The sequence below is a fragment of the Clostridium sp. CTA-6 genome (assembly GCF_054768115.1).
The window spans coordinates 115,344-173,014 of the sequence record NZ_BAAAAU010000001.1 but is presented as its reverse complement, the minus strand read 5'-3'; the positions used below and the strand labels follow the sequence as shown (position 1 = coordinate 173,014).

Here is a 57,671-nt window from a genome sequence, read left to right as displayed (position 1 = left end):
TTTCAGCCATGGTTACAGTAACATCCTTTACTTTTTCCAACGCCCTTTTGGTGTAATATGTGAAACTTGATTTCTTAATATAATCATCTACTGAAAGAGGTGAAAAAAATCTTGCACTTCCGCTAGTAGGCAATACATGATTTGGTCCTGCCATATAATCCCCTAATGGTTCTGGAGCATATTTACCTAAGAATACAGAACCTGCATTTTTAATTTGTCCTAAAATAGTGAAGGGGTCTTCTGTCATAACCTCTAAATGTTCTGGGGATATATCATTAGCAAGTTCTATAGCTTCTTCTAAATTATCTACTACAAAAATAGCACCAAAATCTTTAATAGATGTCCGTATTATTTCTTTCCTTGAAAGATTTTTTATCTGTATATTTAATTGGTCTTTTACCTTTTCAGCTAATCTCTCAGAGGTAGTAACTAACATTGAGGATGCCAATACATCATGCTCAGCTTGAGACATAAAATCTGCTGCTATAAATTTAGGATCAGAACTTTCATCTGCTATAATCAAGATTTCACTAGGTCCTGCTATCATATCTATATCCACAAAGCCATAAACACTTCTTTTTGCCATAGCCACATATATATTACCTGGACCTACTATTTTATCGACCTTTGGTATGATTTTTGTTCCATAAGCTAAAGCTCCTATTCCTTGTGCTCCTCCTGCTTTATATATTTCATCAACTCCAGCAATATTAGCAGCTACTAAAATATTAGGATTTACACTCCCATCCTTAGATGGAGGAGTTATCATAACTATTTTTTCTACTCCTGCTACTTTAGCTGGAAGGGTGTTCATTAATACTGAAGAAGGATAAGCTGCTGTTCCTCCTGGAACGTATATGCCTATAGTCTCTAAAGCTCTAATTTGCTGACCTAAAATTATTCCATCTTCCTTTGTTACCATCCATGATCTTTGTCTTTGCTTCTCATGATAAAACAATATATTTTCTTTAGCAATTTTTATAGCCTCTATAAATTTTTCATCAACTAATTCATAAGCCTTTTTTATTTCTCTTGGAGTAACCCTAATATTTTCTAAATTTATTTTTTTACTATCAAACTTATTAGTATATTCTATTAATGCTTTATCCCCATTTTCATTTATGTCCTCTAGTATTTTTTTTACAGAAATAATTACATCCTTTTGGACTTCCTTTGACCTACTTTTCAAAGTATTCATACACTGTTTTTTATTGTCTTCACTTATTTTAACTATATCTATCATTTTTTATCTTTAGTGAGAGTATATAACGATTACACCCTCCACTAATACCTCCCTTTCTTTTTTGTCCTTTCCTATTGTTTTATTACTTCACTTACATTTTCAATTATTTTTATAATTTCATCTTTTTTTGTTTTCATACTAGCTTTATTTACTATCATTCTTGCACTTATTTCACATATATCTTCCACAACTACTAAGCCGTTTTCTCTTAAAGTGTTTCCTGTTTCTACAATATCTACTATGGCATCTGCAAGTCCTACAATAGGTCCCAATTCTACGGAGCCTTCTATTTTAATTAATTCTACATCCATGCCCTTTTTTCTAAAATATTCCCTTGCTATGTTCGGATATTTAGTAGCTATTTTTTTCCTATTGTATCCTTCATCTAATTTAAAACTAGGCAATGCAGCTAAAGCAAATTTACACTTTCCTACATTCAAATCTAAAACTTCATAAAACTCCTTATTTGCTTCCATTAAAGTATCCTTTCCCACAATCCCCATATCCGCAGCACCATATTCTACATAGGTTTCTACATCTTTAGCTTTAACTAAAAAAAAATCTATATTATATTCTTCATTTTCACAATTTAAAATAAGTTTTCTTCCTTTATCCTCTAATTCTCTAGTATTAATATTAATAGTTTTAAATATTTCAATAGCTTCCTTTTCAAGTCTGCCTTTGGTTAATGCTATTTTTACCTTTTTCAATGTAATCACCTATCCCCTCACTAATTACAACATTAATAAATCTTCAATTTCATCTTTTTCTAAAAAAGCTATTTTATCTGATTTTAAATCCTTAACAAATAGTTTTTCTTCTCCTGTAAATCCTATAATAAAATCTATACCTTTCTTCTTTGAGTATATTAAAATTTCTTTATCATCATCTAAAGGACTTAATTCACATATAATTTTTTTCGTCTTTAGCTCTTCCATAAAATCATATGCTTTTCTTAAAAACTCATCTTTGTAAGATATTAAAACTTTCTTATCTTTATCTATAGATATTGTATTTTGTTTCTTTAAAGCAATCATTACATCATCTACATTAATGGCGAATCCTATAGCGGGGAGTTTCGCTCCAAAATGTTGAATTAAATTATCATATCTTCCTCCACTCAATATAGAGCCTCCTACTTCTTCTACATAACCTTTAAATATAACTCCTGTATAATAATCTATGTTTTGAACCATTCCAAGATCAATGGATATATATGATCCAAGTCCTATATATTCTATGGATTTATATATGTTATATATATCATTTAAAGATTTTAAAGCCTTTTCATTTTTAGTTAAACTCTTAGCCTTTTCTATAATTTCAATACCTCCAAATAATTTAGGCAAGTTCTCTATAATTTCAAAATCATTCTTTGAATACTTTGAAATTATTTCATCTAAAAATTTTTTAAGAGCTACATAATTTTTGTTTCTTATTATTTCTTTTAATTTTTTTAAATTTTCTTCCTTTATTCTCATATTCTCTGTTAGAGCTTCAAATAATCCAGCTTCTCCTAGTTCTATTTTGAAATTTCTAAGCCCCAAGCTTAAAAGAGCATGTATAGCTGTAACTATACTATCTACATCAGATTTTATTCCCTTAGTTCCAATTATTTCAATTCCTGATTGAGTTATTTCTCCTAGCTTCCCATTTAATTTTTCATTAACCCTAAATATATTTCCTGTATAGCAAAGTTTAAGCGGATATGTACAATCCTTCATTTTAGTACCTGTAATTCTCCCTATCGGAGTAGTCATATCTGGTCTTAAAACAAGAATTCTACCTAAATCATCAAAAAGTTTATACATTTTTTCTTGAGGTATAGCTTGAATATTAGAATTAAATACATCATAAAATTCTAATGTAGGAGATATTATTTCAGAGAATCCACTATATTTATAAATTTTTCTTAATTGATCCTCTATATTTAATTTTATATTGCTCTCTTCAAATAAAATATCTTTCATACCTTCCGGTATATACTTATTCCAATTTTCCATTCTATCCCCTCACTTTATTAGTTTATTAGTTTATCTGAGTAAAGTGATAAATTAAAAATATATTATCATTTCTTTTTACTACTGTCAATACAATTTTTTGCTTTTTCAAAGCCAACTGCTTTGAGAATCATAGATTCATATACAGAATCTTATACCCACAGTTTAATAAACTACAAATTCATCTCCTAGTCTTATAACTATAGAAACCATTCTTTTCTTTATTTATAAAAAAACTGGCTAACATTAAAATAGCTATCAATCAAACTATTTATACATTATTTTTTATAGATAAAACATTGTATTTTCACCAATTTTATTTTTTACAAATAAAAACGAAATTTCAATAAATATTTACTCTTATTTTCCACAAAATAGAAAACTCCTACACTAATGTATAGGAGTCTTTGTTTTTAAAAATATATTTTTCTACAGTAAAATTTCTCAAACCTAAAACTTACTTTAAAAATTCTTCAAACTCTTCTTTTGTAGGATAAGAAGTTTGAGTGCCATATCTTGTAACACTAAGGGCTGAATAAGCTGTTGCTTTTTCAAGAGCTAATAATATGTTTTCTGTAGCTACATAATAATGTGCAAAACATCCAATAAATCCATCACCAGCACCGGTGGTGTCTACAGCATCAACTTTACGTGCTTTTATAAAATGCTCTTCATCTTTATTAATCCATAGTAAACCTTTGCTACCCATTGTAACAATTACATTTTTAACCCCTTTATCCCCAATGAAATGAGCAGCTTCTTTTATATCTTCTATTGTGTCTACAGGTTTATTTGTTAAAATCTCTAATTCTGTTTCATTTGGCACAAAGAAATCGCATTTATAAACATAATCGAAATCAATTTCTTTTGTAGCAGGAGCAGGATTTAACAATACAGGAATATTATTTTTATTAGCAAAATCTATAGCATAATAAACAGTTTCTAATTCAATTTCCAATTGTAAAATAATTAAAGAACACTTTTTCAATTCTTCACTTGCATCATCTATATCTGTAGGAGATAAATTTTTATTGGCACCTTTAATAATTAAAATACTATTTTTAGATTCTCTATCAACAAAAATAGGTGCAACTCCACTAGCTTGATTTTTTTGAACAGTTACAAAATCTGTATTTACACCATTGCTTTTAAAATTTTTAATAGTGTTTTGTCCAAATAAATCATCTCCAACTTTACTTACCATCATAACATCTGATTTTAATCTTGCAGCTGTAACGGCCTGGTTTGCTCCCTTACCCCCACATCCCATTTTAAAATCTGGTGCTTCTAAAGTTTCACCTTCTTTAGGCATTCTATCAATATAACTTATTAAATCTACCATATTTGAACCAATAACTGCAATATCCATTTTTAAGCACTTCCTTTCAATATTTAATGCAGTACATCCTACATCTACTTATTTTAGTATTTACTTACTTTATATTGAAAGCTTGGAGTTCTATTTAAATAATCAGCTAGGCATCTCTTAATATCGTTCATACTCATTTAAATCTCCTCATTTATACGTTGCATTAAGCTATGTTTAGCTTTACGAAATACATAATAATAACTTACTTCTATAAAATATGAACTTAATAATTGTTTTTTAATATAAACTGATATGTAATTATATAAAATATAACTTTAGTTTTTTATCCTATAGATTGCTAATCTGTTATAAAAAACAAATTAACAATCTATAATATTATGTTTATTTTACAAGTTCTACTCCACAACTTGCACCGATTCTTGTGGCACCATTTTCAATCATGGCTTCCATTTCTTCTTTAGTATGGATTCCTCCAGAAGCTTTAACACCCATATCTTTACCAATTGTTTCTCTCATTAATTTAATATCTTCTGGTTTTGCTCCACCAGTTGAAAATCCAGTTGAAGTTTTTACATAATCTGCGCCTGCTTCTTTAGCTAAAGTACATGCTTTTACTTTTTCTTCTTCTGTTAATAAACATGTTTCTATAATTACTTTAACTAATTTATCCTTTGATGCTTCTACAATTTTTTTGATTTCTTCTTTTACATATTCATCATTTCTTGACTTAAGTTGTCCAACAGAAATAACCATATCTATTTCATCTGCACCATCTTCAATAGCAACTTTTGTTTCATACACTTTAGAAGCGGTGGAAGTTGCTCCAAGTGGAAATCCTACAACAGTACAAACCTTAACATCTGTATCTTTCAAATTTTTATGCGCAAGCTTAACCCAGCTAGGATTTACACAAACTGATGCAAAATCATAAGTTTTAGCTTCTTCAATAAGTTTTAAAATATCTTTTTCTGTTGCTTGCGGTTTTAATAGTGTGTGATCAATATACTTAGATAATTTCATAATTTATAGCCCCTCTCACTTTTTTTATTATTAAACATTAATTATCTTTTACTTTTGTTTCAAAATTATTTTGTGCTTCTTTGTATCCTCATAATAGCACTCATTAGAACAAAAGTAAATATTAGTTTTTTCTTTTGTTCTAATATTGTTTTAAAGTAAAAAAGCCCCCATAAATAATTACATGAGAGTTTTTTCATTTATAAAATTGCATTTTTAAGTTTGTTATTATTTTTGTTTTTGTAATGCCACTTTCAATCCTAAAAGAATAAATATAATGACTGTTATTCTTTGTTATATACTTATCTTCCAAGTAATAGTTTAGCGGTAAATTGATCTGTTACTAGTGTATTAGCTATTTTCGAACTTAATGCTACATGTAATGAATTAAGTTTTCTTTCTCCACCAGCAACTAAAATACTTCTTTCTTTTTTCTTTAATTCTTCTAAATTTATTCCTACTGTTCTACTATTTATTTTTTCATCACATATGTTACCATTCTTATCAATAAATCGTGAACATACATCTCCAACTGCATACTTCTGAATACGCTTTTTTTCTTCTTCATTAAAATAGCCTAATCTAAATAATAGAGCATCATCTTCAACTGCACCTGTAGAAAAAATAGCAATATTAGCTTGCTTCCCCATTTTCATTACTTCATTTATATGGCTGTCTTTTTCTATAATTTCTTTTAGTTCTGGTGTGTCAAATATAACAGGCAATGGCAACGCTCTTCCCTCAGCATAAAATGCCTTTGCAAATAATTCATTTATCTCTGAATCATATGTATTGCTACGAGTATGGCTTAGTCCACCTTTAAGTTGTACAATTTGAACATCTTTTAATTCTTTTTCCACTAACTGTGTGGCTACAGCATACATGGTTGTTCCCCAGCTTACTCCAATAATATCTCCATCTTTAACAATATCATGTAAATACTGCGCTGCCACGCGACCTATTTGATTTTTTATCTCATCCTCGTTATTTAATGGAGAATAAGCAATAGCGACTTCCTCTAAATCATACTTATTTTTTAAAGTTAAGGCTAAATCATCAGATATATCCATTGGATCATTAATTTTAATAGTAACGTAACCATTTTCCTTAGCATATTTTAAAAGTTTTGATACTGTAGGCCTAGAAATATTAAGTAAATTCGCAATTTCATGTTGACTATATTCGGATTGATAATATAATCTTGCAACATCTATACTTTGTCTGTCTTTATCTTTTAACATTGTTTAAATCTCCTCTTGTCATCACTGTTCCCCTAACTTCTTTTTTAAATCTAATATATATGTATTTTGCATTTTCTTTAAATCCATAAAAAAATAAGATAAAATCTTAATGATTGGATTTTTTATAAATATGTTTTCTACGAAAACTATCTTTGTTCCACCATTTTCTGTTTCTGAAAAATGTCCAGTCCAAAAACCAGTAAACATTTTATTTCCCATACTAAATTCATATTGGCTATACTCTTCCTTTTTAGTAATAAAAAATTTTGTGGCAATTCCATTAGGAGTATACTCAATAAATTCTTTTCCATCATTAATAATTTCAATTTTTTCAATATCGCTACGCCACTTATAGTCGTTATTATTAGTAACCACATTCCAAACAAATTTTATATCAGACTGAAGATGTGCTGTTACTTCTGCCGTTCTTGGTTTTCTCAAAATATTCAACTCCTAAATTTCAAATTTAGTCACATTAAAAAATAACAAAATAATATTTTTTCCTAAACTTTCCTAAACTTTCCTGAATTTTAATATTATTATATCATATTATTTTAAAATTAATCCTGATTTCTTACTACTTTGCTATCGATTTGACATGTTGTTACTGATTAAAAAAATTTATTTTTGCAATTCTAGATATATTAAGTACATTACTCTATATAAAAAAGACTAAGCCTATGCTGACTTAGTCCTATAAATTCTTTTTTTACTTATTATATACTTTAGACTTTCAATAGATTCTTAAGACTTTAATCCATCTTTAAATATTGTTGCCACAACTTACAATATTTAATTCTTTATAGGATGTTGATCCATTTTCTATTGCTTTTTTTCTAAGATCCAAATACAATTCAGCCTTTGTAGCATCAACATATGGATTCACAAATAATACACCTATTCCTAAAGCTAATGCGCCCACAATATACCAACCTATAAATGATAAATCAAGCACAAACATATCCCATTTCTCTCCATCTGTCATTTTATTACTTAACTGTATGGCTCTTTCAGCACCTATAGAAGGATTATCTGCCAATATATATGGTACCATGCTATATGCATAGGTCTTAACTATCCCTGGTATTACTAATAATAAAGTCCATAAAAATGTATAAATACTCCTTAATAACATTGTTACAAGCACTCCAAAATAGCTTCCTTCTTTAAAGCAATATCCAAGGTATCCCATATTAGTTTCCCCTTCTGCTGCTTTAATAAAGAATTTCCTTCCACCTACTTCAAGCATATATCCTACTACAACCCTTAAAATCAGCAAAATTATTGCTATAGATGCTAAAAACACTAACAGCTTTCCTGTCCAATTTACTAATCCTTCAAAGATTGTATTATCAAAGATAGCGTAGTCATCAGTAAATTTGTTAACATTTTTTTCTGCCTTTCCATAACTGTCTCCAGTTACAACACTTATAACTAAACTTACTAGAAAGGCTTTCCAGTAATTAAGCTTTAATATTCTTTTAGCTCTTTCTTTGATCTGCTCTCGTGTCCACATTTTATTGTTCTCCCTTATAAGTATTTATAATAAATTCCCAATATAATATTTATTCTATTTATAATATTTTAATTACCATATCCTTAATTCTCATATTACTTTTATAACCTTAAGTTATTATATATATTATTAAACTAATTCTAACTTGTGAAATGCATTTTCTTAATTTTATTTTACATATTGAGCTATATGATATACACTTTCCTCTAATTTCTTATCTACTTTATGAGCCTCATCTATATGATTTATAATTTGATCATTTGTTTCAGTAAGAATGTTGTCTACCTCATTTATTCCACTAAAAATTTTGGTTATATCTTCCTTCTGAGTATTAATTGTTTTAATTAGACTATCAGTGTCATCTTCAACCCTGTTAAATGAATCTAAAACTTCCTCTATTTTTTCAAGGGCTCCTTTAGAAGATTCTACACCTTCTGTAACTACTAATGTACTTTTTTCCACACTACTTAAAACATTTTTAGTCTGAGAATCTATGCCACTAATTAAATTAGTTATATTACTACTACTCTCTCCTGTCATTTCTGCTAATTTTCTAACTTCATCAGCAACTACCGCAAATCCTTTACCCTGTTCTCCTGCACGAGCTGCTTCTATAGCGGCATTAAGAGCAAGAAGATTTGTTTTTGAAGCTATTCCACTTATTAATTGAGCTATTTCTCCAATTTCTTTTAGTTTTTCACCCAAAGCATTAATATTTTCATATGTATCCTTTGTTTCTATATCAAGATTCTCAATTACTTTAACCATGCCCTCAATTGATTTTTTACCTTCTAAGGATTTGCTTACAGTATCTTTTGTAATCTCCAACAAGCTTTCTCCTTGACTAAAAAGCTTATCTGTTGATTCATTAGTCCTCTCGGTTAAATTTGATACTGTTGCCATATGGTTTTCAATCTGCTTTGCTAATTTTTCAAGTACCTCATGTTCACCATTAACTTTATTATGCTGCTGTATTATTCCCTCTATTTGTACAGTCATTTCCTTTAGAAATTCCATAGTATCTGTGGTTTCAACTTCATGTTTTTCTTCAATAATAACTTCCTGGTCAATGGTATCATTTTTACTATTTTTTTTACCAAAAATATTTATCATAATATATTCCTCCTAGTATTCCATACTTTCAATAATAAATTATCGAAAAAATTTATAAAAACTAAACATAAAATATAAAAGGAGGTATTCGACAAACAATACATATAAAATTATTATTTTAAATACTCCTTTTCAAATTCTAAATATCCCTTTTTTCTCAATTTACAAGCTGGACATTCTCCACATCCATCTGCTTTTATTCCATTGTAGCATGTTAAGGTTTCTTCTTTAACTATATCAAGAACTCCTAAATCATAGGCCATTTTCCAAGTTTCCGCTTTATTAATCCACATTAGTGGTGTAAGTATTTCAAATTCATAATCCATAGCTAAGTTTAATGTAACATTTAAGGATTTTACGAACACATCTCTACAATCTGGATATCCGCTAAAATCACTTTGTGATACACCAGTTATGATAGCATTTATTCCTCTTTGTTTTGCAAATACTGCAACAAAACTCAAAAATAATAAATTTCTTCCATCTACAAAGGAATTAGGTACTCCTTCTTTTGGTGCACTTTTATCAACAGTTATATCCTGCCTTGTTAGTGAATTTGGTGCTAATTGATTTAGTAAGTTCAAGTCTAAGATTTTATGTTCAATATTATGTTTTTTACATATATCCTTTGCAAATTCTAACTCTAACTTATGCTTTTGATTATAATCAAAGGATACTGCTATAACTTCTTTATACTTTTTCTTTGCCCAAAACAAACAGGTTGTACTATCTTGTCCACCACTAAATACTACTATTGCTTTTTCCTTATTCATTTACTACACATCCCTCTATTATTTTATTATCATCTTAAAATCCACAAAAATCTTTGTTATAGTTATGCCTTTTAATACACTTCCTTTATATAAAATATTCCACCCTATGCAAGGTTTTTCAGCCTTGTACGAATCTAATATATTTATATTAATAAAACTCTATCCAAAACTAAAAACCTCTTTATTTTGTATAAAGCATCATTAATTTATTGCTTACAATTGTATCAGTATTAAATTTTCCTCTTAATGTAGTTGTTATAGTTTTAGTATTTGTCTTTTTTATTCCTCTAGTAGTCATACAGCCATGTTCACCTTCTATAATAACAGCTACATCCTCTGAATCAGTTACCATCTTTAGAATTTCTGCTATATCACTCCCAATTCTCTCTTGAAGCTGTAGTCTACGTCCTACCATATCTGCTATTCTTGCTATTTTACTTAATCCAATAATTTTTCCCTTAGGTATATATGCTATAGCTACTTTCATATTGTACATAAGTGCTAAGTGATGTTCACAATGACTAAATATCTCTATATCCTTCATAAAAACCATATCGCCTACATTATCGCTTACACATAAATCATCTTCAAAAGTTACATTAAACATTTCTGCGATTTCATCATTGGTATAGCACATACCCTTAAATACTTCTTCATACATTTTAGCTACACGTTTTGGTGTATCCTTTAACCCTTCTCTTTCTGGATTATCTCCTAATGCTATCAAAATTCCTTTTATGTGCTCTTCAATGGCCTTAACATCAATTGCCATATTACTACACCCCTTTCTTATTAGGATCCCATATAATCTTGTGAAGCTGCAGTTGTAAATTAACTCCATTCATTTTATTATTTTTCATAAATTCTACAATAGTATCTAAATTAATTTTTCCAAAAACAGGACTTATATATATATTAGTTGTATTCACTAAATTATATTTTTTTATTATTTCTTTAGCTTTTTCTAAGTCCTCTATACTACCAGATACAAATTTTACCGTGTCCTTATTAGTTAAATATCTAAAGTTATCTAATGCCATTTTATTTTCCATATTACTTGAAGGAAGCTTATAATCCATAGTGAAACTTGGTGAATTTTCTATATCTAAAAATTCGTCTAATAATACACTACCATTAGTTTCAATTTCCACATAAAGTTCTTTGTCCTTAGAAAGAACTTTTAGTAACTCTACTATTCCCTTTTGCATAAGAGGTTCTCCACCTGTTAGGGTTACATTTTTAATTTTTTGTGACTTAATATAGTCATATATATCTTTTGAACTAATTAATTCATAAGATACATCCTTTTCATTTGCCCAAAGTGTATCACAATAACTACAATTTAAATTACAACCTGCAAATCTTATAAATATAGCTAATTGTCCTGAGCGTCTTCCCTCCCCATTTATACTTACAAATCTTTCAACTACTTTAAAATCCATCTTAATTAACCCCACTTTCTTCGTAGGTAGCACTATTATTAGGAGTTTCATAAACTGTAGAACTTTTTACATTATATCCTTTATCTTTCATGGTTTTATAGAAAAATAATGCAAAATTTTCTGCTGTTGGTCTAAAATTAACTTCTATTATACGAAAACCATCTTCTCTTAATGAGTTTAGTGATTGTTCCCTCATAGTTCCCTTTTCTATTATCAATGCATGATCATAATAATCTACTATAGATTTAACATCTTTTTTCAAATCCCCAAAGTCTATTACCATTCCATCAAGCTGACCGCCTTGTACTAATGATTTTGACTGAACCTGAATTTCAACCTTCCATCTATGTCCATGAATATTTCCACATTTACCTTCATAACCTGCAAGAAAATGAGCACTATCAAAACTATGTTCCGCCTTTAAAATATACATGTTTTTCCTCCTAAATTTATTTTAAAAATTCCAATCCAAAGTAACAACATCCAATGGCTCCATTAAACTGAGGATCTTCTACTGGGACTATTTCTTCATAATCATTATTTAAATATTTTTTTATTGAATTATTTCTAGCGACACCACCAGTTAGAACTAATTTCTTATCTCTAAATTTACTTAAAAGAGGCTGTAACCTTTTATACAAAGAGTAGTTAACTCCAGCACATAATCTTTCTATTTGTACCCCTTCAGCTATTTTTCCAATTAATTCTGACTCTGAGAATACTGCACAGGTAGAATTTAAATCCACAGGATTTTCCGAGTACCTGCTCATTTCATCTAAAGATATTTCAAGGACATTTGCCATATTCTCTAAATATCTTCCACAGGAAGCAGCACATTTTTCATTAAGCTCCAAATCAGTAGCAATTCCTTTTTCTACCTTTACCACTTTAACATCTTGCCCACCTACATCTAAAAGTATAAAATTCTTTAGTTTACTTTGATAAATTGCTCCATAAACGTGAGCCTTTATCTCATTTATTGGTGTAAAAAGCTTTAAATCCGTATTATTTTTCCCATAACCCGTTGATATTGCTTTATCAATTCCTTCTATATTTAGTTTTTCTAAATCTACTATAACCTTGCCATTAAAGCTACAGTAATCTCTGTAAAATTTCATGGTACTTACTTTTTTCTTTTGAACTATAATACTGTTTTCCATTAAAACAATCTTAACTTCTCTACTTCCAAGATCTATTCCCAATAACCTCATTGATTCCGCTCCTTTAAATCTAATAACATATCAAGAAAAGCTTCCAATCTAAGCTTGGTTCTTGCATCTAATGTATTTAACTTGTCCCCTTCAATATTTAACATAGGAATATCTAGCTCTTTTTTTAATACTATATCTTCAACAGCTCTATGACAAAAAGCCTGAGTGTAATGGATTATAGCATCTATCTTTCTCTTTTCTATTTGCTTTTTCAATTTCTTAATTCTAAACTCATTATCATAAGGATAGGTGTAATTATAATACTGTTCAAATATATTTGCAGCTTCTATCCCCCTAGGAAAAGCAAATTCTCTTTGAACTTCGTTATATACAAAATGAGCATTTAATTTTTCACTAAACTCATATATATCTCCAGTCATTGGAGGAACTCCTATATAGCCTAATCTTAATTTTTTATTTATTGGCTCTCTTTTCTCCATACCCTCAATGACTTTTTTAAGGTGTTCTTCAAATTTATCTATATTTCCATTAAAGTCACTTAAGCTCACCTGATATAGATGGTTTTCAAAACCATTAACCTTATTATCTATATAAGTCATTTCATCTATTTTTTTTGCTAGCTTTCTAACTCTATTTAATATTTTTCTAACCTGTTCTACCTTATCCTCGTTAACATTGAAGATATCCATGAACTTTCTTATTTCAATTTCTACATCTTTTAAACTATGACTATGGGGAAATGAAAATGGATAAATTTTTATTCCTCTTAGTTTAAAAACCTCAATAAGAACTTTAGTATTAGAACAATCCCCCTCCATAACTCCAACTATTTCTTTAATATTATTTTCTAGACATGCTCCATAAATCCCCTTTATCCAAGCACATAAGCTTTTGGGAAAACCATCTCTTTCAGCTACGTCTATATATTTTAAATAATTCTCTGAAGTTATAAACATATTATTTAAATCTACTGGTGTATATCCTGCTGCAACAATAACTTCCACTGGCACTGTAGTTGTTAATCCTATTTTTTTCATTTTCATTCCTCCTTGTACTATAGATTTTTCAATCTTTACACTCATTTAGACTTGAAAACATCAAATAGTTATAATGGTTATGATAAATTATTATTTATTAGAATATTTTACAACTATTTAAAGTTCCCTAACTTGTAAGGTTTTTAAGTTATATTTGAACAATCTTTATAAAAAACAGCCTTATACTGTTACTGTTATATTTAAGTTAAAAAATTCATTAGATAAGACCTCTGCGTCCTTGAATAACAATTTCTAAACTTTATATAAATTTAAAATTTCACCTAAAATAAAAAATCATATTTGTGAATTTTTTGCAAATAAAAAAGGGCATTAAATGCCCATCAACAAAAAAACTACCTAAGGCGGTAGCTACGTCCTAGTTTTATTTATAGACAGGATGGTTACGAACTGTCTTTATTCTTTTTTACGATATAAGTTTACTATAGTACATTTGTTAAGTCAAGTTCACACCCATAAATAACCTAAAGATTACCATATTGAATTTATTCTTTTAAAACTTTCTTATGCAATTCTCCCAACAATTTCTCTCTAAACAATCTTACAAGTTATTAATTTGATATAATAAAATAGTCATTTCAAATTATGGGGGGGTTTATAGATTCATGAAAATTAATAGATTATTGGCAATTGTGGTCATGCTTTTAAATAGAGAAAAAATATCTGCATCAGAATTAGCTGAAAAATTTGAGGTTTCTGTAAGGACAATTTATAGAGATATTGAAGCAATTAATCTTGCTGGAATTCCTATAGTTTCTCAAATTGGAAATAATGGGGGATTCTACATTATAGATAACTATAAAATCAATCATCAACTTTTAACATTAGAAGATATGATTTCAATTATAGAAGCTCTAAAAAATATGAATAAATTTTTAGATAATAAAAATGTTGAAATGGCCATTGAAAAGGTAAAAAATATTGTTCCTAAAGAAAAAAAAGAAGTATTTGATTTACATTTTGAGCAAATGTATATAGATACATTACCTTGGGGCTTTAAAAAATGTGAAGAAGAAAACTTAAAATACAAGATTATATATGATGCTGTAGATAACAAAAACTGTATAGTCTTTGATTATAGAAACTCAAAAGGTGAATATAATTGGAGACAGGTAGAGCCATTAACTCTTGTTTTTAAAGGTTTTTCATGGTATTTATTTTCCTTTTGCAAATTTAAAAATGATTACCGATTTTTCAAATTATCAAGAATGGAAAATTTAACTGTTTTACATGAAAAAATTAATGAAAATAGAATTTCCTATAAAGAATATATAAATATTAGTGAGAGTGAACAAGTACCTATAAGAGTTGTATTAAAGTTTTCTGAAAGAGTTAGATATAAAATAGACGATTGTTTTGATAAAGATGAAATGAGGTTTCAAGAAGATGGTAGTGTAATTGTAGATACATATTTATTAGAAGATGACTGGATATATTCCATGATATTAAGTTACGGAGAATATGTGGAAGTACTTGAACCCAATCATATTAGAGAAATTATAAAGGATAAATGTAAAAAAATTAATGATATATATTCAAATATGACATAGTGTTGTCAAAGCCTTCCTATATAATACAAATATAAACATAAGGAAGGGGAATAAAATATGGAACAAAGATATTGTCAAAGTTGTGGAATGCCAATGAATGAAGAGCTTTATAGTACTGAATTAAATAATAAAAAAAATCATGAATATTGTATTTATTGTTATGAAAATGGAGCTTTTAAGCATCCAAATTTAACTATGGAACAAATGATAGATGTATGTGTACCTTTTATGAAAGAAAAAGGAATGAAGGAAGATGAAGCAATAGCATTAATGAAAAATTGTTTACCTAATTTAAAGAGATGGAGAAAAGAAGATATAATTACTAAAATAGTAGAAAAAGATAAAATGATAATAGTTGGAAAAGAAATAAGAACAACTAACAAAAATGGTGCCTTTATGGCTGTAATTCCAAAACTTTGGGAAGAATTTGAAAATAAAAGACTTGGGGACAAAATATTAAATAAAGTAAATAAAGATGAGATTTTAGGTTTATATACTGATTATGAAAATAAAGAATTTGGCTTATATTCTTTTATGGTGGGATTTCAAGTTACAGATAAAAATTCTATACCAGAAGGTATGACATATAAAGTGATACCAGCTGGGAAATATTGTGTAGTAACAGCTAAAGGCAAAATGCCAGATAAAATAGGAGAAGCCTGGGGATATATATGGAATTCAGGACTTCAAAGAACCTATACAGGAGATTTTGAACTCTATGATAAGAGATATGATAAAAACGAAAATTCTGAAGTAGATATATATGTAGCCATAAAGTAAAGACTAACATAAAAACTTTTTATGATTTAGTACTTGATAATATTAAACAAGCTATCTTTAAAGTCTATCTTCCTTTTAAATTTTTTTCTTCTAATTTGTTAAACTTAGGCAAATTTACATGATTTATTTATTCTACACTAATAGTATATTCTTTTTTAATATTCACATACTATTAGTGTAGAGAGGTGATTTAAAATGGGTAAAGATTTTAGAAATAATTGTTTAAGGTTAGACCGAAAATAGTTTTAAAGTCTCCATGGCTTCACTAATCTAGTTGCCATAAAATATTAATACTTAAGTATTAATATTTTATGGCTTTAATTTTTTTATATTTCTCTACAGCTTGTACTCTATTAGAAACCTGAAGTTTAGAATATATATTAATCATATGAGTTTTTACCGTTGCTAAAGATATATTTAGTCTTTCTCCAATCTGCTTATTTGAAGCTCCTTCAAATAATATTTCCATCACTTCCTTCTCCCTTTCAGTTAAAAGTTCTGCTTTAATCTTTTCTGGTTCCATAATATCAATTAAATTTTTTATAAAATTATCTTCCTTAGAAGTTAATTCTATATCCTTGTCATTTTTAAGTTTTTTTATAATATTTAAAAGTTTTTCCCCTTCAAGTACATATGGCTTTAAATATCTATTATCAACACTATAATGAATAGCTTCTCTTAATAAATTAAATGTGGTTCTTCTACTTTCATTAAGTTCTTCTAATATTAATGTAAGCACAATTAATCCATCAACAAGATATATTTTAAATGATTTTTTTCTACTATATTCTAAGCATTTATATAAAATATCTTTAGCTTTTTCTTGTTCACCTAATATATAAATAACTCTTGCATAAGTAATCTTCTCATCAATTCTAATATAAATATTAGAATTCTTTTGTTGTTTTTCAAATAAAACCTTATATTCTTGTAAATTTTCATTTGAATAAATACCAGCTGATATGAAATATTTTATTCTTGCTGAATATAAATAAAGTAGTATATCTTTTTCTTTAGTTGTATGTATTGTTATAATCTTATTTGCCAGTTCTTTACCTTTCTTTTTATCTCCCTTTAAAAATTGAGATTCCATCAAATTATATAAAATTCCTCTATCTGCAAACTCATAGCCATCACAAAAAAAATCATTTATCAATTTAAGTTCTTCTTCCGATTTTTGTATTTCAAATCTTTTCATATAAATTCCAGCTATTCCTAAATGATACATAAACATTAAATTGCTTAATATAGGCATTTTATCAAGCATTTCTTTCATATTATTAAGAATACATTCTGCCTTATAGAGTTCACCTAATTCCTCTAAAGCACATGCTTTAATTGATTTACTGAAAAAACTTATATATGATATATTATATTTTTCACCTATACTATTGCTTTTATCTAAGTAATATATAGCTTTATCAAGATATCCTTGTGCAAAAAATATATAACAGCTATTTAAATATATTATAGCTTTTGTTATCTCACTAAAATTAAATTTTTCTATATATTGTAAATTCAATTTTGCATCTAAAGAAGAATCATATATGTATATTTTAAAAGCATTAATAACTTCAAACCATTCTCTTTCCTTTATCTTATTATCTAATATATCTATCAAATTCTTACATTCATTTACTTCCAAATTTACAAAATGATAAAATAATCTTTGAAGAGTTAACTCCTTACTTGTAATTAGATATTCTATAGGAATTTCTTTTAAATAGGACCATACTTCAATATTTTGTGCATTATTTTCTATTTCTATTAAAACTTTATCATAAGCTTTTATTTCTAATAAATGTTTTATGGCTTCCTCAATATTCCCTTGTTTTTTAAAAGCCTCACATGCTTTTAAATTTAGTTTTATCTGTTCATCTTTATTAACCTTTGAAAAAGTAAGATTTAAAAACTCCTTAAACAAATGGTGATATCTATATATTTTTCTCTGTTCATCTATAATAATTACAAATAAATTCTTATATATTAAAGAATTTATTATTTCTTCTGCATTTTTTGTATTCAAAATATCATTGCATAATTCTATGTTGAAATAATTTAAAATTGAAGTTTTTACTAAAAAATTTCTTTCTTCTTCACTAAGTTGTTTTAAAATTTCTTCTGTCAAATATTCTATTACATATTTATTTAATACACTTATATCACTAAATATATTATCCTTTCTACTTTTTAAAGCCAAGGAGATAAGCTGAATTCCTGCAATCCATCCCTCTGATATATTAAATATTTTATCTATAATATCTTCTGTAAGTTCAATATTCAATGTATTTTTTATAAAACTTAAACATTCCCCTTTTGAAAATCTCAAACTTTCCTCTTCAATTTCTAAAAGTTGTCCCTGTAATCTTAGTTCGCCTAAATATAAAGGAATCTCTTCTCTAGTTAAAAAAATATAATGTATATTATTAGATGAATATTTAATTAAATATTCTAAAGTTGAATTCAAAAATTCATCTTTTATATAATGAAAATCATCAAATACTATAAAAATATCCTCTCCCTTAGCTAATTCATTAACTATATAAGGAATAACATTAAATATTTCATCTTTTCTTATAAAAGTATTAAAAGTATTAGTAAGCTCTTTTCCATTATCCTCTAAATACTTCTTTAATATTTCAATAAGATAATACCAAAAGGATTTCCATTGATTATTTTCTTTATCAAGACTTATCCAATTTACATCACTTAAATTTTTATCCTTTATAAAAGAAGAAAGCAGTGTGGATTTTCCACTACCTGCTGCTCCTTTTATTATTGTAATTTTATAATCTTTTATATCCTCTAATTCTTTTATAATCTTTTCTCTTTTAACATAATTCTTTCTTGGCATTGGACTAATAAGCTTAGTCCTTATTAAGTTTACTTTGTTGTCCATATAATCACCTGTGAAATATTTTGTTACTTTCAAATAATTCGCAACAAAATAAAGTTACTTTTTTATTTGTCCCATAGCTATTATCTGCGATACTTAATTATACTATATATCTAATACTGTAGTAAATTAATTTAATATTTTCCTGTTTTCAAACTATTTTTCGTCATTAAACTTGCCAATGTAAATAATACTAGTATTAAGATAACAATATAACTTAACTCAAGTTTATAACTTAATATATTTTTACCATTTTCTATCCCTTGAACTAAAATTAAATAGCTCTTCTGAGGCAGTATATTAATTATTATATCCAAAATTTTATTATTATCTGAGAATGAATAAAAACTTCCTGAAAGAATAGAAGTTAATGTAATTATTACTGATCCAAGCATAAGACTACTCTCTAAATCATCAATAGCAGAAGTAATAAATAAGGCAAAAGCGGTTCCTAGAAAAGTTATTATGCTCAAAAGTATAGCTAAATTACCATAACTAAAACCTATATCAACATTAAACACTGCTTTTGCTATTACTATAGCTAAAAATACAGGCATATATATTATAATAAAATTAAATATTCCCTGTGCTAATAAATACTTTCCCTCACTTACAGGAGAAATTAATATTCTTCTAAAGGTTTTAAAATCTCTATCTTCAGGATACATTACCATAAGACCTACAGATTGAATCAAAATAATCATTATTAAAAATCCTAATATATTAGTACCTACCCCTCTTTTTTCTCCTATATCTATGTTCTTATTTATATTTTGTGGTGCCTTTAAATAATTTTTTATTGTGTTTTTAAATTTATCTCCCTTTATAGTTGTAATCTCAATTTTACCATTTCCTTTATCCTCTAACACTGCATCATACTTGTTTAATAAAAGCTCCGACATCTTAGGCTTTTTATCTAATACTTTTACTTTTAAATATTTTGTGTTTAAATTTACAGATTTATTTTCAGAAACCACTGCTATTGTACCTTTAATTTCCATTTTATCTGTAAAATAAACCGCCGCCATAATCATAAGTGGAACAAATATTATTGTATTTATAATAATTGATTTTTTAGAAATTATCCTATAAAAATTATTTTTTAATATAGTAAACACACTCATTATATATATTCCTCCGGTTTAAAAGTTATTTGACAAAGGATTATAAATATAAGTGAACTGCCAATACAAATGGCTATAGCTGGCACAAACATTGAAAAATCCTTATCATAAATTATTTTAAATATACATTCACTAATCCACTTTACTGGTGATATGTAGGAAAGCTTTTCTACTGTTTTTCCAAGATTATCCATAGGGAAAAATAATCCACCTAATAATGCAAGTAACATGTCTATTGGAGATAAAAACTTATTAGTTGCCTCTTCACTTTTAAAGATACAACACATTGAAGCCCCAAAAGAACACATTAAAAGATTAAATGAAATTAATAAAGCAATTATATATATAAAATTTTCTCCTCCCAAGTTTATTCCTAAAATATATTTTTCTATAATGAGTATTATAGTAAAAAGCACTGATGCAAATATAAATGTTGAAAATATTTTGGATAAAAATATTATAGTTTTAGAAGTAGGAGAATATATTAACCTTACATTGCCCTTTTTAACCTTCTTTTCCATAAAAGTATTTGAAGCTGTTAAAGCAATATATAATACAGTAAAAATAATCATTGTAATTCCATAATAATCATAGGATGTTACCCCTTCACCTCCATAATTTCCATTTGCTATAAATCCAAACAAACCTATAAGAACCAATGGATAAATTGTGTTATATAGAACAAGTATAGGATTTTTTAATATATTTATAATATCAATCTTTACAACTTTTAATAAATTCATAACCTTACTCCTATTCTCTTAAACTTCTTCCTGTTAAATTTAAAAATACCCTTTCTAGAGAGGCTAAACTACTATCAATATTTTGTATCTTACACTTTTTGTTCATCATAGTTAAAATTAATTTATCTAAATTTTCAACAGTATTTACAGATGTTATTTCAACTTTCTCATCTGAAATTATAACTTTTTTTACTCCCTCTATGTTAAAAAAGTCATCTTCTGTAAGTTTTTCTTTATTTGCTATATTAATAGAATATACTCTTTCATCCTCTATGTTTTTCTTTAACTCTTCCTTGGTTCCTTCAGCTATAATGGTTCCATGATCCATTATTATTATTCTGTCTGCTATTTCCTCAACTTCTTCCATATAGTGCGTAGTATATAATATTGTAGCTCCTCTTTTTTGTAATTTCTTAATTGAACTTAAAATATGATTTCTTGATTGAGGATCTATTCCTACTGTAGGTTCATCCATTATTATAAGTTTAGGATTATGTGCAATGGCGCAAGCTATATTTAGTCTTCTTTTCATTCCTCCTGAAAATGTCTTTGGCATATCTAATCTTTTATCATAAAGCCCTACAAACTCCAAAGTCTCCTTTACATTTTCATCAAGCTTTTTCCCTTTTAATCCATAAAGACTTGCAAAAAATCTTACATTCTTTTCTGCAGATATTTCTTCATAAATAGCTAAGTCTTGAGGAACTACACCTATATTTCTTTTAATATTCATAACATCCTCAGTAGATTTTTCACCTAAAAACTTAACTTCTCCTTTATCTGATTTTAATACAGTAGATAATATATTTATGGTAGTACTTTTCCCTGCACCATTAGGTCCTAAAAAACCAAGTATTTCTCCTTGTTTTACATCAAAACTTATTCCCTTTACTACTTTTTTGCTTTTGTAACTTTTTTCTAGATTTTTAACTTCTATTATATTTCCCATATGAATTCCTCCTTTTTATAATCTTATGATACAAAAATTTTTCATAAAAAAAATCAACCTTTCGGTTGATTTTAAAGGTTGATTTTTATATCATTATTTAAGATATTATACAAAAATAATTATTTATATAGATCTGCTGCAAGCTTTTTTAAAATTTTCTCATCTAATACTTGAAAATAATTACTTTTCTTCATTATGGCTCCCTTACAACTAAGACTATTTAATGTTCTTAATAAATGTCTATAACTTGTACCTAGAAGCTCTGCTATTTCAGTTAAGTTTTCATTAAACTTTATTATTCTTTCTTCATTATTATCTACTCTTTCACCAGTAGCAAGAATATAGCTGGCTAATCTATTTTCCAAAGGATAAAGCAAATTTATAGAACTATTTTTTGAACATCTATTTAATTTTCCACCTAAAGAACTACAAATAAACCTTAAAAATTTAGCATCATTAAGCAAATACAAGCTTACACTTTTTAAGGATATAGCTAGGCAATATGTATCCTCTATAACCTGCACATTGGAAGATGCATTTTCTAAATTAATGATTTCTACATCCCCTAACAATTTAAAATCATCATAAAAGCAAAGTAACAAAGACTTACCATTACTAAGAGTTGTATATACTTTAGCTTTTCCTTTTACAAGAAAAAAAAGATAATTAAGCTTTTCATCTTCTCTACAAATATGCTCATTTTTTTTGAAAAAGAAAAGTTCTATAAAGGGATTCATATCTTTAGTGAAGATATCATTAATTCTATACTTTGAAATATACTTATCTTTTTCTTTTAAATCATTTATTCTTATCATAGCTTTATTTTTAAACTCCTCATAAATTCTTGTTTTAAGTATGACATATGTCATATCTCTTTACAACTTTTTCATGATAAATTAAGTTTAAGGTTTCACTAGGAGGAATACTAATATGAAGAATAATTTAATTTCAGCCTTTATAGGTGCTTTAATAGCTATAATGACTTTATTTAATGGAACTTTGTCTAATACTTTTGGAAACTATACTTCAAGCATAATAATTCATGTTATTGGACTTTTTTCTATAACATTTGTGCTCTTAATAAGTAGATCGAAAATTAAAATTCAAAAGGAAATACCTATATACCTATATAGTGCTGGTGCTATAGGTGTCTTTACTGTAGTTTTTAGTAATCTTAGCTTTTCAAAGCTTGGAGTATCATTAACCCTTGCTTTAGGTTTATTAGGACAATCACTTTCATCAATTTTTATAGACCATTTTGGATTACTTGGAATGAAAGTTATTAAATTTGAAAAAAAGAAATGTATTGGTTTGTTATTTATTATTTTAGGAATTTTTATAATGACTGTTTTTTAGAGGGGGATTAATAATGTTATATATATTCATAGCAATTCTAGCAGGTGCTTCTATTGTAGCTGGGAGAATAATAAATTCTAATCTAGCAGAAAAAATTGGTATTTTTCAAGGAACTCTTTTTAACTATGTTATTGGATTGTTCTTTTCATTTATATTCTTATTTTTAAGTAACGAAAGCCTAAACATAACTAATACGAAAATAAAGTCTATACCTTTATGGGCTTATCTAGGTGGTCTTACTGGTGTTTTAGTAATTGTACTATCAAGCTATGTTACACCTAAAATATCTTCTTTCTATTTAACACTGATTATTTTTATAGGGCAATTATTTGTTGGTATTATAATTGATTATTTTACTTTAAATAAATTATCCTTCGGTAATTTGCTTGGAGGACTTTTAGTACTAATTGGACTAACTTATAATTTACTCATAGATAAGAATCAAAACATCTAAATTACTTCAATTAAAAATCCAGTATTTTTAATCATCCTTATTTTTGATTATATTTACTTCTTAAATCATATATAAGAACTCTTATACTACAACTTTACATAAGATAATTATCATAGCACAAAATGATAGCATAATGATAACAAAGAGCACTTAATCCATCTAAGATTAAATGCTCTTAATTACAAATTATAATTAATATAAAGGACATGTAATTTCTATATCATTACCTTCACTATCTGTAAATTCTAAAACTTGATTTTCACCTATAATTGTTAATGGAAAAACAATTTTGCAGTTTAATTGTTCTAATTTTTTTAGAACTAAATCAATATCATTTACTTCTAAACTTGGGAGACAGTTATTCCCCCATTTTTTTACTTCATTCATTTTCTCATTTGCAAATAGACCATATCTAAAACCATTAATGTCAAAAACACTATATATATCATTTTTTTCAGTAACTTTTTGTCCTAATAAGTCCTCATAAAACTCAATTGCTCTTTCCATATTTTTAACGCATATATATAATGATCTTAGTTTAAATTCCAAGTCCATATTTATTTCATCTCCCAACGGAAAGTTTAATATATACATCTTTACGAAATATAATACTAACCATATACAAACCCAAACAATTTTTATTTGAATTTCTAATTTTAACTTTATGAACTTCTCCTTTCTCAAATGCCTAAAAGCTTACTTAAATATTTTGTTATTTAAATTACTCTAATCATAACATTGGTAATATGACATCTGTATATCATATTAATTATCAATGGTTAATATCACTTGAAAAATATTTAATTGGTTATAATATTTTAATCACTGATAGTTTTTATATAAGATTTTAAAGTTATTAAATAATACCCACTGTAGAATACTGCATACACTAAAATAATAATTGCAAAGGCTTTATATATTTTAAGTGCCATCATTTTTCCAAGAACTATAGACGCTACATAAGAGTTACTTACTGCTACTATGAATGGTAATCCAAACAAAATAAACAATTCTTCTGATATAGCCTTCTTTATTTCTTTTTCACTAGCTCCTATTTTTTTAAGAGTTATAAATTTATTCTTATCCTCTTGAGCTTCCATGATAATTTTAAAGTATATGATACTTCCTGTAGCTGTAAGAAATACTAAACCAATAAATATTCCAATAAAAGCCATCATACCTGTCATCTTTAATCCATAACTATAACTTTCATAGTAAGTTAAAAGATTATTTTTAGGGGGAATTTGTTTTTTTAAATCCTGTATAAAATCCTTTAAAAAATATTCATTTTCAAATGTATATCCTGCAATTTTAAACACTTTTTCTTTAGAAATTGTACTTTTTATTTCGTTATATACAATATCCTTAACAACAAAAGTTTCTTTAAAATGCTCCATTCCTATAAAATATTTCATATCAGTACCTGATATTTTTAGATTATATTTTTTATTTTTACTCATTAATTCTATTATTTCACCAATTACACTTTTATTTGCAGCAAAATCTTTCATTTGAAAAAAATAGCAATCTGTAGAATTTTTTAAAGTTACTCTTCTATTAGTTTTTTCACTATTAGCAATTTTATTGAATTGACTTTCATTTATTATAAAAAATGTATTACTATTGCTATAAAAAGAAACTTTAGCTTTCACCTCAAGTAGTTCTATATTTTTATTATTTTTAACCGAAACTTCTTTATGTTTTTTAACAGTATCTTGGAAAATTTTGTCTATTCTATCATTATCTTTTATATATTCTACAGAAAAAGGTCTCACATATCTTGTATTTTCTTCAACTTTATCAAAAAGTCCAAAACAAGCTATCATAGCGCACAAAGCTATAGTAGTTGTAACTGATATTACACTTAAAGTACTCACATTACTTTTAAATCTATAAGAAATTTGAGAAATAGCTATTAGTTTTGTTCCCTTAAAAAGATTTTTTTCATTTTTTTTACTAAAATATATAATACATGAAGTAACCCCTATAAAAAATAATATAGTTCCTATAACAACTAAAAGCACTACTACATAAGCAAGATTAATATTAAAAGTAATCTTTTTTATTGCTATATAATATCCAACTCCTAAAAAAATAATAGAAAGTAGTGCAATGAAACTAGTTATAAAAGATACCTTTAAATCTTTCTCAGTCTTTCTTGATGCATTAAAAAGTTCTATAATATTACCCTTGTGCATAAGTATAAAGCTATGAATACTTATTAATATAAACATAAATCCAAATACTACGAAACAAACCCCAAAGGCTTTTAAGCTAAGCTGAATTTTTACATCTCCATGAGCCCCTATCATTGTATATAAGAGCATAAGAAAAAACTTATTAAAAATTAATCCTAAAGTAATTCCTAAAAAAAACGCACCAACTGTAGTTATAAAATTTTCTATAAAACTTAAAACAAAAGTCTGCATTTTAGACATCCCAAGTATCATATATAGAGCAAATTCTTTATTTCTGGATTTTATTAAAAAAGAGTTGGAATACCATACAAAATAAGATGAAAAAATTGCAGTTATATAAGAAGCCACAATGAACAAAAGGGTAAGCATTTGCTTACCCTCAAACTCAGATTTTATGCTGTTATTATTTACAATAGATATAAATAAATATAATACAAAAACACTGAAAGTAGAGCTTAAAAAAAATGTCCAGTAATTTTTAAAATTGTTCTTTATATTATTTAAGGCTATATTAAATAATGTCATCAGCGCCACCTCCAATAACAGAAAGAATTCTAATTATATTTTGATAAAAATTCTTTTTTTCCATATCTCCTCTGTATATTTCATTAAATAATTTACCATCTTTAATAAATATTACTCTTTTACAATAGGAGGCTGCAAAAGCATCATGGGTTACCATTAATATAGTAGTACCGCTATCATTTAAGCTTTTAAGACAATTTAAAAGCTCCTTTGAAGATTTAGAATCTAATGAACCTGTAGGTTCATCAGCTAAAATCAAGGATGGCTCAGTAATTATTGCCCTTGCAGCTGCTGCTCTTTGTTTTTGCCCACCTGAGACCTCATAAGGATGCTTGTCCAATATTTCCTTAATACCAAGTTTATAACTTATAATCTCTAACCTTTTTTGTATGGTTTTATAAGAAACTTTCATAAGCATTAGAGGTAAGACAATGTTTTCTTTTAATGTCATGTTATCAAGTAAATTAAAATCTTGAAAAATAAAACCTAGCTTTTCTCTTCTAAAGTAGGACAAACTTGGCTCCTTTAATTTTGTTATATCCTGTCCTTCTATAAACACATCCCCAGAAGTTGGCTTATCAATGGTGGAAATTACATTTAAAAATGTTGTTTTTCCTGAGCCTGACGGCCCCATTATTGCTGTAAATTCCCCTTTCTCTATCTCTAAATTTATATCATCAATAGCTGTATATTTCAATCTACCAAATTTTGAACCATAAACCTTTCTTAAGTTGTTTACCTTTAATACTTCCATTTTAAAATACCCCTTATGTAAAAATTACCTTATAACAATTCTACACCATATATAATTAGCATTTAAGACTAAACCTATATTCTAATTAATTTTTTTAGTTAATATATTTAATAGAGTTAAGACAATTCCAAAAATTGTAACAATCAGTGTTACCCAAAAAAGTTCTGGTGACAAAAATGTAAAAAGTAAATAATCATCTAATTTAAATATAATTTTAAAAGGAACTTTTGAATAGAAGATAAAATACCAAATTGCCACAAGTAAAGCTGGTAATATAACTTTCATACAATATTTAAAGTCAAATTTATTATTAGAAATTAAAGAAACAATTCTTCTTTTGCTTGTAAATTGCTTTTTTATATTATAAATAAAATACAAAAATAAAATATCTAGAAAAAATGCTAGCGATAACAATGTTGCTTGCATAATTCTCAAAAATTTAGTCTCATTAATATTGCTTCCTGTAGCCCAATTAGTCCAGACCCCTAGAACATCAGATTTAAAATAGTATCCAGCATCTCCATTTGTAAGAATTACAATACCCCTTTTTTCTTTAGGTAAAAATGCAATTTGAGCATTCCAACCAGTTATATCTCCACTATGAGTTATTAATTTTTCACCATTTTTTAACGTTGTTGGAATAAATCCAAGACCATAAACCCCAAAAGAACTTTTAGTATTTAGTTGAGGCGAAAACATTTTTTCAAGGGAATCTGATTTTAAAACACCTCTTCCAGCACCAGTTCCATTAGAATAATTCATACATGCTGCAGTAAAAGTTGAAAGATCTGCTAAATTTGTATATACTCCGCCAGAGGCATGCTCTATCCAAGGTCTATCTACTATAGCTTTTCCATCGCCTGTATATGCAGTAGCAATGGTAGTATTATCTTTATATTTTCTATCATATCTTGTATGTTTTAAATTAAGTGGATTAAATATTTCTGATTTCATATAGTCTGCAAATTTTGTTCCGGTTACTTCTTCAACAATTAATTGTAAAACCGAAAAACCTCCTCCTGAGTATTGAAATGTATTTCCTGGTTTATTTACTATTCCAACACGCCATTGCTTTCCTGCAATTCCTGAAAGTGATTGTTCTATAGTAGGTAATGGTTTATCCGGATCATATCCAGGAGCCCCTTGTACAGAAAGCCCTGCTGTATGACTTAATAGTCTTCTTATAGTTACACCCTTTGTGTCAAATTTTGATGGTGGAATATGCCAACGAGTAAGATATTTTTCTGCTGGAGCATCTAAATTAATTTTTCCTTGTTCTACAAGATTCATTATTCCCCAAGCAGTAATAGGTTTAGATATAGATGCTATTCTAAAAATAGTATCTTGAGTAACTTTTGTATTAGATTTTTTATCAGCAAAACCATATCCCTTTTGCCATATGATTTTATCATTTTCAATTAATCCTATGGCAACACCAGGTACTTTGTATTTTTTCATCCAATTTGGAAATTCATTATCAAGCCTTTCTACAAATTCATTTGAATCTTTAGATGAATAAATTTTCGAATGATTAAAAACTGTAATTAAATAAGAAGCTGTTACTGATATTACTATTACTACCAATATTGATATTGTAGTTAAAAATAACTTTTTTTTCATTTTATATACCTCCAAAATGTATTCAACTAAATTTAAATATTTAGTTGTATTTCCCTATTTCAGTATATAAAATTCCAAAATGTATCACCATTTTTTTAACTTACATTTTTCTTGTTCATCTTACATTTTTGTAACATCATAATAATCATGCCACTTGGGAAAGTGTATAAATACACTAGTACCCTTTCCATATTCCGATTTAATGTCTATATGATGTTTAAGTTTCTTTGCTAGCTTTTGAGAAAGGTAAAGTCCCATGCCAGTAGCCTTTAAGTTAATATTTCTTCCATTGTAACCTGTGAATGCATCATTAAATATTTTTTTTAAATCCTCACTTTTAATTCCTAAACCATTATCCTCTATAATTAAAACTTTTTCTTTATCATTTTCTAAGGTTTTAAAAATTACAATACCATTTACATTAGAATATTTTAATGCATTTGAAACAATCTGATCTATAATAAAAAGAATCCATTTTTTATCGCTATCCACAGTAAAAGCTTCAGGTACTTCATTTAATAATTTTATATGTTTTTTTATAAATATAATGGAATGTTTTTTTACACTCTCTTTTATTAGTTTTGCTATATTAACTTCTGAGATAGTGTAATCCTTAGAAAAATTATCACTTCTTGAATAATAAAGTACTTTTTCAACATAATCATCAATTTTCTCTATCTCTTCTTCCAAAGGTTTTAAGTTTTCTGTATCAAGACCTTGCTTTTCACAGCTAATTAAAAGCTTTGAAGTTGTTATTGGAGTTTTTATCTCATGAGCCCAAGCAGTCATAAACTCCTTATTTTCCTTAAATTCATTTTCTATATTTTTTACAGTTTCCATAAAATCATTATAAAGGCTATCTATTATTGAATAATATATTTCTTCTTTACAGTCTATAGGTTTAGGTAAAATGGGAGTTTTATCCTCTGAAGCTTCAACATCTAAAAGTTTCTTAATTTGCTGGTATTTTCTATAATAATCTATTGCAATATAAGTAATAAACATAAACATAGAAACAAAAATGATATAAAAAATATTAGAAGTTAAAACTCTATTTTTTCTATCAAAATATATAGTTAATGATATAAAAATTATTTGGAAAATATAAAATGCTAAGAGCTTAATGTTTTCTTTTAGATATTTAATAAAGCTCATTTTATAACATATCCCTGATTTATAATGGTTTTAATAAAATCATTAAGGCCTATTTTATTTAACTTTTTTCTCAGCCTATTAATATTAACTGTTAAAGTATTATCATCAATGAAGTTTTCATCCTGCCAAAGTTCCTGCATTATATCCTCTCTGCTCACAATAGTTTCATACTCTTTCATTAATATATAAAGAATTTTAAACTCGTTTCTTGTAAGTTCAATAGTTTTATCTTGATAGTAAAGTATATTATCCTTTAAGGATAACATAGCACCTTTACAGTCAAGAACATCCATATTGGAATCTCTATAAGAATAAGTTCTCCTTAAAATAGCATTTATTTTTGCATTAAGTACCTCAATAGAAAACGGTTTTGTTATATAATCATCCCCACCCATATTTACAGCCATAACAATGTCCATATTGGTACTTCTTGAGGATAAAAATATTACAGGTACTTTTGACATACTTCTGATTTTACTGCACCAGTAAAAACCATCATAAGCAGGAAGATTTACATCCATAAGCACAAGCTGAGGATTTATATGCAAAAATTCCTGAAATATGTCATTGAAATCTTTTACTATGTAAGTTTCAAAACCCCATTTTTCAAGGGATTTCTTTATAATATTTGCTATTTTTTCTTCATCTTCTATTATCATTATCTTGTACATTAATTCCCCCCTATATTGTATTTTTATTATTTAAATAATCTTTTCTCTTCAAACTACTAAAAGCACTGATAAAAATCCAAAAATAACTAAGTTCTGACCTTATATAGCTATAATATTTATTAGTTTGAAAACCATTAAAATTATTTAATTTTCCCTATAATAATGCCAATATCTACACTATATTACTTATAATAATTATTATTTGCCCTTAAAATTTTTCAAAAGTGGACTTATTTTAATAACCATTAATAATTATATCACGGCTTATTGATTGAATAAATTAATAATTAATTATATATTTTTTCAAACTAAATTTGGTAATTTTATTGACAAGCTCTCCGCAAAGTTATATTATATATTTAAGTTAATATTGTTATATGTTGTTAAAAGGGAGTAGTATAAAATATAACATCAACATGCCCGGTTAGTTTTCTAGCCTGGTGTTATATACCAAAGTTTGGTTGCAAGACTTTTAATATAATTCTTTTGTATTCTAAGAATTATATTAAAAGTCTTTTTTATTTGCTAGGCAATTATAAATTATTTTGAGACTTCATATTACCAATAATATCTAATTTAAGGAGGATAAAAAATTAAACTTACATAAGTGTAATTTATAATTTTATATTAAAAAACCAAGCTAAAAAATAAAAATAATTTTTAATAATATATAACCTTAACCTAAAAATATAGATACTATTATTAGTACTGTGCTTTTAGTAATGTTTTACAATGAATTCTTTAACCCTTTAAGCATTTTAATCTATAACTAGAAGGAGGAAATTTTCATGGAAAAATATTTTCATAAATCTATTGAAGAAACTATGAAATACTTTAATGTGAGTAAAAATGGTTTAAATTCTAAAGAAACAAAAAAACAAAGAGAATTATATGGATACAATGAATTAGTAGAAAAGAAAAAAGATACAATCCTTAAGGTTTTCTTAGAACAGTTTAAAGATTTTTTAGTAATTATATTAATAATAGCTGGAATAATCTCTATGGTAACAGGAAATATAGAAAGCACCATTGTAATATTTGCTGTTATTACTCTTAATGCTATATTAGGTACAGTTCAGCATGTAAAAGCTGAAAATTCTCTAAATAGTTTAAAGAAGCTATCTTCTCCTCATGCTAAAGTAATAAGAGATGGTAAAAAAATAGAACTTTTATCTAGAGAGATAGTTCCAGGAGACATTTTAATTTTAGAAGCTGGTGATTATGTACCTGCCGATGGAAGAATAATAGAAAACTACTCTATTCAAGTTAATGAAAGCTCTTTAACTGGTGAATCTGAAAGCGTTCTTAAAACTGCAGACACTATATCTGAAAATGATATTGCCCTTGGTGATCAAAAGAATATGGTATTCTCTGGTAGTTTCGTTACCTATGGTAGAGCTACTGTAGTTGTAACTAGTATTGGTATGAATACAGAAATAGGAAAAATAGCCTCACTTATTGAGAATACTCAAGAAAAGAAAACCCCTCTTCAAGTGAGTCTAGATGATTTTGGTAAAAAATTAGCGATGATAATTTTAGTAATATCCGCTTTAATATTTTTACTTGACATACATAGAGGATCTTCTGTATTAAATTCCTTAATGTTTGCTGTAGCCTTAGCTGTGGCTGCTATTCCAGAAGCTTTAAGTTCTATTGTTACTATTGTACTTGCTATTGGTACTCAAAAAATGGCTTCTGAAAATGCTATTATTAAAAAGCTAAAAGCTGTAGAAGGGTTAGGATGTGTTTCAGTAATATGTTCTGATAAGACAGGCACCCTTACTCAAAATAAAATGAAAACAGAAAAAATCTATATAGACAATAAAATATTTGAGTCGAATGAATTTGATTTAAAAAATTCTGTACAAAATCTTTTAATTAAATCTTCAATTTTATGTAATGATTCTACTGTGCAACAGAATAAAAAAATAGGTGATCCTACTGAAATAGCTTTTGTAGAATTAGGTAAAAACTATTCATTAGATGAATTAGATTTAAGAAAAACTTATCCAAGACTTTCAGAATTACCTTTTGATTCAAATAGAAAACTTATGAGTACTTCTCATAAAATTGATGGACAATACCTTATGATTACCAAAGGTGCTGTAGATGTTCTCCTTAAAAGGATAAAATACATAAGAACTTCTGAAGGTATAAAGGAATTTACGAATAAAGATAAGAAAAAAGTTGAAAGTGTAAATTATGAGTTTTCACAAAAGGGATTAAGGGTACTAGCTTTTGCCTATAAAGAAATAAAAGAAGATATTGAACTTTCTATGGAAGATGAAGATAGTTATATATTTTTAGGTTTAATATCAATGATTGATCCTCCAAGAAAAGAATCTTTTGAAGCTGTTAAACAATGTATACACGCAGGTATAAAACCAGTAATGATAACTGGTGACCATAAAATAACTGCTTCCTCCATAGCCTCTCAAATAGGAATACTAAGAAATAATGATGAAGCTATAGAAGGTGTAGAGCTAGATAAAATTAGTGATGAAGAGTTAAAAGATAGAGTAGAAAATATATCTGTATATGCTAGAGTTTCTCCAGAACACAAGATAAGAATAGTAAAAGCATGGCAAGAAAAAGGAAAAATTGTGGCTATGACTGGGGATGGCGTTAATGATGCTCCAGCATTAAAGCAATCAGATATAGGTATTGCAATGGGTATAACAGGTACAGAAGTATCTAAAGACGCAGCTTCAATGATTTTAACAGATGATAATTTTGCAACCATTGTTAAGTCTATTTCTAACGGCAGAAGTATATATAGCAATATAAAAAATGCCATTAGATTTTTACTTTCTGGAAATACTGCTGGTATTTTATCCGTTTTATATGCTTCACTGTTTGCTTTACCTGTGCCTTTTGCTCCTGTTCACCTTTTATTTATAAATTTACTTACAGATAGCTTGCCAGCTATAGCTATTGGGGTTGAACAAACTAAAAATGATTTAATAAATGAAAAGCCTAGAAATATAGATGAACCTATACTTTCTAAAGATTTCTTAAAGGGTATTCTAAGTGAAGGTATATTAATAACAATATTCACCATGGTAGCCTTTCATATAGGGTTAAAAGGTTATGGTGAAAACTTAGCAGCAACTATGGCTTTTGCTACTTTATGCTTAAGTAGATTATTCCATGGATTCAATTGTCGTTCTAACAGTTCTATTTTTAAAATAGGGTTATTTTCCAACAAATATACTTGGATAGCCTTTTCTACAGGATTCTTTTTATTAAATTTAGTTTTAGCTTTTGATCCTTTAAAAGCATTATTTGAGGTTAGCCCCCTTAATATAGAACACTTTATATATATTTATATTTTAGCTGCTTTACCTACAATAATAATTCAAGCTTACAGATTTGTATTTAAAGAAAAACTTAATTTAAGTCATTCTTTAGCAAAAGGTATTTAATAAATACTAACTATCTAAAATAATAATTTCAATAAAAATTATATTTTAGATGTTTGCATAATATTTAACTTTACTTTAGAATATATAAATAGCCTAGGAATAAAATTATAATTTTTGTTCCTAGGCTTATTTTTAATTACTCATTTTATTGCATACAAAGTTTTTCCCACACCACCATAAAAGAGTATATGCACTTATCCTCCATGGCTATGTCCAGTTAAGGTTAAATCAATATTATAATCTAAAAGATTATTTATGTAATCTGTATCATGCATCAGCAATATATTATAGCTTTTTCAATATTTAAATAATATTAAAACTATCGTTATCATTTAAGTAATCTACTGATTCACAGATTATACTTTCAATAACTTCTCCTTTTATATTTAAAGTTTCAAGGGCAAAATCTGAAAATTTATAAGATAATCCATCGTTTCCAACACCTACACCTAACATCATAGTAATAGAATCCGCTATATGTACTATAGAAACTAATTTAGGATCTTCTTTTGATAATTCTGGTGAATGATGATAACGAATACTCTCTACTAAAGATAATGGAAAATTCCATTTTTCAGCTATTTTAGCTCCTACTTCTCCATGATTAAATCCAAGAATCTCTTCCTCTGCTTCTACAAAAGTTTTTCCCTCTTCATCTACTTTATTTATTATTGTTTGATATTCTTTAGCTACATAATAATTTAATATAGTTTTACCAATATCTCTTAAAAGACCTGCAACATAAGCTTGTTCAGCTTTAGGATATTTTAATTTTTTAGCTATAAATCTTGCTATTATAGCACAGCTTTGAGATTGATTCCAAAGCTCATATTTCTCAAGACCATATCCTCCCGGAAGTTCTTTTACAAGATATTCACTTACTGCTGATGCAAGAGCTAAACTTTTTATTGCTTGAGCACCTAAAAGTACAGCTGCTTCTGATACAGTATCAATTCTTCTAGCATATCCATAATAGGTTGAATTAGCTAATTTCAATATTTTTGATGTAAGACTTTGGTCAGTTAATATTTCCTTTTCCAATTCCTGTACTGTAGAGTAAGGATCTTCCGCAAGAGATATTATCTTATTTATTCCATCCGGTAGAATAGGCATATCTTCAACTTTACTAATTAAATTATCTAAACTTATTTTTGCCATATTTTGAACACCCATTTCATATAAAATATTTTTTATAATATTATATATATCGCTATATCTAATTGAATACTTAAACTTTTTATAGATATTTACCATTTAAAATACTATAGCATTTTGGAAACATATAACTATGAATAAAAGTCTTATCATAAAAATTTATAATGTATGCACCTAATAAATCACTTTAAATTTCTCAAATAGCTTTTAGTATCATAAATACTATATTCTTCAGCTTCATTTTTTTTATTTTCATCTTTTTTCCTTTCATCTTGTTGCATTTGAACAATTACACGTAACTCTTCTGGACTCACGTTCTCTATCTGAGCTAAAATTGATGCATCTGCATCTTTTAAAGCAATTCTTTTAAGGCACTTTATTTTCATTCCATTTTCTACAAGATATAATTTTATTACATTACCTTCTAAAAAATACTTATGAGCTCTAACTTTCTTATTATTTGAAGAAAATTTTTTAATATCAAAAACTTTATTTTTTTCATCATGTTTTTCCGTAGCTTTATTTTTTCTATTTTTAAAAGAATTAGAAATTTGTTCCCCAAAAATCTTATCATATTGAATTTTCACCATTAATATAACTCCTTTCCAGATTACATTACATTTCCATAAAATATTATCGTATTAGAAAATATAACCTTTAATTCAAAAATTTTATTTGTAATATTATGTTTTAATAAAATTTTAAAAGTAAATACGTCAATTAAGATTTAAAATCTTAATTGACGTATTTGCTTTACTATTGATTTATACATCCAATTTAAGTTTAATGAATATCATATACACTATTACACAATGTAACAGTCAATAGATGAAAAATAATTTATTTAACTAACAATTTTCCACCCAATAGCCTTTTTACGTACCCCAATAAAATTAGCATAAATACCTGGTTTATTAATTAATTCATCATGTGTACCTTTTTGAACTATATTACCATTATCCAGAACAATAATCTGATCTGCCTGTTTTACTGTTTTTAATCTATGAGCAATCATAATAATGGTCTTATCTTTTGTAAGTTCTGCTATGGCTTCTTGGAGGCGACTTTCATTTTCTGGATCTATATTAGAAGTTGCTTCATCTAATATAATTATTGGTGCATCCTTCAAAATGGCTCTAGCAATAGAAATTCTTTGCTTCTCTCCTCCAGATATATTAGATCCTCCCTCGCCAATCACAGTATTATAGCCATTAGGAAGTGATTTAATAAAATCATGGCAGCAGGCTTTTTTAGCTGCCTCTATAACTTCATCCATAGTAGCATTAGTTTTACCAAACTTAATATTATTGGCTATAGTATCTTGAAAAAGATAAACATTTTGAAACACCATACTAATATTTTTAAGGAGACTGTTTAATGTGTATTCTTTAATATCTCTATTACCTATTGTAATGCTACCTTCAGTTACATCCCAAAACCTTGCAATTAAATTACAAAGAGTACTTTTTCCGCTTCCAGAAGGTCCAACTATAGCAGTAGTAGTTTTTTCTGGAATTTTTAGATTGATATTTTTAAGTATTTTTTTATCATCATAAGAAAAACTCACATTGTTAAACTTTATATCATAGTTCTGTGGTACGATACCTTTTCCATCAATATCCATAACGGGAATTGCATCAATTTCATCTACTTTATTCATGGAAACATCCAACATTCTAAGCAATGCAGATACACTACCAGCTGACTCTAATTGCCCATAAATCATGAAAGCTGAAATTACCATAAGAAGACATTTGAAAAGTTCCATGGTTCCATTTACATAAAACAAAATAGCAATAAATATAACAGCTACACTATTAACCCTCAATACCAGCTGCTGTAAAACAGTATAAGGAATAAAGGTTTTTTCCAATAAAATATTTCCTTCTCTACTTTCTTTTATAGCTTGGTCAATCTTTTTATTTGTATTCTCATCCATATTAAAAGCTTTTACTACGCTTATACCTTGTACATATTCCAATGTAGCTTCTACAAGTTTTGCCTGAGCTTCCTGTCTTTTAGGAGAATTTACATGGGATTTTTTTTGCAACAAAGCATTTGCCCATACAAAAAGAATAATTCCCATAAATACTACTAATCCAATACGCCAATCAAAAGTTGTTATACCTATCATAATTACCCCAGCATGAATAAACCCATGAAGAATCTTTGTAAGTACTATAGGTGCATTATTTTCTATATCTCCCATTGTAGTAGTTACAGAAGATGTAATACTACCAAGGCTATTACTATTAAAATATCCCATAGGCAAATATTTCATTTGATCCCCTATATGAATTCTCTTATCTGCACACATAAAATAACCAACTTTAGTTTGAGAAAAATGAGAAATGTAACTAGAAATAGTTTTTCCGACAATACTTATAAGCATAATGCCTAAAGACATCCACATGTTTTTTTCTGTTATCCCACTAATAAGCCCATTTAATACAATTGCTAATGCTAGAAGTTGTAAAAAATCAAATATAGAATGAATTACACTAAATACTACAGATTTTTTTAATGTGTTTCTATTATCTCCTGAAAAGTCAAATATTTTTTTAAATGTATTTATCATATTTATCCCTCCTTATGCCTCATCTTTTGCATCTACATGAGCTTCCCACATGCTACGATACAATTTACAGTCAGCTAAAAGCTGTTTATGAGTTCCTTCTGCCACAATTTTCCCATTTTTAACTACCACTAATTTATCAGAATCTATAACTGTTGAAAGTCTGTGAGCAATTACAATTAGCGTCTTATTTACAACTAAATTTCCTACTGATTCTTGAATAATAGCCTCATTTTCAGGATCTGTATAAGCAGTAGCTTCATCTAGAATAACAATAGGAGCATCTTTTAGCATAGCCCTTGCAATTGCAATCCTTTGGCGTTCTCCTCCTGAAAGATGTCCTCCTGCTCCACCAACTACAGTATTGTATCCCTTTTCTAGTTTCATAATGAACTCATGACAGCCAGAAGCTTTTGCTGCGGCTTCTATCTCCTCATTTGTTGCAGTAGTTTTTCCCATACGGATATTTTCCCTTATGGTATCATCAAATAGATAGTTATCTTGAGATACATAAGCAATCTGTTCCATAAGCTGTTTCTGAGGAATTTCTTTAATATTTATATTTCCTATACTAATACTACCCTCTGTTACATCCCAAAACCCTGCAATAAGCTTTGTAATTGTAGATTTTCCACTACCGGAAGGTCCTACAAAAGCTGTTACAATTCCGGGATTTATCCTAAGATTAACACCATTTAAAATTTGACTTTCTTTATCATAAGAAAATTTTACATCTTTTAATTCAATAGTTAAATCCTTTAAATTTTTTTCTTTAGTAGGTCTTTCAAGTTCAGGAGCGTCAAGCAGCTTAGATACATCTCCTACAACTGTTCCTATTTGTCCAATTCTATCTGTAAAGCTAATAGCTGAAAGTATTGGTTCTACAATTCCCAAAGATAATATCACTATAGTAATAAATACAGGAATTGTGAGACTTCCATTCATACAAAAATAACATCCAAATGGCAATACTGATACCAAAACTGCAGGCCATACTGTAAAGCACATAGACATAAAAACCTGACAATCCTTCATCCAATTCACCGCATAGTTTGCATTCCCTGTTACTGCATCTGTATATTTTTCATAAGAATTTGCAGATTGATTAAAGGCTTTTATTACTTCAATTCCATTTACATACTCAATAACTGTAGTATTCATTTTTTTACTTGCCGCTACAAAACCACTAAATCGCTTTTCATAATCCTTGGCCATACCCTTATAACACAAAAATCCTATTGGCAGTGTAATAAAAGATACAAATGCCATTCTCCAGTCTAAAATAAACATGTATACAACAATAGCTATAGGCACCAAAAGATTTGATGTCATCTCTGGAATTAAATGAGCCAAAGTAGACTCAATACTCTCTACCTGATCTACAATAATACTTTTTAATTTACCAGAGGGAGTTTCTATAATATATCCCATAGGCACTCTAGAAAGTTTTGAAACCAATCTGAGTCTAATCTCCTCTAAAGTAGCATAAGTAGCTGTATGAGAAACAGTTGTAGATAAATTCATAAAAATGGTCTTTAAAATTAATCCTGCAGCTGCTAAAACACACCAAAAACCATAGTAAGAAATATTCTTTTCTCCTCCAATTAACTTAACCACCATATTTGCTACAGCAAAATAAGGAATCATCCCGGATGCCACACCAATAATAGCCAGTAACACAGAGCCTATAAAACTAGCTCTATGTGGTTTTGCAAATTCCCTAAGTCTAGAAATAGGGGACTCAACTTTTGTATTTTCCATATTAAAAATCACGCTCCTTATATCATAAATAAGTTTCTAATATTTATATAGATTTTTAACTCTACTTGAAAATTAAAAATCATCCTCCTCTGCTTACCTCCACTTATCTTAAATATATTAGATAATGGCTATAGAAGAGGATAAAAAATAGACTTAGTTAGTTCTAACTAACTAAGTCTATTTTAGCATTTTTTAAATCTGTGCTCCAACTCCTAAGAGTCAGCTTTAGCTCCAATCAGACATTTATTTTTCGATATTGCATAGGGCTTATTCCCACAATTTCTTTAAAAGCTGCTGCAAATTTGCTCTGATTTTCATATCCCACTTTAACCGCAATATCTGCAACACTACTCCTAGTTTGTTGAAGCAATACAGCTGCATACTCCATACGATATTTCTTCATATAAGCTGCAATAGAAGTTCCATAAACACCTTTGAAGCATGTTTTTAAGGTTGTTTTGCTAATACCATGTTCTTTTGCAAGTTCATCAATAGTGTATCTTCGTTTTGGGTGTTCTGTTATCTGTTTCTGAATTTTCTTTATGATTTCAACCTGTTGTTTAGGATAGTAAAGCTTTTGATCATCTTCTTTATGAACATCTATTTTGCTCAAAAACAAAAGAAGCTCTAAAATCTTTAATTTAAAATAAGGTTTTTGGACTGATAATGGAACTGAATAAAGCTCTGAAAAAATATGTTCAATTTCATTTCTTGCTCTTATAATAAAATATTGATTTTTACAAATAAGTTTATCCTTTAATGCCCAGATATCAATAGACATCTCTTTCATAATTGTAGGAAGTATATGCTCTACTTCATCAATATGAAGTTCTACGGAAATTCCCCTATAATATTTAAGGGGAAATCCTGTTGTTATGGAGTGATTATTCATCATAAAACCAGAAAAATCTCCTTCCCCCATATATAAATACAATCCATTTTGAAGTTCACATTCCAATCTTCCTTCTAAACAATAATTAATTTCCATAATATTATCACAGGATTGTTTCCCACAATAGCAGCTTACAGCATCAAATTCATTATAAAGAAGTTTAATTCCTGGGAAAACCTGATAAACAGTTATAAATCCAGATCCTTTCTGACAATTCATCTTATAAACAGTTCGATAATCATCATTATCTCTCTCTACAATTGTTGTAATTCCATCAAAGATAAAATAATTTTGCTCTAAGTTGCTTTCATCCAAATGTTGTCCACTCCTTTTTTAAAGATTTAGAATTTAATTCGCAGCTAAATATATTAATTTTAGGTTTATCATTTAAAATTCTATCAAACATCTCGTTAAAGTTATGCATGTAGAATAATTCTCTTTTATCTTTTTAAAATCCCTTGTCTTTCCCATACTATCATTCCAAATTGTTTTCATCTCTTCTACAGTATCTGATTTGAAAATGTAATAAGGAGTTTCATTTAAATATGTTTCTTCCATTTTTTTAGATATATCTGTGGTTTCATCAAATATATATACTAAACCATACATACCATTGCTTTCAATAAAATCATAATTCCTTCACAACTAATTTTTTCACCTTCAATTAAACAATCGAAATTTCCCTTTAAACTAATAAGTAAATGCTTTGCCCAATGCTTATGCTTCTCTGGATCATTATGATCAGCTAATAAAAGCACATAATCCAAAGCACAAAAAATTTCTGTCATTTTCTTATCACTTTTTCATAAACTCTTTAATCCCTTGAAAAGTTTCATCACTAATTACATGTTCAACTTTGCAAGCATCTTTTTCAGCTATTTCCTCAGATACTTTTGCTGTTTCAACAAAAAATTTAGTCAAAATCTGATGACGTTCATATATACTTTCTGCTTTTTTACGGCCTATATCAGTGAGATTAATGTATCCTTTACTATCTATATTAATATGTCCAGATTTTTTCAATAAACCTACTGCATGACTAACACTTGGTTTACTAAAATCAAGTGCCTTTGCAATATCAATAGATCTTACACTTCCATTTTTATTTTCTAATATTAAAATTGTTTCTAAATAATTTTCCCTTGATTCGTACATAATTACCCTCCATAATATGAAATACAATATTATAATACTTGTCTATACAATTTTTCACAAATTAATGATTGTATTCATTATCATATAACATCTAGATATATTTTTCAATGAATTCAACCTTTTCTTCTACAAAGCAACATCTCTTACTAAAGACTTATTTTATTACTTAAAATTATTCTTATTTTCTATTTTAATTAAACATTTAGGTTTGCTGAATCTTTTAATTCAAGATCTTCATCTGTCATCATGTGATGAAGTCTATTTCTCATAAGGAATAATATTGCAACCATTATAAACATTGCAGTACATCTTCTTTTTTCTTGAGTTGTAAGTGGTCTATTTTCAACCTTTTTACCTTCAGTATTTTTGGTTGCATGATATTTACCTACATTACCTAAATATTTTGGTGCTAACATTGTAAATGCAACAGCCAATATTTTTTTGTAAAATATAGTATACAAGATTTCTGTATAAATTTTAAATATTAAATGATTAAGGCAGCTCAAAAGCTGCCTTTTAAATTTATAATCTTTTTAAATTCATTTAATTATTTTCTATACATCATAGATATTTGCAACTTATATACTGACAACATGTACACATGAAAACGCATCTACCCATAAACCAACTACTCTAACTGGAAGTCTCCATGACTTTACTACATACGTGGATACTACTATCTCCTGAAAATGCCTGCAATCACTAACAGGATTTGCAGCACAATCATAATGTCCTACCACAGCAACTACATTAGAATTGTGGGCTGTTATTGAAATTATAACTTTCTCTCTTAACCTTTCAATTTCAAGCCATTGACCTTGAGATAACACCTTATCTATTCCAGGTTCTGTAATTAAATCTACATAATCCACATCAAAGTTTTCTTTCAACCAATTTGTCACAGGAATCTGAACCCTACCATCAATACAATTTAGAACTGTTCCAAATCTTTTCTTCATTGCACACCTTCAATTATTTTTTACTATATAAAATATGGATATAATATAAAATCTGTGATTAACTAATCCTTTTATATAAAATCTATTACCATATGACTATTTATCTAACTATCAAGACTAATATTAGACATAGAATTGATTTTTATTTATAAAACCATCTCTTTTATTTATATTTTTTATTTCTCACTCAAAGATTTTTTCTCTAAATTTTTCAAATCATTTATTATATCAATAAATTCTTTATTTTCTCTAATTAAATCAAATTCTGGTGCTTCAAAGATTTTAAATATATTTTCATATAAATTCATAGTTATAGTTTTCTTTCCCTTTGGAATTTCATTAAAACACCAAATATCTCTAAAATTTTCTGGTTCATTAATATCATTTTCTCCTATATCTTCTACCATCTTATGTAGCATATCTATAGCTTTTTTACTTTCACCAAATTTCAAATAAACTTGTGCAAAATTTAAGTATTCCATTGATAAACTTAAGATATAATCTCCATTAGATGAAAGAACTTTTTTAATGTTAATTGATAAGTTATAATATTTTTCTATCATACTTAAATCTTTTTTATCTTTCATATAAGAATTGGCCAAACCGAAGCATACAAAGGTTATATCATTAATATTTTTATATAGTTTACTTTGTAATATATCCCTTGCTTTTTTTAATTCATCTTTCTTCATATATATATTAGAAAGTAAAAGATTAGGATCAAGCTCACTTTTATTAATTTTATTTAAAACTTCTATAGCTTTATCTTCTTCTCCTATTGATGGATATAATGCACCCAGTTGAAATAGTGCTTGTTCAACTAATTCTATTTTTGTACAATTTTTAGCTATATCTTTAAATAGTTCAATAGAATACTTTATCATATCCATACCCTTTTCTTCCTCTGTACTTTTCCATGAATACATAGTAAATAAGAAACCTATCCTAAGCTTTAAATAATAACTTGATGGATACTTTACTATGTATTCCTTGCTCTTAACTATAGCTTTTCCCAACTCACCATTACTAAATAGTTTTTCACATTCAGCAAATATTTTCATAACTTCCTCATCTGAAAGTTGAATTTTAAAATTTAATAGCGTATCAATAGTAACGTTAAAAAATATTGCAATAACTGGTAATAATGTTATGTCTGGATATGAAGTTCCACTTTCCCATTTAGATACTGCTGCTGTGGATACTCCAATAAAATTTGCCAACTGTTCTTGGGTAATAGCTTTTTTTTTCTTAATCTATAAATAACTTCACCTATTAATAATTTTTCCATTATTTATCACTCCATATAGTTATTGTAGGATTCTATGCACTTAGTATAACTTACTTTAACCTGTATACCAATAGATTCATAGTTGAATATGATATAGAAAATTTAACTCATAGTTAAGTTGTTTTTATCTTTATCATGTTTTAAATCTGTGGTTTAAGAGTTTAAAAATTTTGAGTAAATAAAGGAATAACTGTATATTTTAATAAAGACTGAATTTAAACCTTAATTATAGGTATTATTGCCTAGCCACCCTTTCTATCTAAGTATTTTTTAATTTATCAAATTCTTAGTTAATCATAAAAACACAATTCCAGTAATAATTTTATTTTTACTGGAATTGTGTTCTTTAAAATACTATTAATTTATTTAAATATATGAAATTTCTTATTTATATATTGATCTTTCCTTTGCATATTTAAATATATTTATTCATTGTACCTAATTTTATTTACTATAGAATCTTTTTTAAAAATAGGTAATTAAGATTTCAACAATAGTTAGTGTAACAACAAAAAATCAAGGGAACTAATGGAAATTTATATACTGTATAACTTGCATTCCCTTTCAATAATCTAAAACGTATATTTTTCCTTTAACTAAATATTTATTAGATTCATTAATCATTTTATCATCAAATTCATAAAAATTACATAATATGCCACTTAGTATTAAAGATAATAGTGTTATAGCAGTTCGTTTCTTATTTCTCCATAAATTTATTTATTTCTTGTTTACTTCTAGATAAAAATTCTTCTGTTTCCTTCTTGCTCAAATCATCTTCCATTAAAAGTGAATTAAATAATTTAATATAAGTTAATGGCGCTTTAACTTGATGGGATATATCTATAACTAAATATTTTATTTTTCCTTTTCTTTTTTAAATTTATAAAATTATACTCCAGATTTTTAGACATATGCTGCAATTTTGATGATAACTCTGAAAATACTCCTTCCATATTTCCGTCCAAATCTAATTCAAATTTGTCATCCATTAGTTAATAAACTTTTATAATCACCACTACAGAAAATTGTGTATCATTATAACTAATATCTAGATTTCCCTTATATTTATTCACAATATCTTTTAGGTTTTGTAGTCCAAACCCATGGTGTTTTATATCTGATTTACTTGATATAATAGTTTTTTTATGAGTTAAAATATGTTGGTCTTTCTTATTAGTTATAGAATAACTAAAATACCCTTTATTTGTTCTAGCTTTTATAGTAATTTTACGCTGTGATAAATCTTTTATTTTTAGTGAAGCCTCTATAGCATTATCAAGTGTATTTGCAAATATTGAACATAAATCCATATCATCCATTGAAACTATATCATCAATTGAAATATTTATATTGCAATCAATATTATTTTCAACCATTAGATCGTACTTATTATTTAGAACTGCATTAACTATAGTATTTTTGCAAAATATTTTATTTCTATAAAAAGTAAATTTTTGTTCAAAACTTTGAAAATATAGTTTTGCTTCTTTTATATCATTATTGTTAATATAATTATTAATTATCTGAAAATGATTATTCATATCATGATATATTTTCCTCACTTCAAGCTGTTTTTCCTCTAATGATTTATAATAATCATATTGCAATTTGTAGTTTTTATTATCAAGTCTTAGTTTAACACTATCAACTATATACCCTATAAGAAACATAACTCCAATATTAGAAATAATACATACTAATGCTATTACATAAGCCTTATATTCTTCATTATGTGTTGTAAAAATTATTGTTGAAACTATAGAAATAAGTGGCGCAATACAAATTATATCTATCAATATCCAAGTTTTATCATTGATATATTGCTTAGCATACAAAATTTTGTTTTTCATCACCTTATAAATTACAAACCAAAATAAAATCAATATATAGCTCCATATTGTAGGATATGGGAAATAACCTTTTTTAATAAAATTATAACCAAAAAGATTAAATGACACTATAATTGGATAAAACACCATGACAACAGATATCCTTTTTATAGCACTTCCCTCATAACAAATTAGCATAATAGCTATATACGCTATTAAAGCATATATCACATTTACAACATCACTTACAATTATAACCACAGATGGTATTGCACTTAACCCAACAAAAATAACTAACTTAAATATTTTATTTTTTTTTATATCTACAAAGCAATCCGTAATTTTTGAAAAAATTATTCCTACTGTAAAATAACTACTCATGACAAGAACACTGTAACACAACCAAAGTAAAAATTCTTTCATAAATATTACCTCTCATATAAGCATAGTTTTAGCAAAAGCAATCATAACATTTTGATACCTTTTTCTACTAATAGGAAGTTCTTCACTATTAATATGAGCATAATTATTTTCAATAGATAATACAAAATTTAAATTTACTAAATACCGCTGATGTATTCTCACAAAAAAATTTGGCAACTCTTTTCCAATTTGATCAAGCTTCCCATAAAATTCATAAGTCTCTCCCTTCGTTTTAACCTTTATTTTTCGTTTATCACTTACAAAATAAATAATATCATTAAGACAAAGTTTATATGAATTACTATTAAACTGTACTATAAAAAATTTATCTTTTATAATATCAATTTGTTTTAAAGCCTCGGATAAAACATCAACAATTTTTTCCTTCTTATATGGTTTCAATATATAATTTAATGCTTTTACCTCATAACCATCAAATACATAATCCATAAATCCAGTTACAAAAATAATAACTACTCTATCATTTAAAGCTCTGATTTGTCTTGCGGTTTCAACCCCATTTATTCCATCCATTTCTATATCAAGAAAAATAATATCCAGATAATTTTTATCTTTAGAAAGTAATGATATCATCTCTTCACCATCTTCACTCTCATAAACATTAAAATCTATCCCTCTAAGTTCAAGCTCTGTACTAATTATAGATTTAAGTTCAGTTCTTTGTATCTTTTCATCATCACATATACAAACACGAAACAATCAAAGCACCCCCCATAACGATTATATCATAGGATTATCAAACTTTTACAGAATATATGTTCTTATACTAAAAATTACAAAAATTACACCATATTTTACATTTACCATTATTAAATGAAAATATAAACTCAGTTATTATATATACAGAAAGGTGGTTATCATTATGTTAGAAATTAAAAATTTATATAAGTCTTATAAAACAAATACTTCTAAATATGATGTATTGAAAAATGTTTCATTTACAATTAAAAAAGGAGAATTTGTCGCTGTTATGGGCCCATCCGGCAGTGGGAAAACTACATTGCTAAATAGTATATCTAATTTTATTCCCTTTGATAGTGGTGAAATTTTATTAAATGGAGAAAGTATATCAAATCTAAAAGAAGAAGAGCTTGCTAATGTTAGAAATGAAAAATTAGGATTTGTGTTTCAAGATTTTATGCTACTAGACGGACTTACAATATTTGAAAATATTTGCCTTCCCCAAATTATTGCTACCAAAAATATTGCTTCTATGGAAGCTTCCGCAAATAAATTATGTGAAATTTTTGGTATTTCCCATATTAAAAATAAATACCCAGCTGAAATTTCAGGAGGTGAAAAGCAGCGAACTGCGGTTGCAAGAGCGTTAATAAACAATCCGTTTTTAATATTAGCAGATGAACCAACTGGAAATTTGGATAGCAAATCAAGTAAAACAGTAATAAATGCCTTCATTCGTGCTAAAGAACAACTTTCAGCTACAGTATTTATGGTGACTCACGATAGTTTTTCTGCAAGCTTCTGTGACAGAGTTATTGTACTAAAGGACGGAGAAATTCATAAAGAACTAATAAAAAACAATAGTAGAAATGAATTTTTAGATTTATTACTTGAAACCTTAAAAGAATTGGGAGGTGACAATAATGACAATGAATAATATATATTCGAAACTTCGCTCAAAAAATATAAAAAATTATTATATGCTTATATTTTGTACAATACTATCTGTTATGCTTGTTACCTCTTATGCTGTAATGTTTTTTAGTCCAACAGTACAAAAAATACTCCCTGAACAAGGAGACAGTAGAAAACAAGCCTATTTAATTTTTGGAATTGCAATAATAGGTTGTGCACTCTTTACCACATATGCTTCCTCTTTATTCTTTAAATATAAAAATAGAGAAACAGGAGTGCTTTTATCACTAGGCGCAAAAAAACCCCAAATCAAAAAAGTTCTTTTCACTGAACTTTCCATTATTACATTAATTAGTTCCTTCATTGGTTTAATAGTAAGTATTCCTGTATCCTTTGGAATTTGGAAATTATTTCAGATTTTTATTATTGATACCCAAGAAATGTTATATCAAGTAGGCTGGTTTGGTCTTATCTTTGGAATAATTTTCTGCTTATTTGTTACATTATGTATCTTTATTATGGGGTCAAAATTTATTAAGCGTACTAACATTATTGAGATTTTAAATAAGCATAGGAAATGCGAACTAGTAAAAGATGTAAAGCCATGGTATGGCATAGCTGGAAGCATTTTAGTTGTTCTGGGCATACTTTTAGGCTATGGTGTTCCTCAACTAATTATAAACTATCTTAATTATGTAATGCCTCTAATTTGGAATATAACATTTTTAATATCTGTAATAGGTATTTATATGCTAGTAACCTATACTGTTATTCACAGTAAAAAAGGTAAAAATCAAAAAAAATACTATAAAAATATTATACCAAAAAGCATGATGAAGTTTATGGGGAAACAAACTGTTAAAAGTATGTGTACTATATCATTTTTGATTGCTGGTGCTTTATTTGCAGCGTTTTATACCCCTGCAAATCTTACAGGATTATTTTATTCCATTTATAATAATCCCATTGACTATTCTTTTTACTACAATAAAACTGAAAATCAAATAAAAAAAGATGAAATATATTCTCTTGCAGAAAAATATAATGCAAATATTACTTCCTATAACGAAATTTCATCAATTTCACTTATAGTTGATGGTGTTAAAAGTGACTATATGGATAACGGTAAAATAACTCATGATTATATTGATAAAATAGGTTATGATGAATTTTTTAGTGAAAGTGATTTTAATAAAGTTTCGGGAAAAAATGTTCATGTTAATCCTGGTGAATATTTAACCATAATTGGATATGAAAGTGCAGAAAATATTTATGAAAAATTTAATGACGTAAATAAAATTACCAACCCAGTTACTCAGATTTGCCAAAAAATAAAATATGCAGGAACAATAACTTTTGAACCATTTTTTAAAAATGGAACAACAAAACATGTAATTTCTGATGAAGACTATAAAAGACATATAAAAAGCTTACCTATAGAAAATTTTGAAGAATTTGTGCTTTTTAATGTAAAAAATCCAAATAAAACTTATGTTTTTGCAAATAAATTAAAAAATGAAATTATAAAAAGAAGTTCCGAAACTGCAGCAGTTACTCCACATTACGATGAATATGAAAAAAAACTAGCTCTAGAAAAAGGTAAGAAATATTATGCAGATAAACACGTAAATCTATCTTCAGATAATAATCAATTGTTCTTAGATTGGAAATACTATCCTTCATTTGATGTATTAAACCGTCAAGATAGTATAAAAAACATGGCTGTATACCTAATGTTGTTCATTTACATTACCATTATTTGTCTTACAGCAGTAGCTATTATTTCATATACCAGGAGTATAACTATTGCTATTAATAACAAGACCTTATTTCATGATCTGAAAAATCTTGGAGCAAATAATAAATATATTGAAAAATGTATAAAAGTACAACTAAAAAAAATATTTACTATTCCCACTATAGTTGGAAGTATTACAATTTACCTATTTTATTTTCTTATATTATATGGAAACAGTGGAAGTATAAGCTCAAGTGAATATATTGCACTTGGAATTAATTTAGGAATTATCGTTATAGTTAGTTTTTTCATGTATTTAATCTATAGAATATCTCTTAAGAAAATTAAGAAGATAATAGAAATTTAATATTAATTTATCTCACTAATTATTGTATCCAATTTTATCCTTCGTATTTTGTAGAAGTAACTCTATCTAATACTTCTACACCAATAACATCTATGCCTTTTAGATACAAACTGAAGTGTAAGAAGCTTTTGTTTCTAAGCATCCTACACTTCATATACCATTTATTTTAATTTTTTATACTTTCAAGTTTAACCTAATTATTAAACTGCAAACCCTATTTTGTTATTGCTTTAAATGCTTCTGTTTGTGATTTAATACCTTTCTCAGCTGCAAATCTTTCAATACTAGATGCGCCAAAGAATCCATCAATTCCTTCTGTTCTTTCTATCACATATTTAGCATCTTCTGGTTCTGCAATAGGTCCACCGTGGCAGATTACCATAATATCTGGATTAACTTCTCTACCTGCTTTAATAATATCTTCAATCTTCTTTACGCAATCATCTAATGTAAGGGCAGTTTTTGCTCCAATTGTTCCCTTTGTAGTTAGTCCCATATGAGCTACTAAAATATCTGCTCCTGCCTCTGCCATTGCTTTTGCTTGCTCTGGATCAAATACATAAGGAGTTGTAAGCATGTCCAATTCATGTGCTTTTCTGATCATTTCTACTTCTAAACCATAGCCCATTCCTGTTTCTTCTAGGTTTTGTCTAAATACACCATCAATCAAACCAACTGTTGGGAAATTTTGTACTCCACTAAAGCCTTGATCCTTTAATTGTTTTAAATATACATCCATAACTCTAAAAGGATCAGTTCCACACACACCTGCTAATACTGGTGTATCTTTTACAACTGGTAATACTTCTGAGCCCATTTCAACTACAATTTGATTTGCATCACCATAAGATAACAATCCTGCCAATGATCCACGACCTGCCATTCTATATCTTCCTGAATTATAAATTATAAGCATATCAGCTCCACCAGCTTCACTACTTTTAGCAGTAATACCTGTTCCAGCTCCTACTCCTACTAATGCTTTACCATTTTTAACTTCTTCTCTAAATTTTTTCATAATTTCTTTTCTTGTCATTGTATTCATTTATAAATCCTCCCTTATATAATTTTATCTATTCATTAAATCAATTAATCTTTGCGCTGCCATTTCTGCAAATTCTACATCGTTAATTGCAAAATCCAATTCTATTAGTTCCACAACATTTTTATTAATACCCTTTCTTAAGGTATCAAACAACATCTTATCTTCTTCTATCCCATAGAATGGTTGACCTTCTACATCAATTCCTGATACTCCTTTAAGAGGTAACATTAAAACAGTTTTCTCTTTTGCCATATTTAATTTTTCAACAAGTTTTCTACCTATTTTTTCATTTTCCTCTACATTAGTTCTCATAAGAGTTACTGTAGGATTATGCTTATATAAGTTACGTCCTGCAAATTTCTTTGGTACCGTATCATAAGGTCCAAAGTTACACATATCAATTGCACCTACTGATACAACCTGTGGAATATGGTTTTTTCCTGCTGCCTCTAAACGATGTGGTCCTGCATTCAAAACGCCACCAATAATTTCATCTGCCCACTCTGTTGTGGTAAAATCTAATACACCTTCAATAAATCCAGCATTAATAAGTGCTTCCATAGATTGTCCACCTACGCCTGTTGCATGAAAAACAAGGACTTCATATCCTTTTGCTTCAAGATATTTTCTGGCTGCATTTACACATGGAGTTGTTACCCCAAACATGGTTGTGGCGACTAATGGCTTCTTCTCTATTGTTTTTGTATTTTCAAACTTAACCATACCTGCTATGGCAAATACTGCATTTGTGAAAACCTTTGTTGAAATTGAGTTAAGACCTGCAACATCTACTACAGAAGGCATCATAATAATATCACTTGTACCTACATACGGAGCAGTATTTCCTGATGCTACTGTTGACACCATAATTTTAGGTACACCTATAGGCAATGCTCTCATGGCTGGTGTTACTAGCGAAGTCCCTCCAGTACCACCAAAGGATATAATTCCATGAAATTTTCCCTGTTCATACAATTTAGGTACTAAAATTTCCATGCCCTTTGATAAAGTTTCCGTTGCTAGTGCCCTATCTTTTTTAGCAGCTAATTTTTCAATATCTGTTCCTGCTGCCTCCGCTACTTCCCTATTTGATACATCTGGCTCAAATACAGGATCAAATACACCTGTGTGAATAGTAAAAGTACCTAGCCCTAAACTTTCAATCAATTCTTTCACATATAAATATTCAGTCCCCTTGGTATCAAATGTGCCTGCAATTGCGATTGTTTTCAATTCTTCAACCTCCCCATGACTTTGGTTTTATGTAGCCTTTACAATACTAGATAAATAATTTTTAAAATATTATCTTAAAATAAAAAGCAGTATGATTGACTACAAATTAATCATACTGCTTTTACTTTTTAGTGTAAACGTTATTACATTAGGTGTTTTTGTGTTTATGTTATATTTTTATATTGTTTCGGAGAACAGCCTTTATACTTTTTAAACATTTTGCTAAATTGGGCATAATCTTCATACCCAACTAAAGGTGATAGCTCTGATAACTGAATATTTTTTTTATCTAGTATTTCTGCTGCTTTATCCATTCTAAATTTAACTAGATACTCTCGAAAACTACAGCCTACCTCCTTTTTAAACAAAGTACTTAGGTAACTCCTAGATACATGAGCGACCTTGGCCAAATCTGAAAAGGAAATTTCACGCATATAATTTTTAGTAACATATTCTTTAACAAACTCAACATAATCATAATGCTTTGTAATTCCATCTAACATTTTAACCATTAAGTCATCTTCATCTAATTGTGAGGATACTTTAAAAGCCTTCGTTATATTTGTAATAAATTTTTCAGAAGGGATTCTTTCAAAAGCAGATCCACCTATATATCCCATTAAATTTTCATTATTACTGTACATATACTGAACGTCTGTTGGAGTTTTCACAGGGCCTCCATAAATTAACTTAATTACACCTGGATTTAGTTCATCACATTTTTTAAATATTTTTTCTGCTTTAATCTTTGCAGCTTCTAGCGATAAAACTTTTTTTGCTCCTAATAGCCCTCCTCCTGTTAATCCTAAATGCACACAAATTACATCTGCTCCAGCTTCAATCATTTGAGCTGCTTGTATATCACTAAATACGAATGCAACGGTAAACATATCTTTTTGGTGGGCTATTCTTATTGCTTCCACTTCAATTAGATAATGACATTCCTTCTCTTCAAGAGCTTTACTAAACTCACCATCTATTAATCCAACTGTAGGGTAATTATTAATACCAGAAAATCCCTTATTTTTTATTTCATCTATATAACTTTCCATATCCTTTGTGGGATCCGTTGCATTAAATCCAAAAATTATAGGCATGTCCCTTACCAAAGGTATTATCTCTCTATAGGCAAATTCCATTACCATATCATTACTATTATAAAAGGGTAAAAACCCTGCTAATGAACTTCTTCCCATTTGACGAAATCTACCTGAGTTCAACATGAGAAGGAAATCTGCTCCACCCTTTTTTGCATACTTTGCTGTCATTCCTGTTCCTGTGGCTACACCAATAATATGATTTCCTTTCTTTATTTGTGATTTCAGATTTTCTAGTATTTTTTTCCTTTTCATACCTTCTAAGCCCCTTATCTCTTTTAACAATTCAGTATGTTTTGTGTGGTTCTGTTTTACCCTTCTGAGTTCTCTTTTTCTATTTTTAAAAGCTTCTCTTTTATATCTAGTCCACCTGCATAACCAACTAAACTACCATTAGCTCCAATAACACGATGACAAGGAATAAAAATAGGTATAGGATTTTTATTGTTGGCCATACCTACCGCACGACAAGCCTTCTCATTGCCTATATTTACTGCTACATTTTTATAGCTATAAGTTTTCCCATAGGGTATTTCTTGTAATGCCTTCCAAACCTTTTTTTGAAATTCTGTACCTTGTGGATCAAAGGATAAATCAAACTTTTCTCTTTTTCCTCTAAAATATTCTTCAAGCTCTTTATTTGCTTCTTTTAGTAGATCAGTCTCAAGAATGGTTACATCTTTAGGAATATCTTCTCCAAAACACAGCTGAGTAATAGATGTACCATTTTCCACAATTACTATTTTCCCAATTTTGGTTTCATAACAATATGCATTATTCATATACCCTCCTCCTTCATATAATATATTTCTATATGTATTGAACTAATTCAATTTTTTCTCCTTCAGCACCTTCAAAAAATATAATTAGCTTGCCATCCACTTCTGTTATTTCATTTGTAATAAAATTTACATTCTTCCTTTTTAACTTATCAATATATTCTTGTATATTAGTGACAGTAAAAGCTAAATGATCTATAATTCCATTTTTTACTGAGTTATACACATTATTCTTGGAGTGTATTAACTCTATGACTGAATTTTCATTTTTTAGAAATACTAAAATTTTATCTTTATCCTCGTATTTATGCTCAAATTCAAATTCTAAATTTTCACAATAAAATTTTTGAGCTTTTTCTATATCTTTTACTTTTATTCCCAAGTGATTTGTCAACATATTTTCTCTCCTTCATATTAAAAATTACTATTATATCTTATCATTATAAAATACATATTTCTTTAATTTATATATGATATTCGTTTAGTTTTTTACCATCTATTATAATGTATTCTACCTTTATTAAATCTATCCTCTATTTTTCTTTCTTCATCTGGATACCCTAGCTGAAGGTGCCGCCATGCCTACTTTTAATAAATCCTCAACAATATCATCGCTTACTTTTATATCTTTATATTTTCTTATACTTTTTCTATTTAATATCTTATTCATAAATGTATCCTCCTTATTGATATTTTTTATAATTTATGCTACTATTGTAAAAAATAAGTTTCATCAAAACAAGTACGCACTTTTTTGTATTATAGTATCTAAAAAGATACTATAGAAAGGATAAAAACTATGAACTCTAACTGCGATATTTTAGAATTTAAAAATAAAGAATATGCATGTACCTTTGAAATTACAATAGATCTAATAGGTGGTAAATGGAAACCTCTTATTATATGGCATCTTGGAACAAAAGGTACACAAAGATTCAATGAATTAAAAAAATTGATTCCTAGAATAACTCAAAAAATGTTAACTCAACAGCTAAGGGAACTAGAATCAGATAATTTAGTTAACAGAAAGGTTTATCCTCAAGTTCCCCCAAAGGTTGAATATTCATTAACGGATTTAGGTAAGAGTTTAATGCCTATTCTTAGTATGATGTGCAAATGGGGAGAAGACTATTATGAACTAATTACTTTGTAGTTTTATTATTTACACTACCAAAGATCCGGCAAAGGTATAAATAAATAACCCAAGCCGGTTGTTATCTTCCGTTCTAAGCTTGTCTTTTAAGCCAAAACATTTATTGGAGTTTTTGCTATTTCTTCTTAATATAATTCTATTTAGTCACCTAGCTAGACAATATTACTAATATACTTAACTAAAGGTACTATTGTATTTTTATCTGTAAAATCTACTTTATCTCCATAGGTATCTAAAAATTCTCTTTCTTCATCTGTTAACTTATCTTCAGCTTTCTTAGCCGTTACCTTTTTAAGCATTGCCATCATAGATTTGTGTACTAAACTTAGCTTTTTATAATCTATTCCACCTCGCAAATGGAAAAATTTTATTTCCTGTCTCTTAGATTTAGGGAAATTTTTTTCTATAATAGGAGTAAATATTTCTTTTTTGTCCGTTGAAGCAAGTCCTACTGTATATACTATTATTTTTTTATCCTTTAAAATATCGAAATTTTTAGTTATAAGAGATATACCTGAAATTCCACTAGCATAGAGCCCTCCACCATAAACAATAATATCATATTCTTTTAACTTTTCTCCTTTAATGTTTGAAGAATTAAATAAATCTCCCTTTACTTCCTCTGCTATCCACTGGGCATACTTTTTACTGCTACCATATTTTGATTTATATATTACTGCTATTTTATTATACATATACTTTACCTCCTGAAATTATACTTTTATAAAAATTCATTTTCTATAACTTGTATATTATCTAATAGTTTAGTAAAACTTTCATAAATACTTTTAACTTCCTCCTTTGTTAATACGTTAAAAAATTTCTCAATAAAAAAGTGATCTTTATCTTCTCTTAATTTTACATATTCTCTAATTTTATTCGTAGGAGTTAACCTTAATACCCGTTTATCCTTAATATCCTTGTTCACTACTAAAAATCCTTTTTTTTCAAGTTTAATGGCAATTTGTTTTGCATTTTGATGTGAAGTTCCCATTTCGAGAGCTAATTCACTAAGAGTAGGAGGTTCTTTAAAAAAATTCATTAATATTAACATAAAAAACCATTGTTTTGTTGTGAGTTCTCCAAGAAAATTATTTCCTAGTGTTTCAAGCTTATTAGACAATAAAAATAGCATACCAAAAATATGATATCTTTTATCAATATTATCCATTTCTTTTGTATTATCCATGCTATTCCTCCTAATAGAAAATAAAAAGGTAATATATTACCTTTTTTATATTGTAATATTTATCTTAATAAATATCAATATGATGTAGCAAAATTTTTATCATAAATATAAAAAAACATGAAAGTTCCTTAAAAAAGGAATCTTTCATGCCAAGCATTTCTAGAAATACCCTCAAAATTATAAAATTATATTTTCTATCCATGCAGTATTCCTATTTACAAAAACAAATATAAGATTTGTTTTTAATTTACTATAATTTATTTTATTATAATTGTAATAAATTCTTTATTTATATTCTAAATTTATTTACCTCTTCATTCATTGCTCTAGTCATTTCACTTAATTTCTCCGCAGATATAGATACATCCTTTGAACAATTATGCATTTCCTCAGAAGAAGCACTTATTTCTTCCGAAGAGGCAGATATCTCTTCTGAAATAGCTGAGCTTCCTTCCATCTTAGACAAAACCTCATCTTTTTCTTCATTTATAGAATAGGCTGAACTATTAACATTTTGTATTTTAGGAACAATATCCTCAATAGCTTCTATTATATTTTTAAATACATCTATAGTTTCCTCTATAGTTTTAGACTGACTATCAAGTTCTTCTTTCATTTTTTCAGTATTATTTATAATATCTTTTTTATCTTTATCTATATTTTCTACTAATTTATTTATACTTTCAGAAGATTCCTTGCTTCTTTCTGCTAGCTTTCTTATTTCATCTGCCACCACAGCAAATCCTTTTCCAGATTCTCCTGCTCTTGCAGCTTCAATTGCTGCATTTAGAGCTAAAAGATTAGTTTGCTCTGAAATACTATTTATTAAATTTGTCATCTCACTTATTTGACCTACATTATTATCCAGTTTAGATATTACATTTAAAAAATCCTTAAAAAACTCTTCAATATTTTTTACGGATACTATCATATTTACCATCTTTTTATTGCTATCATTAGCTACCAAATTTATACTTACAGAATTTTCGCTTATTGATGATAACTCACCTACCACCATATCAAGCCTTTCTCCAAAACTTGATATAGTTGTGGTAGCCTTTACAAGTTCTCCAGCTTGATTTGAAATTCCTACAGCTACGTCATGTATTGCATTTGAGACTTCACTTGAGGAACCTGTCATTTCTTCTGAAGCAGATAGCAACTTTTCTCCCTCCTCTGAAACTACCCCAGAACTTTCCTTTACCTTACCTAGCATAGATTTTATAGAATCCTGCATTCTGTCTAAGGACTTTATAATATCTCCAATTTCATCCTCTAATTTAAAATATTTTTCTTCTATTGGAATTGTGA

General features: G+C 27.6%; 56 protein-coding genes and 2 pseudogenes (2 of these 58 cut by a window edge). 8 read left to right on the top strand and 50 right to left on the bottom strand.

What is annotated here, in order from left to right; translation table 11 throughout:
• The 15 genes from hisD to ACYUDJ_RS00705 all read right to left on the bottom strand — a co-directional run.
• Window positions 1–1,243: the 5' portion of a histidinol dehydrogenase gene (hisD, locus tag ACYUDJ_RS00775; RefSeq protein WP_003486343.1), read on the bottom strand. The gene continues 62 nt to the left of window position 1, outside the view; the window shows 1,243 of its 1,305 coding nt (coding positions 1–1,243); its start codon is at window positions 1,241–1,243; its stop codon lies beyond the left edge, outside the window.
• Between the two features lie 71 nt (window positions 1,244–1,314).
• Window positions 1,315–1,953: an ATP phosphoribosyltransferase gene (gene hisG / locus ACYUDJ_RS00770; protein WP_042385125.1), complete on the bottom strand. Its 639-nt coding sequence runs from the start codon at window positions 1,951–1,953 to the stop codon at window positions 1,315–1,317.
• Window positions 1,954–1,977: 24 nt separating this feature from the next.
• Window positions 1,978–3,246 (bottom strand): ATP phosphoribosyltransferase regulatory subunit, encoded by a 1,269-nt coding sequence (locus ACYUDJ_RS00765; RefSeq protein ID WP_003486345.1) that lies wholly within the window; start codon window positions 3,244–3,246, stop codon window positions 1,978–1,980.
• A gap of 454 nt (window positions 3,247–3,700) precedes the next feature.
• On the bottom strand, window positions 3,701–4,612 hold the full coding sequence (gene rbsK, locus ACYUDJ_RS00760) for a ribokinase (RefSeq protein WP_003486346.1): 912 nt from the start codon (window positions 4,610–4,612) through the stop codon (window positions 3,701–3,703).
• A gap of 342 nt (window positions 4,613–4,954) precedes the next feature.
• Complete coding sequence (gene deoC, locus ACYUDJ_RS00755) at window positions 4,955–5,593, bottom strand: deoxyribose-phosphate aldolase (protein ID WP_003486347.1); 639 nt, start codon at window positions 5,591–5,593, stop codon at window positions 4,955–4,957.
• A gap of 299 nt (window positions 5,594–5,892) precedes the next feature.
• Window positions 5,893–6,831 (bottom strand): sugar-binding transcriptional regulator, encoded by a 939-nt coding sequence (locus tag ACYUDJ_RS00750; RefSeq protein WP_003486349.1) that lies wholly within the window; start codon window positions 6,829–6,831, stop codon window positions 5,893–5,895.
• Window positions 6,832–6,852: 21 nt separating this feature from the next.
• Window positions 6,853–7,272, bottom strand: coding sequence for a hypothetical protein (locus tag ACYUDJ_RS00745; protein WP_003486351.1), 420 nt, complete (start codon window positions 7,270–7,272; stop codon window positions 6,853–6,855).
• 322 nt (window positions 7,273–7,594) lie between these two features.
• Window positions 7,595–8,347 carry a DUF975 family protein gene (locus tag ACYUDJ_RS00740; protein ID WP_003486353.1) on the bottom strand — a complete coding sequence of 251 codons (753 nt, stop codon included), beginning with the start codon at window positions 8,345–8,347 and terminating at the stop codon, window positions 7,595–7,597.
• 168 nt (window positions 8,348–8,515) lie between these two features.
• A complete protein-coding gene (locus tag ACYUDJ_RS00735) occupies window positions 8,516–9,460 on the bottom strand; it encodes a methyl-accepting chemotaxis protein (RefSeq protein ID WP_003486355.1) in 945 nt (314 codons plus the stop codon).
• A gap of 113 nt (window positions 9,461–9,573) precedes the next feature.
• Entirely contained in the window at window positions 9,574–10,233 is a 660-nt protein-coding gene (gene queC / locus ACYUDJ_RS00730) for a 7-cyano-7-deazaguanine synthase QueC (protein ID WP_043031866.1), read from the bottom strand.
• A 181-nt stretch (window positions 10,234–10,414) separates the two neighbouring features.
• On the bottom strand, window positions 10,415–11,005 hold the full coding sequence (gene folE, locus ACYUDJ_RS00725) for a GTP cyclohydrolase I FolE (RefSeq protein WP_003486359.1): 591 nt from the start codon (window positions 11,003–11,005) through the stop codon (window positions 10,415–10,417).
• Between the two features lie 4 nt (window positions 11,006–11,009).
• Window positions 11,010–11,675 (bottom strand): putative 7-carboxy-7-deazaguanine synthase QueE, encoded by a 666-nt coding sequence (gene queE / locus ACYUDJ_RS00720; protein ID WP_043031865.1) that lies wholly within the window; start codon window positions 11,673–11,675, stop codon window positions 11,010–11,012.
• Window position 11,676: 1 nt separating this feature from the next.
• The gene (gene queD, locus ACYUDJ_RS00715) at window positions 11,677–12,108 is read right to left on the bottom strand and encodes a 6-carboxytetrahydropterin synthase QueD (protein WP_003486363.1); all 432 of its coding nucleotides are present in this window, start codon (window positions 12,106–12,108) and stop codon (window positions 11,677–11,679) included.
• Between the two features lie 16 nt (window positions 12,109–12,124).
• Window positions 12,125–12,886 carry an acyl-CoA dehydratase activase gene (locus ACYUDJ_RS00710; protein ID WP_003486365.1) on the bottom strand — a complete coding sequence of 254 codons (762 nt, stop codon included), beginning with the start codon at window positions 12,884–12,886 and terminating at the stop codon, window positions 12,125–12,127.
• Window positions 12,883–13,884, bottom strand: a complete 1,002-nt coding sequence (locus ACYUDJ_RS00705; RefSeq protein ID WP_043031864.1) for a 2-hydroxyacyl-CoA dehydratase family protein — start codon at window positions 13,882–13,884, stop codon at window positions 12,883–12,885. The genes ACYUDJ_RS00710 and ACYUDJ_RS00705 overlap by 4 nt, the downstream gene beginning before the upstream one ends.
• A 623-nt stretch (window positions 13,885–14,507) precedes the next feature.
• Between ACYUDJ_RS00705 and ACYUDJ_RS00700 the strand changes: the two genes are divergently transcribed.
• Both ACYUDJ_RS00700 and ACYUDJ_RS00695 read left to right on the top strand, forming a co-directional pair.
• Window positions 14,508–15,452, top strand: a complete 945-nt coding sequence (locus ACYUDJ_RS00700; protein ID WP_043031863.1) for a helix-turn-helix transcriptional regulator — start codon at window positions 14,508–14,510, stop codon at window positions 15,450–15,452.
• 57 nt (window positions 15,453–15,509) lie between these two features.
• On the top strand, window positions 15,510–16,232 hold the full coding sequence (locus ACYUDJ_RS00695) for an effector binding domain-containing protein (RefSeq protein ID WP_043031862.1): 723 nt from the start codon (window positions 15,510–15,512) through the stop codon (window positions 16,230–16,232).
• A 301-nt stretch (window positions 16,233–16,533) separates the two neighbouring features.
• Here ACYUDJ_RS00695 and ACYUDJ_RS00690 read toward each other — a convergent pair whose 3' ends face one another.
• The 5 genes from ACYUDJ_RS00690 to yeiL form a co-directional block, all read right to left on the bottom strand.
• Complete coding sequence (locus ACYUDJ_RS00690; RefSeq protein ID WP_003486373.1) at window positions 16,534–19,131, bottom strand: LuxR C-terminal-related transcriptional regulator; 2,598 nt, start codon at window positions 19,129–19,131, stop codon at window positions 16,534–16,536.
• Window positions 19,132–19,262: 131 nt separating this feature from the next.
• Window positions 19,263–20,252 (bottom strand): ABC transporter permease, encoded by a 990-nt coding sequence (locus tag ACYUDJ_RS00685; RefSeq protein WP_003486375.1) that lies wholly within the window; start codon window positions 20,250–20,252, stop codon window positions 19,263–19,265.
• Window positions 20,252–20,995: an ABC transporter permease gene (locus ACYUDJ_RS00680; protein ID WP_003486376.1), complete on the bottom strand. Its 744-nt coding sequence runs from the start codon at window positions 20,993–20,995 to the stop codon at window positions 20,252–20,254. The genes ACYUDJ_RS00685 and ACYUDJ_RS00680 overlap by 1 nt, the downstream gene beginning before the upstream one ends.
• A 10-nt stretch (window positions 20,996–21,005) precedes the next feature.
• Window positions 21,006–21,944, bottom strand: a complete 939-nt coding sequence (locus tag ACYUDJ_RS00675; RefSeq protein ID WP_003486378.1) for an ABC transporter ATP-binding protein — start codon at window positions 21,942–21,944, stop codon at window positions 21,006–21,008.
• Window positions 21,945–22,063: 119 nt separating this feature from the next.
• Window positions 22,064–22,759, bottom strand: coding sequence for a transcriptional regulator YeiL (gene yeiL, locus ACYUDJ_RS00670; protein WP_042385135.1), 696 nt, complete (start codon window positions 22,757–22,759; stop codon window positions 22,064–22,066).
• Window positions 22,760–22,874: 115 nt separating this feature from the next.
• Between yeiL and ACYUDJ_RS00665 the strand changes: the two genes are divergently transcribed.
• Entirely contained in the window at window positions 22,875–23,300 is a 426-nt protein-coding gene (locus tag ACYUDJ_RS00665; RefSeq protein ID WP_003486381.1) for a DMT family transporter, read from the top strand.
• A 13-nt stretch (window positions 23,301–23,313) separates the two neighbouring features.
• Window positions 23,314–23,754, top strand: a complete 441-nt coding sequence (locus ACYUDJ_RS00660) for a DMT family transporter (protein ID WP_003486383.1) — start codon at window positions 23,314–23,316, stop codon at window positions 23,752–23,754.
• Window positions 23,755–23,946: 192 nt separating this feature from the next.
• Here ACYUDJ_RS00660 and ACYUDJ_RS00655 read toward each other — a convergent pair whose 3' ends face one another.
• The 6 genes from ACYUDJ_RS00655 to ACYUDJ_RS00630 all read right to left on the bottom strand — a co-directional run bounded on the left by ACYUDJ_RS00655 (window position 23,947) and on the right by ACYUDJ_RS00630 (window position 30,677).
• Window positions 23,947–24,309 (bottom strand): VOC family protein, encoded by a 363-nt coding sequence (locus tag ACYUDJ_RS00655; protein ID WP_042385139.1) that lies wholly within the window; start codon window positions 24,307–24,309, stop codon window positions 23,947–23,949.
• Window positions 24,310–24,572: 263 nt separating this feature from the next.
• On the bottom strand, window positions 24,573–26,477 hold the full coding sequence (locus ACYUDJ_RS00650; protein WP_003486386.1) for an FtsX-like permease family protein: 1,905 nt from the start codon (window positions 26,475–26,477) through the stop codon (window positions 24,573–24,575).
• A complete protein-coding gene (locus tag ACYUDJ_RS00645; RefSeq protein WP_003486388.1) occupies window positions 26,464–27,231 on the bottom strand; it encodes an ABC transporter ATP-binding protein in 768 nt (255 codons plus the stop codon). The genes ACYUDJ_RS00650 and ACYUDJ_RS00645 overlap by 14 nt, the downstream gene beginning before the upstream one ends.
• Before the next feature lie 81 nt (window positions 27,232–27,312).
• Entirely contained in the window at window positions 27,313–28,851 is a 1,539-nt protein-coding gene (locus ACYUDJ_RS00640; protein WP_043031861.1) for a serine hydrolase domain-containing protein, read from the bottom strand.
• A gap of 120 nt (window positions 28,852–28,971) precedes the next feature.
• Entirely contained in the window at window positions 28,972–29,856 is an 885-nt protein-coding gene (locus ACYUDJ_RS00635; RefSeq protein WP_242867359.1) for a sensor histidine kinase, read from the bottom strand.
• Between the two features lie 146 nt (window positions 29,857–30,002).
• A complete protein-coding gene (locus ACYUDJ_RS00630) occupies window positions 30,003–30,677 on the bottom strand; it encodes a response regulator transcription factor (RefSeq protein WP_042385141.1) in 675 nt (224 codons plus the stop codon).
• 788 nt (window positions 30,678–31,465) lie between these two features.
• Between ACYUDJ_RS00630 and ACYUDJ_RS00625 the strand changes: the two genes are divergently transcribed.
• On the top strand, window positions 31,466–34,102 hold the full coding sequence (locus tag ACYUDJ_RS00625) for a cation-translocating P-type ATPase (protein WP_003486395.1): 2,637 nt from the start codon (window positions 31,466–31,468) through the stop codon (window positions 34,100–34,102).
• Window positions 34,103–34,405: 303 nt separating this feature from the next.
• On the opposite strand, the gene ACYUDJ_RS00620 is transcribed toward ACYUDJ_RS00625, so the two are convergent.
• From ACYUDJ_RS00620 to ACYUDJ_RS00550, 15 genes and pseudogenes are all read right to left on the bottom strand, one after another.
• On the bottom strand, window positions 34,406–35,260 hold the full coding sequence (locus tag ACYUDJ_RS00620; protein WP_042385143.1) for an HDOD domain-containing protein: 855 nt from the start codon (window positions 35,258–35,260) through the stop codon (window positions 34,406–34,408).
• A gap of 179 nt (window positions 35,261–35,439) precedes the next feature.
• Window positions 35,440–35,847, bottom strand: a complete 408-nt coding sequence (locus tag ACYUDJ_RS00615) for a hypothetical protein (protein WP_043031860.1) — start codon at window positions 35,845–35,847, stop codon at window positions 35,440–35,442.
• A gap of 254 nt (window positions 35,848–36,101) precedes the next feature.
• The gene (locus ACYUDJ_RS00610) at window positions 36,102–37,835 is read right to left on the bottom strand and encodes an ABC transporter ATP-binding protein (protein ID WP_003486402.1); all 1,734 of its coding nucleotides are present in this window, start codon (window positions 37,833–37,835) and stop codon (window positions 36,102–36,104) included.
• A 12-nt stretch (window positions 37,836–37,847) separates the two neighbouring features.
• Window positions 37,848–39,593: an ABC transporter ATP-binding protein gene (locus ACYUDJ_RS00605; protein ID WP_043031859.1), complete on the bottom strand. Its 1,746-nt coding sequence runs from the start codon at window positions 39,591–39,593 to the stop codon at window positions 37,848–37,850.
• A gap of 235 nt (window positions 39,594–39,828) precedes the next feature.
• Complete coding sequence (locus tag ACYUDJ_RS00600; RefSeq protein ID WP_043031858.1) at window positions 39,829–40,800, bottom strand: helix-turn-helix domain-containing protein; 972 nt, start codon at window positions 40,798–40,800, stop codon at window positions 39,829–39,831.
• 72 nt (window positions 40,801–40,872) lie between these two features.
• Window positions 40,873–41,094, bottom strand: coding sequence for a hypothetical protein (locus ACYUDJ_RS00595; protein ID WP_242867357.1), 222 nt, complete (start codon window positions 41,092–41,094; stop codon window positions 40,873–40,875).
• A complete protein-coding gene (locus ACYUDJ_RS00590; protein ID WP_242867355.1) occupies window positions 41,082–41,273 on the bottom strand; it encodes a hypothetical protein in 192 nt (63 codons plus the stop codon). The genes ACYUDJ_RS00595 and ACYUDJ_RS00590 overlap by 13 nt, the downstream gene beginning before the upstream one ends.
• A 7-nt stretch (window positions 41,274–41,280) precedes the next feature.
• Complete coding sequence (locus tag ACYUDJ_RS00585; protein ID WP_043031857.1) at window positions 41,281–41,640, bottom strand: metal-dependent transcriptional regulator; 360 nt, start codon at window positions 41,638–41,640, stop codon at window positions 41,281–41,283.
• 194 nt (window positions 41,641–41,834) lie between these two features.
• Window positions 41,835–42,056: a hypothetical protein gene (locus tag ACYUDJ_RS00580; protein WP_242651481.1), complete on the bottom strand. Its 222-nt coding sequence runs from the start codon at window positions 42,054–42,056 to the stop codon at window positions 41,835–41,837.
• A 162-nt stretch (window positions 42,057–42,218) separates the two neighbouring features.
• A complete protein-coding gene (locus tag ACYUDJ_RS00575) occupies window positions 42,219–42,599 on the bottom strand; it encodes a carbonic anhydrase (RefSeq protein ID WP_003486415.1) in 381 nt (126 codons plus the stop codon).
• Between the two features lie 176 nt (window positions 42,600–42,775).
• Window positions 42,776–43,887 (bottom strand): annotated as a pseudogene (locus ACYUDJ_RS00570) (helix-turn-helix domain-containing protein).
• A 700-nt stretch (window positions 43,888–44,587) separates the two neighbouring features.
• On the bottom strand, window positions 44,588–44,671 hold the full coding sequence (locus ACYUDJ_RS00565; RefSeq protein WP_414836224.1) for a hypothetical protein: 84 nt from the start codon (window positions 44,669–44,671) through the stop codon (window positions 44,588–44,590).
• Between the two features lie 40 nt (window positions 44,672–44,711).
• The gene (locus ACYUDJ_RS00560; protein WP_003486418.1) at window positions 44,712–44,879 is read right to left on the bottom strand and encodes a hypothetical protein; all 168 of its coding nucleotides are present in this window, start codon (window positions 44,877–44,879) and stop codon (window positions 44,712–44,714) included.
• Between the two features lie 3 nt (window positions 44,880–44,882).
• Window positions 44,883–46,142, bottom strand: coding sequence for a sensor histidine kinase (locus ACYUDJ_RS00555; protein ID WP_052500383.1), 1,260 nt, complete (start codon window positions 46,140–46,142; stop codon window positions 44,883–44,885).
• A gap of 12 nt (window positions 46,143–46,154) precedes the next feature.
• On the bottom strand, window positions 46,155–46,862 hold the full coding sequence (locus ACYUDJ_RS00550; RefSeq protein WP_043031856.1) for a LytR/AlgR family response regulator transcription factor: 708 nt from the start codon (window positions 46,860–46,862) through the stop codon (window positions 46,155–46,157).
• 163 nt (window positions 46,863–47,025) lie between these two features.
• Here ACYUDJ_RS00550 and ACYUDJ_RS00545 point away from each other — a divergent pair, with 163 nt between their 5' ends.
• Window positions 47,026–47,781 carry an ABC transporter ATP-binding protein gene (locus ACYUDJ_RS00545; protein WP_003486424.1) on the top strand — a complete coding sequence of 252 codons (756 nt, stop codon included), beginning with the start codon at window positions 47,026–47,028 and terminating at the stop codon, window positions 47,779–47,781.
• Complete coding sequence (locus ACYUDJ_RS00540) at window positions 47,768–49,864, top strand: FtsX-like permease family protein (protein WP_043031855.1); 2,097 nt, start codon at window positions 47,768–47,770, stop codon at window positions 49,862–49,864. The genes ACYUDJ_RS00545 and ACYUDJ_RS00540 overlap by 14 nt, the downstream gene beginning before the upstream one ends.
• A gap of 214 nt (window positions 49,865–50,078) precedes the next feature.
• Here ACYUDJ_RS00540 and ACYUDJ_RS00535 read toward each other — a convergent pair whose 3' ends face one another.
• The 6 genes and pseudogenes from ACYUDJ_RS00535 to ACYUDJ_RS00510 all read right to left on the bottom strand — a co-directional run.
• Entirely contained in the window at window positions 50,079–50,909 is an 831-nt protein-coding gene (locus ACYUDJ_RS00535) for a phosphoenolpyruvate hydrolase family protein (RefSeq protein WP_004451681.1), read from the bottom strand.
• A 24-nt stretch (window positions 50,910–50,933) separates the two neighbouring features.
• Window positions 50,934–52,142 (bottom strand): Tm-1-like ATP-binding domain-containing protein, encoded by a 1,209-nt coding sequence (locus ACYUDJ_RS00530; RefSeq protein WP_003486429.1) that lies wholly within the window; start codon window positions 52,140–52,142, stop codon window positions 50,934–50,936.
• A gap of 164 nt (window positions 52,143–52,306) precedes the next feature.
• The gene (locus ACYUDJ_RS00525; protein ID WP_043031854.1) at window positions 52,307–53,494 is read right to left on the bottom strand and encodes a phosphoenolpyruvate hydrolase family protein; all 1,188 of its coding nucleotides are present in this window, start codon (window positions 53,492–53,494) and stop codon (window positions 52,307–52,309) included.
• Window positions 53,495–53,550: 56 nt separating this feature from the next.
• Window positions 53,551–54,021: a methylated-DNA--[protein]-cysteine S-methyltransferase gene (locus ACYUDJ_RS00520; RefSeq protein WP_003486433.1), complete on the bottom strand. Its 471-nt coding sequence runs from the start codon at window positions 54,019–54,021 to the stop codon at window positions 53,551–53,553.
• A 28-nt stretch (window positions 54,022–54,049) separates the two neighbouring features.
• Window positions 54,050–54,415: a VOC family protein gene (locus tag ACYUDJ_RS00515; protein WP_003486434.1), complete on the bottom strand. Its 366-nt coding sequence runs from the start codon at window positions 54,413–54,415 to the stop codon at window positions 54,050–54,052.
• A 165-nt stretch (window positions 54,416–54,580) separates the two neighbouring features.
• Window positions 54,581–54,688: pseudogene (locus ACYUDJ_RS00510) on the bottom strand (nitroreductase family protein); the annotation flags it as partial.
• 129 nt (window positions 54,689–54,817) lie between these two features.
• Here ACYUDJ_RS00510 and ACYUDJ_RS00505 point away from each other — a divergent pair.
• Window positions 54,818–55,171 carry a winged helix-turn-helix transcriptional regulator gene (locus ACYUDJ_RS00505; protein WP_003486437.1) on the top strand — a complete coding sequence of 118 codons (354 nt, stop codon included), beginning with the start codon at window positions 54,818–54,820 and terminating at the stop codon, window positions 55,169–55,171.
• 152 nt (window positions 55,172–55,323) lie between these two features.
• Here the strand turns inward: ACYUDJ_RS00505 and ACYUDJ_RS00500 are convergent, their stop codons facing one another.
• The 3 genes from ACYUDJ_RS00500 to ACYUDJ_RS00490 form a co-directional block, all read right to left on the bottom strand.
• Entirely contained in the window at window positions 55,324–55,866 is a 543-nt protein-coding gene (locus ACYUDJ_RS00500; protein ID WP_043031853.1) for a flavodoxin domain-containing protein, read from the bottom strand.
• A 26-nt stretch (window positions 55,867–55,892) separates the two neighbouring features.
• Complete coding sequence (locus ACYUDJ_RS00495) at window positions 55,893–56,360, bottom strand: MarR family winged helix-turn-helix transcriptional regulator (protein ID WP_003486442.1); 468 nt, start codon at window positions 56,358–56,360, stop codon at window positions 55,893–55,895.
• A gap of 289 nt (window positions 56,361–56,649) precedes the next feature.
• Window positions 56,650–57,671: the 3' portion of a methyl-accepting chemotaxis protein gene (locus tag ACYUDJ_RS00490; RefSeq protein ID WP_003486444.1), read on the bottom strand. 1,051 nt of this gene lie beyond the right edge of the window; only the last 1,022 of its 2,073 coding nucleotides appear in the window; the start codon falls outside the window, past its right edge — the gene reads right to left on this strand; it ends in the stop codon at window positions 56,650–56,652.

Excerpts from the sequence above, each read along its gene's own strand:
- ACYUDJ_RS00705 (WP_043031864.1), bottom strand. The coding sequence starts at position 13,884 with ATGAAAAAAATAGGATTAACAACTACAGTGCCAGTGGAAGTTATTGTT.
- ACYUDJ_RS00610 (WP_003486402.1), bottom strand. The coding sequence starts at position 37,835 with ATGATAAATACATTTAAAAAAATATTTGACTTTTCAGGAGATAATAGA.
- ACYUDJ_RS00590 (WP_242867355.1), bottom strand. The coding sequence starts at position 41,273 with ATGACAGAAATTTTTTGTGCTTTGGATTATGTGCTTTTATTAGCTGAT.
- ACYUDJ_RS00675 (WP_003486378.1), bottom strand. The coding sequence starts at position 21,944 with ATGGGAAATATAATAGAAGTTAAAAATCTAGAAAAAAGTTACAAAAGC.
- ACYUDJ_RS00495 (WP_003486442.1), bottom strand. The coding sequence starts at position 56,360 with ATGGATAATACAAAAGAAATGGATAATATTGATAAAAGATATCATATT.
- ACYUDJ_RS00585 (WP_043031857.1), bottom strand. The coding sequence starts at position 41,640 with ATGTACGAATCAAGGGAAAATTATTTAGAAACAATTTTAATATTAGAA.
- ACYUDJ_RS00625 (WP_003486395.1), top strand. The coding sequence starts at position 31,466 with ATGGAAAAATATTTTCATAAATCTATTGAAGAAACTATGAAATACTTT.
- ACYUDJ_RS00575 (WP_003486415.1), bottom strand. The coding sequence starts at position 42,599 with ATGAAGAAAAGATTTGGAACAGTTCTAAATTGTATTGATGGTAGGGTT.
- ACYUDJ_RS00505 (WP_003486437.1), top strand. The coding sequence starts at position 54,818 with ATGAACTCTAACTGCGATATTTTAGAATTTAAAAATAAAGAATATGCA.
- ACYUDJ_RS00680 (WP_003486376.1), bottom strand. The coding sequence starts at position 20,995 with ATGAATTTATTAAAAGTTGTAAAGATTGATATTATAAATATATTAAAA.
- rbsK (WP_003486346.1), bottom strand. The coding sequence starts at position 4,612 with ATGGATATTGCAGTTATTGGTTCAAATATGGTAGATTTAATAAGTTAT.
- ACYUDJ_RS00515 (WP_003486434.1), bottom strand. The coding sequence starts at position 54,415 with ATGTTGACAAATCACTTGGGAATAAAAGTAAAAGATATAGAAAAAGCT.
- folE (WP_003486359.1), bottom strand. The coding sequence starts at position 11,005 with ATGGCAATTGATGTTAAGGCCATTGAAGAGCACATAAAAGGAATTTTG.
- yeiL (WP_042385135.1), bottom strand. The coding sequence starts at position 22,759 with ATGATAAGAATAAATGATTTAAAAGAAAAAGATAAGTATATTTCAAAG.
- queD (WP_003486363.1), bottom strand. The coding sequence starts at position 12,108 with ATGTATATTTTAAAGGCGGAACATAGTTTTGATAGTGCTCATTTTCTT.
- ACYUDJ_RS00655 (WP_042385139.1), bottom strand. The coding sequence starts at position 24,309 with ATGGACTTGGAATTTAAACTAAGATCATTATATATATGCGTTAAAAAT.
- ACYUDJ_RS00750 (WP_003486349.1), bottom strand. The coding sequence starts at position 6,831 with ATGTTAAAAGATAAAGACAGACAAAGTATAGATGTTGCAAGATTATAT.
- ACYUDJ_RS00605 (WP_043031859.1), bottom strand. The coding sequence starts at position 39,593 with ATGGAAAATACAAAAGTTGAGTCCCCTATTTCTAGACTTAGGGAATTT.
- ACYUDJ_RS00560 (WP_003486418.1), bottom strand. The coding sequence starts at position 44,879 with ATGGATGACAAATTTGAATTAGATTTGGACGGAAATATGGAAGGAGTA.
- queE (WP_043031865.1), bottom strand. The coding sequence starts at position 11,675 with ATGGATTTTAAAGTAGTTGAAAGATTTGTAAGTATAAATGGGGAGGGA.
- ACYUDJ_RS00735 (WP_003486355.1), bottom strand. The coding sequence starts at position 9,460 with ATGATAAATATTTTTGGTAAAAAAAATAGTAAAAATGATACCATTGAC.
- ACYUDJ_RS00765 (WP_003486345.1), bottom strand. The coding sequence starts at position 3,246 with ATGGAAAATTGGAATAAGTATATACCGGAAGGTATGAAAGATATTTTA.
- ACYUDJ_RS00660 (WP_003486383.1), top strand. The coding sequence starts at position 23,314 with ATGTTATATATATTCATAGCAATTCTAGCAGGTGCTTCTATTGTAGCT.
- ACYUDJ_RS00700 (WP_043031863.1), top strand. The coding sequence starts at position 14,508 with ATGAAAATTAATAGATTATTGGCAATTGTGGTCATGCTTTTAAATAGA.
- ACYUDJ_RS00545 (WP_003486424.1), top strand. The coding sequence starts at position 47,026 with ATGTTAGAAATTAAAAATTTATATAAGTCTTATAAAACAAATACTTCT.
- ACYUDJ_RS00615 (WP_043031860.1), bottom strand. The coding sequence starts at position 35,847 with ATGGTGAAAATTCAATATGATAAGATTTTTGGGGAACAAATTTCTAAT.
- ACYUDJ_RS00635 (WP_242867359.1), bottom strand. The coding sequence starts at position 29,856 with ATGTTTATTACTTATATTGCAATAGATTATTATAGAAAATACCAGCAA.
- ACYUDJ_RS00640 (WP_043031861.1), bottom strand. The coding sequence starts at position 28,851 with ATGAAAAAAAAGTTATTTTTAACTACAATATCAATATTGGTAGTAATA.
- deoC (WP_003486347.1), bottom strand. The coding sequence starts at position 5,593 with ATGAAATTATCTAAGTATATTGATCACACACTATTAAAACCGCAAGCA.
- ACYUDJ_RS00595 (WP_242867357.1), bottom strand. The coding sequence starts at position 41,094 with ATGTATGGTTTAGTATATATATTTGATGAAACCACAGATATATCTAAA.
- ACYUDJ_RS00500 (WP_043031853.1), bottom strand. The coding sequence starts at position 55,866 with ATGTATAATAAAATAGCAGTAATATATAAATCAAAATATGGTAGCAGT.
- ACYUDJ_RS00520 (WP_003486433.1), bottom strand. The coding sequence starts at position 54,021 with ATGAATAATGCATATTGTTATGAAACCAAAATTGGGAAAATAGTAATT.
- ACYUDJ_RS00565 (WP_414836224.1), bottom strand. The coding sequence starts at position 44,671 with ATGGAAGATGATTTGAGCAAGAAGGAAACAGAAGAATTTTTATCTAGA.
- ACYUDJ_RS00690 (WP_003486373.1), bottom strand. The coding sequence starts at position 19,131 with ATGGACAACAAAGTAAACTTAATAAGGACTAAGCTTATTAGTCCAATG.
- ACYUDJ_RS00695 (WP_043031862.1), top strand. The coding sequence starts at position 15,510 with ATGGAACAAAGATATTGTCAAAGTTGTGGAATGCCAATGAATGAAGAG.
- ACYUDJ_RS00555 (WP_052500383.1), bottom strand. The coding sequence starts at position 46,142 with ATGAAAGAATTTTTACTTTGGTTGTGTTACAGTGTTCTTGTCATGAGT.
- ACYUDJ_RS00630 (WP_042385141.1), bottom strand. The coding sequence starts at position 30,677 with ATGTACAAGATAATGATAATAGAAGATGAAGAAAAAATAGCAAATATT.
- ACYUDJ_RS00685 (WP_003486375.1), bottom strand. The coding sequence starts at position 20,252 with ATGAGTGTGTTTACTATATTAAAAAATAATTTTTATAGGATAATTTCT.
- ACYUDJ_RS00740 (WP_003486353.1), bottom strand. The coding sequence starts at position 8,347 with ATGTGGACACGAGAGCAGATCAAAGAAAGAGCTAAAAGAATATTAAAG.
- ACYUDJ_RS00535 (WP_004451681.1), bottom strand. The coding sequence starts at position 50,909 with ATGAATACAATGACAAGAAAAGAAATTATGAAAAAATTTAGAGAAGAA.
- ACYUDJ_RS00580 (WP_242651481.1), bottom strand. The coding sequence starts at position 42,056 with ATGTTAGCACCAAAATATTTAGGTAATGTAGGTAAATATCATGCAACC.
- ACYUDJ_RS00645 (WP_003486388.1), bottom strand. The coding sequence starts at position 27,231 with ATGGAAGTATTAAAGGTAAACAACTTAAGAAAGGTTTATGGTTCAAAA.
- ACYUDJ_RS00665 (WP_003486381.1), top strand. The coding sequence starts at position 22,875 with ATGAAGAATAATTTAATTTCAGCCTTTATAGGTGCTTTAATAGCTATA.
- ACYUDJ_RS00540 (WP_043031855.1), top strand. The coding sequence starts at position 47,768 with ATGACAATGAATAATATATATTCGAAACTTCGCTCAAAAAATATAAAA.
- ACYUDJ_RS00525 (WP_043031854.1), bottom strand. The coding sequence starts at position 53,494 with ATGAAAAGGAAAAAAATACTAGAAAATCTGAAATCACAAATAAAGAAA.
- ACYUDJ_RS00650 (WP_003486386.1), bottom strand. The coding sequence starts at position 26,477 with ATGACATTATTTAATATAGCCTTAAATAATATAAAGAACAATTTTAAA.
- queC (WP_043031866.1), bottom strand. The coding sequence starts at position 10,233 with ATGAATAAGGAAAAAGCAATAGTAGTATTTAGTGGTGGACAAGATAGT.
- ACYUDJ_RS00620 (WP_042385143.1), bottom strand. The coding sequence starts at position 35,260 with ATGGCAAAAATAAGTTTAGATAATTTAATTAGTAAAGTTGAAGATATG.
- ACYUDJ_RS00710 (WP_003486365.1), bottom strand. The coding sequence starts at position 12,886 with ATGAGGTTATTGGGAATAGATCTTGGAAGTAGAGAAGTTAAGATTGTT.